The organism is bacterium (assembly GCA_012517375.1).
Classification (GTDB): domain Bacteria; phylum Hydrothermota; class Tepidihabitantia; order B3-TA06; family B3-TA06; genus JAAYVC01.
In genome coordinates this window covers 1-42,069 of the sequence record JAAYVC010000022.1, presented here as the reverse complement: position 1 = coordinate 42,069, position 42,069 = coordinate 1, and the positions used below count along the sequence as shown (strand labels likewise).

The window sequence follows — 42,069 nt, the reverse complement described above, 5'->3', positions numbered from 1 at the left end:
TTATCCCCGTACATCTTCATGGCTATCCATGTGATATGGGTGAAATCCTAAGCCTGGCAGAATATTCAAGTATAGCCGTGATAGGAGACGCCGCACATGCAATAGAGTCCAGATTCAAGAACAAACACGTTGCAATATTGGGCGACGCCGTCTGTTTCAGTTTTTACGCAACCAAAAACATCACAACAGCTGACGGAGGAATGATTGCAACGGATAGGGATGATTGGACGGAAAGATTGAAGCTTATGAGGATGCACGGCGTTACGCGGAGCGCCTGGAATCGTTTCAAGGATGAGGGATTTAAATTCTATGATACGGTTGCACCAGGTTACAAGTTGAATCTCACTGATTTGCAGTCTGCGTTGGCCATTCATCAGATGGAAAGAATTGATCTTAGCTGGAAAAGAAGAGATGATATTTGGGGAAAATATTCCAAGGTTTTTGGAAATATGAGGGGAATCGAGATACCGCCCGAACCGAAAGAAGGCAAACACGCTAAACATCTGTATCCTTTAAGACTTGAGCTTGAGAAGATAAGGATAGACAGAGACCATTTCGTGGAAGCTCTCAAGGCTGAAGGCATTGGTGCTGGCATACATTTTATTTCTCTTCACCAGCAGACTTTTTACAGGAAAACCTTCGGGTTTAAGCCAGAAGATTTTCCTTGCGCTGCAAAAATATCCGATAGAACCATCTCTCTACCTCTTTCTCCAGCATTATCCGAAAAGGACGCAAATGATGTAATTGACGCCGTGGCAAAACTCCTTGATTATTATGCTCGTTGATCACAAAGTATGGGATGAGGCATACAAAAACTCGCCGTGGAGCACTTTTTTTTCTTCCTCTCAATGGCACAAAGTCACTCAAGATCTGGGCAAGGATGCAAGTTTTGAATGGAAGGAAATTGTTACTCCTTTGAGAGAAATCAAATTGGCAAAGGGATTTCTCAAGGGTTATGAGTCGACACTTCCAGGTGTTCCTTCGGGCCCGGTTGCCTTAAGAACACCGGAACGTGAGGTGATCGCCGAATACTGGAGAGAACTGGATAAAAGAACGCGAGGAAGGTTTCTTGTTCATCTCAGACCGGATTCACCATTCAAGAACACCGAATTCAGAACTGTGTTTATTAAAACCCATCTCCTAAAGATTAAGGACAGGCATAAGAAGATAAGTGAGAATCATAAGAGACAGCTGAGAAAAGCCCAAAAATCAGGTATTATCGTTGCACCTGCGCGAAGAAACGAAGACTTCAAAGCCTATCTGGAAGTTTACGAAATCTCTTTGGCAAGATGGAAAAAACGTCCGGCAAGGATCTACAAGGAGGATTTCTTCCGCCGCATCAGAGAAATAATTCTTCCGGAAAACATGGGGTGCTTCTTTATCGCATGGAAAGACAGACTTCCTCAATCCTGTGCATTGGTCTTTTTTGAAAAGAAAAGAGCCGTCTACTGGCACGGCGCAAGCATTGATGAGCCTTTAGCTGGCGCCGGACACTTTCTGCATTGGAGTATCATGGAAGAAATGGAAGCAAGAGGATTGGAAGTGTATGATTTCGGACCAAGCTCAGGGCTTGAAGGAGTTGAAAGGTTCAAGGAAGGCTTCGGCGCGGTAGCCGAAGAGCATTTGACGGTTGTCGGTCCGGCAAGAATCTTTGGCTCATACTTCATAAACAGCAAAACTCGATGATATCCGTAGGTCACTTCCACTACTGTTTTTTTGAATCATCGGAGACTTTCATATACCATCAGCTGTCTTACATGAAAAGGTACAGACCGGTAGCTGTTTCTCTGTTGTCGAAGAACCTGGACAAGTTTGTCTTTAATAAAGGGGTGTTGTACGAAACAGGAATCCCTCTTCCTCGACCTGGAATGCAATTCATCACGCCATTTCGATATATTTCCCTTAAGTTGTCGGCTGAATTATTCAAGAGAGAAAAGATATCCCTGCTGCATGCGCATTTCGGTACATGGGGTGCGTATTCAATGCCGTTGAAGAATATCCTGCGATTACCGATGGCGGTAACATTCTATGGTCAAGATGTTTCACTTCTTCCAAAAAGAGCAATCTGGCGAAGCCGATACGAGAAACTATTCAAGAAATGCGATCTTTTTTTTGCAGAAGGTCCCTTCATGAAAAAGGCATTAGTCGCCTTAGGCGCTCCTGCTGAGAAAATAGTCATTCAAAGGATAGGCATTCCGCTTGAAAAAATCCGCGTTCGTCAGCATAAGGGCATTTCAGGATTACCTAAGGCTTTGTGGGTTGGAAGAATGATAGAAAAGAAAGGGGTTCTCGATGCATTAAAGGCCGTTGAGATCCTGAGGGACAATGGAACGCTCATGGAGCTTCGAATAGTCGGCGACGGACCGGAAAGAGCTGCGGCAGAAAGTTACGTTGTATCAAGGAATCTGAAGAACATATCTTTTCTTGGTTTTTTGAACTACAATGATTATCTCAAAGAATTCGAAGATGCAGATTTCTTTTTAGCACCTAGCAAGACTTCCAAAGAAGGAGAAACAGAGGGGGGAGCGCCCACAACTATCCTTGAGGCTCAAGCGCGCGGTTTGCCTGTTGTATCCACAATACATGCAGATATCCCTTTCATCCTTCCCCCAGAATATCCTTATCTGGCCCAAGAAAACAACTGTAAAGATTTGGCGTCGAAAATAATTGACCTCCTAAAGGATGTTAAAGAATGGCCAAGAATCTCAAGAGAAGGCCGAAAATTCGTGGAAGATTTTCACGACATAAGATTGACGGTTGACTTATTAGAAAGATGTTACGATACTCTTCTAACAAAGAAGCATTAGTTATGAAAAATAGAGGTGGCTTCGCATCGAAAGCTGTCGGAACCTTTTTTACCCTCTCGGCTGTATCCTTACTAAACTTCATCACAAATCTAATACTTGCTCGAGTACTAGGTCCTGCAGGAAAGGGAATTATAACCCCGGCAATGAACATAGCAAGCATCGTAATTGCACTTGCGTCTTTGGGACTTGGAAACTCGGTTGCTTTTTTTATTGACAAGCCCCCATTTAAAGCCAAAGATGTACTCCTGACTTCCACGCTCGTTTCTTTATTGACAGGTTTAATTGCCGCTTTTTGCACCTGGATGACGATATCATTGACGGTTGTTGAAGCAACTGCAATAACAAAAACTTTTTTTTCAGGGGGAACCTTTTTTACCGTCGTCTACACTACTACTCAAAGCTGCCTGCTGGGAAGAAACCGCATAGGCGTCATGAACATCATCAATTTGATTTCGAGTTTCGTAAGAACCGCTTTGTGTACCATTCTCTTGTACTTAATCTGGCCTTCAGTCGAAGGTTTTGCTTTGGCCTACTTTGCAGCCCAAACCCTCAACGCAATACTTACAACAATACTCTCATTTAGAGAAACCGGCGTTCGAGGCGCAAAATTTGACGTTTCCTTTCTCATTAAAGCGATATCCTTTACCATTGCAGTATACCTGGCAAGAATAGCCCTTGAGACTAATGCTACTGTAGGAGTCATATTGCTCAAACAGTTCCGTCCGCCTGATGAAGTAGGATTACTTTCACAGGCAATGACTGTTTCAAATCTCTTGATGCTTATTCCACAAGCCCTTGCAATGGCTTTGTATGGTGCAGTAGTAGGAGAAAAAAACAAGGAACAATTTGCAGCTCGAGCAATACGGCTTTCTCTCATCGCTACGTTCGTAATTGCCATTATCCTGGCAGCAACCGCACCGTGGCTGATCCCGATCCTTTTTAAAAAGGCTTTTACACCAAGCATTCCCTTCTTATGGGCGCTCTTACCAGCAACCGTCGTATATACCATTCCACAGCTTTACACCTCACTTTTAATCGCAAGTTGGGGAAAACCATGGCACTTCTTTTCCGCAAGCGCAATTGCGCTCTGTGTAAACTTATTAGGCAACATCTTACTGTTGTCTCATCTTGGTCCGTGGGCTACTGTAGTTGCCTTTAGTGCGTCCGTCCTAGCAATGACGGTTTATTATATAATTTTGTTAGTCCGAAAAGGCGGCTTGAGATTCTCAGAAATATTTATTCCTCGACTTGATGATTTCCGAATACTTCTTCAGCGACTAAAGACTATATAAATCTTCTGTAAATTGCCGCTTCGTCTCTAATTCTCTCGGGCCAGGGCTTGAATGTTTTAAGTGCGAATTCCATTGATTTCTGCCCCAAATTTCTACGCAACGATTCGTCTTTAGCAAGTTTTTCGACACCCGAAGCCAGAGATTCGATATCGTCTGCAGGATACATAAGTCCGGTCTTTCCGTGCCGGATTATCTTTCCAGTACATCCCGCATCAATGGTTATAACCGGTTTTCCGAAAACCATCGATTCGATAACGGTGTTATTAAGATTAGATAAGTCCTGAGTAAAAAGAACCATCGTAGCACCCCGCAGGTATTCATACATTTTGAAACGAGAAACGCTACCTATTAATTTAACCGTGGATTCTACCTTTTCTTTCCTTATCAAATTACACAGCCTGGGCTTTTCAGGGCCCTCTCCCAGAATCAGGAATATCAATCCAGGCAATCTCTCCTTAAGTAGACTAGCTACCTTGACGATTCGATCCACACGCTTCCAGTCAACCAGACGGCAAGCAGTCAGAACATAGTTCGGCATCCTTTCATGACAAGGCATCAAAGGTATTACCGGTTCATAACCGTTTAACAGAAAATCGTATTTATTTGGAGATATCCCGAACTGAGCCGCAATAGCGTCTCCGCAAGTTCCATCATTCGTAAGAATAATATGATCAGGCGGATCACGCAACAAGGATATCAAGTCAAAGTACAATTCACGCCTCAGCCCTTTGCTCAAAAGTTCCAACGTAGCGCTTATCCCATAAAGTCTCGCCAGAGCTGGAACCCCCAGATACCGGGAAGCTTCTCTTAGGGCAAAAATGGTTTCAGAGGAATGTCCTACAATCAAATCGAATCTTTCTCGCGACCTCTTTAGCCATCTTAATACGAGATTCTTCCAACGCATAATCGCAGGAAAACGATAAAGGATAGCAATGCCAGTATCAAGAAGAAACCTGAAATCATCAAAGGGATTTGAAGGACGGATAAATCGCAGATTACCCCTTCTTTCATATTCGGTTGACCTGGAATGCCCCGGAGAAATATGAGTTACATCGAAACCCGCTTCAATCATAGCCTCAATTGAATACGCCTCGGACGGTGAACCTCCTGATTCACCCTGAGACCACATGGAGGACCAGGGTGATATAGACAACGCCTTCTTCAAATCACCTTTTTATATTCTTGCATGAATATATCTTGAAAGATAAGGATTAGTCAATGCTAAATCCTGTTTTCCCCCAATCATCAAGAAAACGCTTAATCCCGATATCGGTCAGGGGATGCCTGACAAGCTGACGGAAAACTGATGCTGGCATAGTGCATATATCTACACCCATCAACGCTGCCTGAAGAACATGCTCAACGTGTCGGGTGCTCGCAAAGATAACTTGAGAATCTATTCCGTAATTATCATATATATCGACTATCTTGCCTACTTCTTCAATTCCTTCATGACCAATATCGTCAAGCCTTCCGACGAAAGGAGAAACGTAAGTTGCTCCTGCGTTCGCAGCGAGCAAGGCTTGCAGGGGTGAAAAGACAAGAGTCATATTGACCGGAATGCCTTCTTCGAAAAGCATTGTAGTTGCCTTAAGCCCTTCGGGAACGCACGGTATCTTTACTACTATATGCTCTGAGATTTCCGAAAGGGTATTCGCCTGCCTGATCATCCCTTCCGTATCGGAGGCTGTTACTTCTGCGGAGACAGGACCTTTCACAATATCGCAAATCTCTTTAAGAAGCGAGCGGTAGTCGCCGCAGTCTTTTTCTCTGGCTAGCAGAGAGGGATTGGTTGTCACTCCATCAAGAATTCCCCAGTCCGCAATTTCCTTTATTTCTTTGATGTTTCCAGTATCAAGATAAAGCTGCATTAATACTCCTTCATTGCATGTGCCCGTAAGTTATTATCTTCAGACACCTGCGTATAATCGACTCCAATCAGCGCAAGTCCATTTGCCGGTGCCGTTATTATCTGACAAGGCTTGGATCGGCTGAATAGTTTTGGTATTGTTTCTAATACTATCCGCCCCCTTCCGCAGTCTAATATTACGCCTACTATCCTTCGAACCATCTTATAAAGAAATCCGCGCGCCCTGACGTCTATCTCAACTTCGTCAAACTTTTCCGAGACATCGATTGAATCAACCTTAAGACTGGTTCGCGGATCCTCCGCCTCGCAAAAAGCAGCATAATCATGGGTGCCTTGAAGTAAAGCGGCAGCCTCTCGCATTTTTTCAACGTTCAGTGAGAAATGATACTCCCACGCCGTATTTCTGCGAAGTGGAGAACGACCCCTAATAATTCTGTATCTGTAAAGCTTGGAGAATGCATCCCGCCTGGCGTCAAATGTCGGATTCGTCTCTTCGATGCTGCGAAAGAAAATATCCCTATCCAGTATTGAATTCAAAGCGTATCGCAAACGATAAGTGTCAAGGTGCCCTGTATAGTCAAATGACGCGACCTGACCCAATGCATGAACTCCTGCATCTGTCCTCCCTGCTCCAGTTATCCTTATATCATTACAAGTGATCTGCAAAAGCGCTTTCTCTATCGTTCCCTGGATAGTAACCTTATCCGGCTGGACTTGCCATCCGTAGTAGTTTGTACCCAGATATTCAATAACTGCTTTTAGCCTCATCGGTATATAATCACTGTTACGAGCGACACAACGCTCAATGACAAAAGGAACCAGCCAGGTTTCTTGGCTTCAATCTCAACAGGATGTGCAGTAATCGATTGTGATTTAACGAAAACCTCTGGAATCGCCTGAGGAATATCTCTCCATTTTCGGACCTTAGACAAATTTTCAAGAAAAAAAGGAACCGATAACAAGGAAAGAGCTAAAACCTCTCCTATCTGCGGCTTACTGAATATTTTTTTTGAAAGCTTTGCAACCCCCCAGACTAATTCTTCATGACTACAGATATGAACAAGAAATAGAGAAAGAAATATTGCAAAAGAAAGCCTGGCTCCAATCATTAGAGCTTTCCATAATAAATCAAGGCTTCCCGGTTGTGTAAGAGTCTTAGGATTTAGAAATGAGCTAAAACCCTCAGGCAGAAAAGTAATCCAATTAAAAACAACACTCAATAATACAAGAGGCATTGATAGTTTTAAGTAACGCAACCAAAAAATAATGCCTGTCCTGCCCAGCACAGAAGATACTACTATAATTGCTGCTGCCAGAATCAGCTCCTCCCATCTATTCAGAAAAGGAGAAAGGGCAATAAACATAGTGGCCGATGTAATTAGTACGGCTGGTGATATGGTTGAAAAAACCGTGTGAAGACGATTCATGATAAAAGAATAAGAAAAAGTATCAACTATGTCAACGCTTTTGTTTCACCCATGATTATTATTCCGATATTCCTTCCCTTTCCGGAATCTCTGCGATAAGAGTAGAACCGCTTTGACTCACAGTGCGTACACAGATTAAGAGATTTTGCTTCAAGAGCTCCAACGGAGTTCAGCAGAAATCTATTCGCGGATCTTAAGTCAAGATAAGTGTTCCCACGTTTCTTCTCAAAGAAATTCTTTGATTCCGGCCACAACCTTTCGTAGGCTTCTATTACGTCGCGACCAACCTTATAACAGCAATTACCGATAGATGGTCCAAGGGAGTATTTTATCATGTGAGGAGGCAGTTTTAAGGCTCCCTCTACGGTTTCAAGAAATCTCAAGACTATCTTTGATAATGTGCCTCGCCATCCGGCATGCACTACACCAATAAGTTTTGTTAGCTCACTCCAAAGGAAGATAGGAACACAATCTGCTACTTTGACGACCAGAGCAATACCCGTCATGGTTGTAAAACAGGCGTCGGCTTGTATCTCCTGGGGGAAATCAACCGATACAACGGTATCGGAGTGAGTCTGTTTCATGGTTACGATGGAGTCCGACAATCCAAGCGCCCTGATTTGCTCTGAAACTTGCGTATCATTCTCATTTGAGTCATTAAACGTAGTCTTGGTTGTGAAATAAATATGAATCCCTTCCTCAGGATTAAGATTGTAGAACCGAAATCCCTCTGATTCGACCATCACCCAATCGATCTTTTGGGGCGCACGCTTTTCCATTATTCCTCCGAATGTATATTAAGATGAATGTCTTTAGCAATAAGTTTCACGGTATTCTTCCCCCAGTAATTATCCTCGGCTATTTCGTATGCTATATCCAAGGCGCCCTTTTTGCCTGGTTCTAAAGTCAAAATGAGATCAGCCTTTCTAAAAGCCATTACAGGAAATGTCGCGCCTGATTTTCTAACGGTAAAAGCAAGATGATTTTTCCCGAACACCCTTGGATTTCCAACAATCTCGAGGCCTCTTGTCATAAAACACGGCTCAGGGTTTCCTATGCCGAACGGACTGAGTTTGTTGATGCCGTTTCGAATTTCATCGTCAATATCGCTGAGTTCTATCTCCGCATCTAGATTCAACTTTTGAATGAACACCTCTTCAGGAATCGAAGATGCATAAGCGTTGATGGATTCATTAAAAGCCTTGAACCTAGTTTGTTGCAGAACAAGTCCGGCAGCAGCCTCATGGCCTCCAAAATTACTGATTGTATCCCTGGCTGAGTAAAGAGCCTCGAAGATGTGAAACCCGGGAATGCTTCTGGCGGAACCTTTTAGTACACCGTCCTTTTCAGTAAAAAGGATTACGGGCCGATAAAACTCATCAACAAGCCTTGCGGCTACTATACCTAGTATTCCTTCGTGCCACTCGGGACTCTTGCAGATTATTACCTTTGTCGAAGGTTCAGCCATTATACTCTCGGTGAGTACCCTTGCATCTTCAAGCATTGCATCTTCCGTCTGTTTGCGAAGATTGTTGTGCTTATCAAGCTCTGTGACCAGTTTTTTTGCCTCAGTTTCCTCATCGGTAAGAAGAAGCCTTAAAGCCATCAAACCATCAGCCATTCGTCCTGATGCATTAAGGCGCGGTGCAATTCCGAAGGCTACATTTGAAGATGTTGCTGCCTTGCCTTTCATTTTTGCTATTTCAAGAAGTGAAGATACACCCGGTTTATCGGATTCTGATAATCTTTCAAGGCCGAATTTAGCAAAAAACCTGTTCTCTTCCTTCAGTGGAACTACGTCTGCAATGGTTCCCAAAGCGACTAAATCCAGATCATCGTTGACATCGTAATCGCAATTCTTGACCTGGCTCGAAAGGGCTGCAAGGAGTTTGTAAGCGACGCCCACTCCTGAAAGCTCCTGGAAGGGATAACGGGAGTCTTTTCTCTTGGGGTCAACAACAGCCGCAGCTTCAGGCAATGATTCCAAAGGTACGTGATGATCGGTAATTACAAGCTCAAATCCCTCTTCTTTAAGGATTCTTGATTCTTCAATCGCAGTCACACCACAATCAACAGTCAAAATGAGTGAAGCATTTATTCTTTTCGCCTCCTCGATTGATTTTATGGAAAGCCCGTATCCGTCTCGGATTCTGTGAGGAAGATAGAAACCTGCATTGAAACCCAGACGGGCTAAGCCTCTTATAAGAAGAGCAGTCCCTGATATTCCATCCGTATCATAATCGCCGTGAACGAGAATCTTTTCATTCCTGTCTCTAGCGGCAAGAAGCCTTGTCACTGCCGACTCCATATCGGGAAGAAGAAACGGATCATGAAGAATCTCCTCCGAAGGATTAAGAAAGCGTTTAATGGATATCTCGTCTCTTAATCCCCGCTTCCATAGCACTACAACGAGCAAATAAGGTAACCCAAGTTGTTTTGCCAGATCCTTTATCTTTTCACCTGGTATATCTTCGAATACCCAACGTGCCTCGCCAAGGCGAGCCAAAGACACTCCTTAACCTTCCATTGAGACGATTTCAAGCGAGATATCAAGGGCTCTTGCAGAATGAGTAATGTATCCCACGGAGATATAATCTACACCTGCTAGAGCTATCTCGCGAACGGTCTTCAGGTTGACGCCGCCTGAAGCCTCCGTCTCAATTCTGGAGTTGACTATCTTGACTGCCTGTTCGATGTTGTCTACAGACATATTATCGAACATTACTCTGTCAATATCTGAAAGACCAATGACTTCTTTCACATCCTTAATGCTCTTGCATTCTACCTCAATCTTGAGTCCCCTTTGTGTTTCTTTTGCGGCTTTAACTGCATTAGTTATCGATCCGCATGCAGCAATATGATTGTCTTTAATGAGAATCATATCATAAAGACCCATCCTGTGATTTATCCCTCCCCCGCAACGAACAGCATATTTTTCAAGGACCCTAAGACCAGGAGTGGTCTTCCTGGTGTCCGTAATCTTTGCCTTAGTGCCCTTGACTGCATCCCTGAATTGAGCTGTAATAGTCGCGATTCCTGAAAGCCTCTGGAGGAAATTTAGCGCTGTACGTTCAGCTGTAAGAATACCGCGCGCGGATCCGGACAGTTCGGCTATTCGCTTGCCTTTCTTTATTCGATCGCCATCGCTGTAGTCAAAAGTTATTTGACTGTTATGATCTACCTGTCTGAAGGTTTCATTAGCTACCGGAATTCCGGCAAGTATTCCGTCTTCTTTGCATAAAATTATGGCCCTTGCCGACGCTTTTTCAGGAATCGTGGAATTAGTGGTTGCATCCCCTGTCCCTATGTCCTCAGCTAACGACCATTTTACTATTTCACGGACCACAAGATCAAAGGATCGTTCACTCATATTCATTATTCTAAGCTATTTACGCAAAAGGTCAACAACAGAGGTTGACGGAATAACTAGATAAGATATACTATTATATGAGTCGCTTTAAGGTGATTATCCGCGAGGAACCTGAAGGAGGTTATACAGCCTGCGTACCCTCTCTAGATGGATGTATTTCCTACGGTGAAACCATAGAAGAGGTGCGAATGATGATCAAGGATGCAATAGAATGCTATAAGAAATGCTTGAAGGAGCACGGTGACTCTTCTTGCGACGATTCGAACTGCTATGTTGAAGAGATATCTGTGAATGATGAATAAAATCCCAGCCTTGAAATCAAGAGAAATAATGCGCATACTGAAAACTGCAGGTTTCCATGAAGATCATCAGTCTGGAAGCCACGTTATAATGCATTCTACAGATAAAAACACAAGGGTTTCGGTACCGTTTCACAGACGCGATCTGCCTGCAGGTACAGTCGAAGCGATACTAAAAGCGGCGCACATCAAGCGCGAAGAAATACTGGCTCTTATCTATTCGTGAAAGACTTCAAACTAACTACAGATCTCGTTCCCAAGGGTGACCAACCAGAAGCTATAGGACAACTTGTGGAAGGCTTGAACAAGGGCGTAAGACATCAAACGCTATTGGGTGTAACAGGGTCAGGTAAAACGTTCGTAATGGCAAATGTAATTGCACAAGTAAACAGACCAACTCTCGTTATGAGTCCCAACAAAACGCTTGCAGCCCAGCTTTATGGTGAATATAGGCAGTTCTTTCAGGAGAATGCCGTCGAGTTCTTCATATCCTACTACGACTACTATCAGCCCGAAGCGTACGTTCCTGAATACGACCTTTACATAGAGAAGGAAGCTGATATTAATGAAGAAATTGAAAGACTTCGGCTTAGATCTACCGCTTCACTACTTGAAAGAAGAGACGTTATCATAGTTGCATCGGTATCGTGCATATACAATATTGGCGAACCACAAGAGTTTGCCGACCGCGTTAAGATGATAAAGGTGGGACAGGAACTGGATAGAGACGAACTCCTTTCTGATCTTGTCCGTGAGCAGTATTCTAGAAACGACTACGAACTTAAGCGTTCCTCCTTCAGAGTAAAGGGTGACGTGGTGGAAATATGGCCCGCTCACGAAGACATAGCACTGAGGGTCGAGTTCTTTGGTGACGACATAACGTCAATTAAAAGATTCGACGCCGTATCAGGCAAGATCAAGGATGAACCCAAAAGCGTAATGGTTTTTCCTGCCCGGCATTTCATGGTTTCAGAAACCTCTCTTAAGGACGCCCTAAAGGCGATTCACGAGGAGATGGTGGAGCGTGTTTGCGAACTGGAAAAGGAAGGTAAGCTCCTGGAAGCCCAGCGCCTGCGTACAAGAACAAAATATGATATAGAAATGCTCAGGGAAGTCGGATACTGTCCAGGAATCGAGAATTATTCAAGACACCTTTCGGGACGGCCGGCTGGTTCCAGACCATGGTGTCTTTTGGATTACTTTCCAAAGGACTATCTTATCATTGTTGATGAATCGCACGTTGCAGTTCCGCAAATAGACGGCATGTACAAAGGAGACCGCATCAGGAAGGAAAATCTTGTAACTCACGGTTTCAGGCTTCCTTCCGCTCTGGATAACAGACCTCTCAAATTTTCCGAATTTGAAGAGCTTGCCGGTCAGAGAATTTATACCTCAGCGACTCCAGGCGATTATGAGCTACTCAATTCAAAGAACAGAGTGATTGAACTTGTTGTAAGACCTACAGGATTGGTTGATCCTCCAATGGTAATAAGACCAACTGCAAATCAGGTCGACGATCTCATCGAGGAGATACGTACAAGGGTAGAGAGAAACGAAAGGACATTGGTTACGACACTTACAAAACGAATGGCGGAGGATCTAGCCACCTATCTTGCTGAAATGAATCTCAAGGTTCATTACATGCATTCTGAGATAAACGCGATAGAACGTGTTGACCTGCTGAGAGGTCTCAGACTTGGTGATTTTGACATTCTTGTAGGCATTAATCTTTTAAGGGAAGGTCTTGATTTACCTGAAGTGTCACTCGTCGCAGTCCTTGACGCCGACAAGGAAGGATTCCTGCGCGATGCTCGTTCATTGATTCAGACCGCCGGACGAGCAGCAAGGAACGTAAACGGCCTCGTTATCCTTTATGGAGACAAAATAACAAAATCCATGCAAGCCGCCATTGACGAATCCGAACGCCGTCGCAAGAAACAGATAAGATACAACGAAGAAAAAGGTATAACTCCCCAGACCATAAAAAAATCAATAGAACAGGTGCTTGCTACAACAGGAGTCGCAGACGGCAGAAAGACTACTGAGATAGACTTAAGCAATGAACCTAAGAACGAAGAGGATCGCGTTGAAATGATTTCAGAACTTCAAAAGCTGATGAAGGATGCTGCAGAACAGCTGGAGTTTGAGAAAGCGGTCGTCTACAGGGACAGGATAAACGAACTAAGACTCAAGATAGACAAAGAGATTCTTAAAAAGAGCAAAGGGAAATAAAGACATCTTTAATAATGCTTTTTGATTATAAGCGCAATTTATAAACTTAACATGCGCTATAAGGATCATATTAAGTTTTACTTCGATGTTGTTAAGAAAAAATCAAACAAGTAATTCTTTACCTTGACAAATAGCTTGCTTTTTAGTATTCTTACGTCTTTATAGGAGGCATTAATCGCAAGTACAAGAGGTAACTCTTTCAAAACAATAAAAAACTGGATATCGAAACGGATTTCGGAAGAAGATTTCGAGCTATTTCTGGCTAAAATGCAGCCCGATGCTGCAAACACTCTATCAAAAGCCGAATCCAGATTGTGGTATCCTCTTGAACATCTTACGTCAATTTACGAACATATCGTAAGTGAAATAGGGGGAGGCGATGAATCAATACTTGGCGAACTCGGTAGTTATCTTGCCGAAGTCGACCTCGGCGGAGTTCTTAAACCGCTTGTCGCATTTGTTTCAATTCCTAGTGCGCTAAGACGAACGCCTCATCTATGGCCTCGTTACGACGATTCAGGCGAATTCCGCCTTGCCGTGCTTGATGAACATCAAAAAAAAGCGTTACTAGAGCTTGCTGACTACAACGGTGGAGCCCTTCATTGCGTAATAATAAAATCCTGGCTCAAACGCGGATGCGAGCTGCTGGGCGGAAAGGAAGTCTGTGTTGAGGAACTAAGCTGTCGTTGGCAGAACGGAGGGCAAGTATGCCGATGGGAATTAAAGTGGCACTAATTACTTCTTTGGCATAACTTTCTTCTTGACAGTCTCATGCAATGCCAGTTTTCTTCAAAAGAATGGATATTTGTTCAAAATCAATGACACGGTATGAAGGATTGTTTCTTTGGCGATAAGGGGCGCTATGCCTTGGTGGTAAAGAGTCCAAATTATCAAGATGTACCGGTTGGGATTCTAATTGATGGGATAGACTCTTGCTTCTTTTTTCTTTATCAGTTGTAATTTTTTGAGCTGAAGTTACAACACAATCAAACAATGATGCCGGCGATATGCCTATCTCCTTTGACGGTCTTAAATTCATTCTGTACAGTTCTCCGTCAGGAGAAATAGACTCGGCTAAAGGTTCATTATTGACAATTTCTAAAGAATTCCATTCATCAATAAAAAAACGGCGGGCTTTGTCAATATTGCCAAGCAGATGTTGTGCGCCGTATAATGCCTGAAGAATCAGTTTCATTTTATCTCCTTCTTCAAGCGCTCCGTGGAGAATAGTCTGGTCCGCGAGAATATCAGCAAAGGAAGATGAGAAGATTAAATCTTCTCGCAAATCAAGTGATTCGCTTTGAGCGAATGAAAACCTTGGATCTTTTAGAGTAATATCGGAATGAATGACGCTTATCTTGGCGCGCTTGATTCCCCGTATTTTTTCTTCAAAAAAAACAAGAAGCCGCATGTATGCGCGTTCTCTGGCTGAGGGTTTTAAGGAGCCAAGTATATAGTTAGAAATGACTCTTTTCCCGCATGAGTAAAAAATGCTCGAAACAGGAAGAGTTCCGCCCATCCAGGGCTCAAGCCATAAGGTTAACTCTTTCAAGAGTTTTTTCTCAGTTTTAGCGGATAACGATAAACTTTTCGTTTACCGCTGTACGCAATCCTGCAAACCTTTCATCCTCGCCCTCGGCGCTCAATCGGTAAATATACACGCCGTTAGGTAAGGGTCTGCCCTGGGCGTCCAATCCGTCCCATGGATAGAGATTGAATCCTGATGGATAAGAAACAGCAGGAAGCTTTCTGAGAAGTCTTCCACTGATTGAGAATATCTGAATAGAAACCTTTGATGCCACGTTTACTTCAAAGGTAAAATCCGCAGAAGAGGATACCGGGTTAGGATATACGAGCGCATCCTTGATTTCAATACTACTGATTGAGGAAGAAAATACATTCAACTCGTACTTAGATGTATTTCGGAGATTATCAACCGCATAAAGGATAAGCTTATTTTGTTCACTGCTTAGTTCTACAGGCAGAATTACCCTACCCTTAGATGCAGCTTCGCCGCTCTCAGTTTCATACTCGAAATAGGAAGCAAGTTCTGTTTTTTGGTCATTTATCATGATGCTGAACGGGTTTCCGCCACCAAGTCCTACACCTGGAAGCCCGGTAAGATTAATACCGGATGGATCCTCGAGCTCAATCTCCAGAGTGAAGGACGAAGGCACCGTATCACCGTCAATGAGTTCTTTTGAGTTAACGATGAAGCTGGCAAGTGGACCTTTATGATCAGAAGATGTTGACGAACCGGCCAAGACCCCAAGGGAATCATATCTGAAGACCTTCAGGGAGTCATCGGTTGCACACAATATATACCAATAAGCCAGGCTGCCTTCCCTGATTCCGGTTGGTACGAGAAACTTAAGGATTTTTTCACCGCTTGAGAGAGCCCCCTCCGAGTAATACAATAGCTCTCCTTTGTGATTGTACGTCTGAGATGAACCTTCGGCGGTCTTTTCGAACCAGCTTCCGTAAGCCGAAGCAAACCAACTGCCGTTTGCCATGTTGGAATTGAAGGAAATCTCAGCCGTATCTGCGGTCGTAAAATCAACCGGCGTAGAAGAAAATGATCCCGTTTCAGGAAACACTAGGCTCGTTCCCGGATCACCAAAAAGAATGTACATCTTGTCAATAGGCGTAATGGCGAAGAAAACGTCACCCAGATTGGCATGTTTGAGATTCCGGAATGTGTTGACAAGACTATCTGCAAGTTTCTCGTTGTTCGTAGGCCCTGTACCTTTGGTTGCTGCAATAGATGCAATAGCTCCTTCTGAGTTTCTTACCAGTTCTTCTGCAACGCATTCCCAGCGCGTATCTTCGAATCTTCCGATACCGCATGAGCAGAACATAGCTAGAGGCAGTTTGCTTCCGTTTGATACTGCAGGCACATCGGTTGTTAGAAAAACCTTCTCATGCGTTAACTGATCGCCCTTACCGTGTCCGAAATAGAACCACAGGAGAGCGCCCTTGTCAAGCGCATACATCAAGGCGTCATGGGCGCCAGGTTTAAGTCCCCCGACAAACGAGTAGTCGGAAAGATAAACCTTAACCGGATCGAACTCGGGATATAAAAGCTCTTCTAGTTTCTCACAAGCCGAAACGTGATTGGTAATATCATCCGGCTTAGACAAGCTTCCCTGGTAGAAATCATCTGAAAGAAGGAGAACACGTGATGACCAGGCTTCCTTAGGCGAGGATTCGTATCTTTTTATCTTGTCAAGAATATTCCTGGCTTCGTTATTGTCTCTAGCCGTAATACGGCTTACAGACATTTCAGGGAAAAAGCCTTTGTCGTCGAATTCAACAAACCAGCCGTCTTCAGCTGCGCCAGACCCGGTCAACACGTTGGGATCGAGAAGATAATCTTTAGTGTGAATAAGAAGATACTCGGGTCTTGAACCGTACCCCCAATTGTTCTTGTAATCGTATGTTCCGTCACCAAGCAGCAGAACGTAGCGCGGTCTTGCCAGTCCGCTCGAATACGCGTACGAAAGAAAATGTCTTAAAGCCTGAGGCTCGGCAAGTCCGTAACCGAAATCCTGAACAATATCTTCAATGTTTACCGCTTTTACTTTAGGATCGGCTACCCCTTTAATCTCCAGATTATCATTGCGGTAATCTTTATATTCATTAGCGGCATCAAAATTCTCATCTGTCGAAACGATTATGTAATCTACCCGCCAGTCTTCAGTCCATAACGTACCTGGATTAGCCATAAGCAGAGACGGCGTCTTAATACCTTTGTTGTCGGCTATCCAGAGAGGGATGCTTGAAGAACTCCGCGGATTGAATGTCAGTTGGCTGTTTTTATTCTCCCAATCCGTTAATAGAACAGGATCTTGAGGATCGGAGAGATCGAAAAGATAAGGTGTTGCATTCAAGTCATCGATTCGATAGTTCTGGTCCCCTTCAGTTACTACCCAGTATGGATTCTCGTTGAAGGATAAGCTCCTATCACCAACAATCCGTATCCAATCAGGATAAAATCCCTTGTAGCCATCTCCGAAAAATTCAACTATGAGATTCCACCGATCACTAGGTTCTATCTCCGGATTTGAAACCGAGTAATCCGGATCCGATATCACGCCGTTCGTTATAAGGGGACGATAATCAAGAGTATCTGATCCGACCAGCAACCGGAACCCCCCTCCTGCAGAATCTGCATAAGCCCTGAAAGTGAATGTGTCGATTTTAGTGATTCCTTCAAGACTAAGCGTAAAGCTGTCACGCAGAATGGATGTGTTCTTCTGCATGCTCTTCCACAACCAAAGAAATCCTGAACGAGCCGGGCATTCCTTGTCTTCCTCAAAGTGAAGGACGCTTTTCGCAGATGTCAAAGGGGCATCTTCTGAGACGTATGCAGGCCGGGTTTTAATCCTACTTCCTTTTCCGGTTCCCCAGGTCAGCCAATATACATTTTCCTTTACATAAGGATTTACTTCGAATTTGCGCTCGGTGTAATTCCAGTGATTGGCACCCTGCCCGAAGAAAATCATGAAATCGGAACGATCGAACCTTCCGTCACCTTCTCCATGAACAAAACAAGGCAGCTCTGAAAGAGTATCGGGGAATGGTTCTTCAGGCGAACTCTTGCGGGGATAAAGAATCTTGAGGCTAGAAGGGTCTATCTTTGAAGGATCTACCCCTGCTTTTCTTAATTCCGTGAACCCGATTTTATAAACGCCATCCTCAGGCACGGTTATTTTTATCCAATTGCCGGACTCTGAAAACGGGTTATTGATTTCAGCTGCAGATTTTATTTTCTCTGACTTGACCTGTTCATAGTTTGCAATCGCACCCTTGTAGATTTCATCAAACTGGTCTTCCTCGAAACGAGACATTCCTGCATTTGCTCCAAAGGAGATGTTGATGTCTATATCGTACAGGATAACAAGCCGGCGGTCTTTTGAAAAGTATCTGAGTGGTGTTATTTCAACAACCGCGATTCGATAATCTCGCCACCTGGTCACATAGTAAGCTATGGGGGTCAGGGTATCAGCCCAGCCGGCGTTGTCTTTGACTGCAGGACCAATTCCAGGCATGGTGTAGGTTTCAAGCTCAACTCCATCCAGCTCCCTGCGAGAACCTATTGAGTAGTTGAAATTTACCTCGCCCTCTGGAGGTAGGCCCACAAGCAATCTGTATCGCGGGAGCGCCGGACCGCCCGGTAGGCCTATCATCTCCGCATCAGGGTATACTTCTTTGAGGTTTATGCGCGAATGCGACTGCAGTAGATTTATTTCCCGGCTATCTGATAGTTTGATTTCGACTCCGCCAGGAGTCTGGCTAACTACTTGAGGTGCAGCAATAGCTGCCGTTGTTGCGTAGAACAACAAAATTGTTGTAATCCTTCTCATCTTACTCCCTTCGGCTTTCTTGATTTTTGTCAATAGTCTTTTCAGAAAAGCCATTATTATGGGACGGAATTAATATCGAATTCGTCAACAATCGTTCTCTGGATTATAAGGAGTGGTTTTATCGATACAAGGTAGAATTCATTCGATTTTTGCTTTATCATACAAAGGCTCCGCAACTCCAACCGTCTCCCTTCTAAGTGCCGCTGTTATAGACGAAAAACTGAAGGAAAGAAACCCTAAGGAATAAAGGATTATAAAGGGTAGAATAGCAAACTGGAGTGTAAGCAAGGCATATACCGCCGTTGCAGCGAGATATAGCCCCAGAATGAGCTCTATGAAAGTCGAGATACCTAGTTTGGTCTTATAAGATTTGCGGCTTTGAGCGTTGTTACGATCCTTGATGTTATACTTCGGGGTGCGGACAAACTCGGAAGCCTTGCCTAAAAAACCCTCGATGACTGCAAGGGTATTGTTGACTGAAAGCGCCATAACCGTTGAAACAACAAGCGGAATAGCAAGGATTCTAGATTTCCAGTTCTTATAGGAATCCTTTTGGGCAAGCAGGTATAATCCAAAATAAGGTAAACCGCCTATCGAAAAAACGCTCATAAAAGCGAAGTAGGGCCTGTAATCGATCCCTGAATTGCGTACGAGAAGCAGGGGTAATGTCAAAATAGCCAGAAGGAACATCATAGGATATACAAGATGCGCTGTCAGATGCATTACAGCCTCGAACTTTCCTATAAGCCCCAATTTGCTCGTAAGGATATCCGGCAGAAGCTTACGGCCTGCCTGTATGGTTCCTTTTGCCCAGCGAAACTGCTGAGATTTGAAGCCTGCAACGTCAACAGGCAACTCGGATGGGCTTCTCAAGTCGTTAATATAAATAAACTTCCAACCTTTAAGCTGAGCCCTGAAACTCAAATCGACATCTTCAGCCAGACAGTCGCCATCCCAGCCTCCTGCATCCTCTATTGCCTTCTTGCGCCAGACGCCTGCGGTTCCGTTAAAGGTCATGAAATGCTTGTAACGACAACGCATATCTTGTTCCACGGCAAAATGCTGATCGAGCAGAATGGCTTGCGCTCTTGTGAGTATTGAATAATCGTAATTTAGATGCTCCCAGCGGGACTGAACCACCGCCACATTAGAATCCTTGAAGAAAGGAATGGTTTTTTTGAGGAAGCTCTCAGCAGGAAGAAAGTCGGCGTCAAAAACAGCTACGTACTTAGCTTTTGTCTTTGAAAGACCTGCAGTCAGCGCACCTCCCTTGTAGCCCTTTCTGTCAATACGATGCAAGAGTTTAATCTTGAACCCTTCCGCTTTGTATTTATCCACCGCACGTCGACATATGTCAGTTGTCTCGTCTGTTGAATCGTCAAGAACCTGTATCTCAAGTTTAGAACGAGGCCAGTCCATCTTTGTCACCTGTTCGAGAAGCCGCTCAACAACGTATTTTTCATTGTACATCGGAAGCTGTATGCAGACCAATGGAAAGTCTGAAGATGCCTCAACGCTTGGTCTATCCCTGCGCCGCGCACGAAGATAGTAAATAAACATTATCCAAGCATGGAGAGCGTAAACGGTAAGAACAATCATTACCACGGCATAGAGAGCAAGCACCAAATCGAACTTCATCTAAGCTTCACCTCATTTAAAAAAGTCATACTGCCTTTCATGGGTTTTCTGAGTTTCACAATAAGGGCTAAGGCCTCCTGATATGTCGACACATTCGCAATTCTAACGAAATCCATCTTGGTGTCAATCGGAATTACTTCGTATAAAACGCCATCCACAACAATACCTAAATAATCGAAGACACGCGAGTTGGGTTCAGCTTTAGCAAGCGCTATATTGATTACCGGCCTGCTCAAGGAATCGAATTCAAGTCCTGCAGAACGTATCTGCGGCCGGGCTACAGTATCCTGGATGTAGAAAATATCCGTAGCCTGACCGCGAGTATTAATGCGCTCCCCGCCGCCTTCAAGATTCAATCCGAGGATATAGAGCCTGCCCGTTCCTGCAATACTGCGGGCAAGAGCCTCATCAAGAGGCAAGGCTAGTGTTGCCGTAAGCTGATCTTGTGAAACCCGTATCTTTGATTTTCGACCAAGTTCTCTAAGACGCGAGTGCATGACTCGACTTGCATTGGACGCAGGCACATTCTCTAGGGAATACGAGACGCTGAAATTCGAAGCGTAAGGCATGTCGATTCCCCTTCTTTGATTAACGGCTCGTATCTTGAAGTTAAATGCAATGTCGGAATCATTTGACAATCCCCTTATTTCCTTTGCAAGAAGCGTTCTGCCGTCGACAAACAACTCACCAGAAAACTTCTTCTGAAACCCGGGATCAAGATAGGCGATGTTCGGCTTGAATGAGAATTTAATAGTCCTTCCTTCGTCGGATTCAAGAGTAAATCCCTTGTAATTTCTTGTAAGAAGGGCGTCCCGAATAACCCTATCTACTTGTTCTACGATTCTTGCTTCCTCGCTTCTCTGATGTGGAAGCCATTGACCGTCTTCCCTATCGAGTTCGTAGTCGCCTGCGGCTACAACATCAAGAACCTTTTCTTCATCGCCGAGTTTCCAGGTACCTTTGAAGCGCAAGGCGTCAGGCATGACTACTGAACCGTGACCGTCGACTGAGAAGGCGAGTGTTTTCCTTCCGATACTGTAGTCGAATTTGAATGAACGCTGATTCTTTAAGCCGTCCCATGCATAGTATGGTATCCGCTCATAAGTCAAACCTTCTGGAGGTCTTACTACTGATGCACAACCGGAAAAAACAACAAGGAAAGGAACAAGCCACCGCTTCAGAATTGTTTTCTCCACAATCAAAAATCAGCTCCTATCCTGAAGTGTACGCGCCAGACATCCCAGCCCGTAAGAGCGGGGTCCTCTTTTTGGTAAGGCCTTGCAAAATCGAGCTTAAGCATCCAGTAGCCAAGAAGATATCTTAGGCCTGCGCCAAAACTCGCCTTAAGATCAACCAGGCGTCCATTCGAATCCCAGAGAACGGGCGGTTCCTCATCCCACGCAAAGCCTGCATCCGTGAACACTACTCCCCTTAAGTCGCTCAACCTCAAAGGAAGCGGGAATGACAATTTCAGCAAATCAACAAAAGGAACTCTAAGTTCCAGGTTGGAGAAGAGAACCTTGGAACCCACTGAAGGCAGGTATGGATTGTATCCCCTGACATCGTAGGGACCGCCGAGTCCGAACCATTCGTGATCATCGCCGAAGCTTGCTCCTGCAACCGTCCTGAGCGCAAAAGATGCCTTTGGAGTGACAGCCAGGTACCCCCTCAGGTCGGCGAAGGTCGTCTGAAATATCTTTGGAGAAAGAAAAGAAGTATAACCCTCGAGCCGCAGTCTCAAGCCCCTCATCGGTGTGGAATATTTCCAGAGCGCATTGTCGAATACAAGTGCGCCAGTCCCTTGGAACAGCGGATATGTGTATGTTGTATCGTATTGACAGTATAACTGGCCTAGGCTGTCGTAATAGCATCCGTAGTATTCATGATTGGTTACCGCCATTCCGTCAAGCCCTGTTTCCAGCCTGAAAAACTTATTGAAAGGGAAGGATACCAATGCGCTTGCCCCTCTTCTTGCGCTCTTGATATAGTCGAACGTGGTATTCGATACCCAGTACATGTAGAAATCGGCGAGCTGATACCCGCCGAAAGCCCAGTCTATTCTTCTCTTGAAGTTCCAGTAAGTAACGGCAATATCCGAATAGAGAATGTCTCCGTAAAGTTCGGCATCTACATATATCCTGTGATCGCCAAGCATATCGCTTATCCCCAGGCTGAAGCTTCCCTGAGCGCCGTACAGAGAGGAGTATGCGCCTGTACCGTAGATGTAGTCGGCAGAAAATCTTGGTTTGTAGGGTGTAAGATCTTCCGTAGTAATATCTTCGTTAGAATAAGCCATCAAGGCATGATCTTGCTGATCCTCTACCTTGAAAGTATCCTTAACTGGTTCAAGCCCTCCTATAGTGCCGTTGAGGACCGCAACGTCCCATCCTGAATTGTTGTACAGAAGAAATGCGGCTTTACCCGAAGCCGCAGGAGAAAATTCCTCTATCTTGTCGAACCAGTCGGTAAGCTTGACCGATGTGGAATCGCCTGCCGCGATTCTGTAAAGCTGGAAACCTGCTCCTACAAAGAATAAATCTCCGTTAACGACATGGGGAGAGGAGAGATTAGCGTATCTTGGGGATATCCTTTTAATCCTGCCTGACGGCGACAGCTCAAATAAGGAGTAGCTTCCGATTGTCCAGACACTGTCCCTGTCCGGCCTGTCGGAGATGAAAATCACGGTATCGCCTGAAAAGGAAGGGTCCTTTTCTTCATATGCATCGAAGGTTAGACGGTCGACTTTTCCCGAAGTAAGATTGACTGAGTAGAGATCGCTTTCACCTTCATTTATGCCCACAAAAACGACCTGGCTGCCGTCCGATGAAACAACGGGTGAATGAGCATCGTCAACCTTCAGTTTAAAGCGCTTCTTTACCTTGGCGTCTGAATAATCAATCATCAAAAGTACAGGCTTCTCCTTTGAAAAACCGATTACGGCCAGATTTGATTCATCCGGTGACCATGCCATATTTCTTCGAAGCAGAGGGAGGCGTTCGAACGTGGCCGACTGTCCTGCCCTGAGGAGTTTCTTCAAGGGCTTTCCGTCAAACCCGCTGATGACGTTTATAGTAATATAGTCATCCTTACTCGACGCATAAGCTATTTTCGCACCTGTCGATGAGATAGCGACGCTTCCATTGTAGTAGGAAAAATCCTTCGCGTGATCGGTCAAAAGCCTTGCCTGGATTCCTCTCTTATCCAGCCTCGCAACCTCAGGCCAGTAGCGCATTCTCAGCCAATTCATCCACTCTTTGCCTAAATCCTTAACGTTCATTCCAAAGACCTTCTCGAAAGCCGCATCCATCCCACGTCTTATCTGAAGCTCGTTAAGAAGCTCGAAAACCTTCTTGCGACCGTAACGGTCCTCAATGAAAAGAAAGACAGACTCACCCTGCCTGTAAACAAGATACCCTCCCCAGTATTCGAGTTCCTCGAGGGGTATTATGTTGTTGTTAAGCAGTAGATCTCTCATGAATGCGTCCTCTTCATCGCCGCCGTGAGATGAACTAAACTCGGCTGAACCTTCCATAATCCATAAAGGCGGAGTAAATCCGGGTATTATGGCGAAAAGATTCGAGAGCGTCAGGGAGTAATACAGCTCGAACTGAAAAATATGAGCAAGCTCGTGCTGAAGAACTTGCCTGAGTTCGGAATACGAACCAGAGAAAGGAACAACAATGCGATTCTTGAACGTTTCCGAGAAACCGCCGACAGCCTCCTCAATAGGTTCAAGGATTATATTTGTAGATGCAAAGTCGGGCTGGGATTTGTAAATGATAACAGGGATTTTGACTTCAAGGCCGAACCCGAAATCCGCAGAATGGCTTTTGTAGGCTTCTTCAAGTATATCTCCTGAAAAATGCGCAAGTTGTTCTCCGCCCTCTTCTACATAGACGGAAAAATGCTCTGTTTCATAGGTATAAGTAGGGGTTACCTCACGCTGAATCTTGTTTTTCTCGTAGTAATACTGCCCAAAGAGCGGAAGAGCAATCCCCACAATACAAACCATAACCCGTATTCGTCTAGACCACATGATTTCCTCCGAATTTTCTGCTGATAAAAATCATATTTTTCAAACTTTTAGGATAATAAATCTTTTGGATTTTTTTCTTGATGCCGAGTCCTATTTCATCCATACTTTAATTAATCGACCGTAATCGTCTTGGAGATATTACGCGGTCTGTCAGGATTGCAGCCCTTTCCGACGGCGGTTCTATAGGCAATCATATACAAAGGTACCGTGGCAAGTATGGGCATAAGTACAGGGCTCGCGTCCGGAAGCTGAAAGTACAAATCGCTGTCTGCTTCGAGTTCCGGATCGCTTGGACCAATTGTTAAGACCCTCCCCTTGCGCGTTCTGACTTCATTCACGTGAGAAAGTATGTAGTATTTTTCAGGAGCTGAAGCCACGAAAAGCACTGGATAGCCTTCTTCAAGCCTGGAGATAGGTCCGTGCTTGAACTCTCCTGAGTACATACCCTCTACGTGAAGGTATGTTATCTCCTTCATCTTCAACGCTCCTTCCATCACGACAGGATAGCTCATCCCGTATCCGAGATAGTATGCATCAGGCCACAAGGATAATTCGTCCGCGAACGATGCGACCTTGCTCTCGTTTTGAAGAACCCTCTGCAAAAGACCTGGAAGCGTAAGAAACTCCCTCGCGGAAAGCCCGTTCCCGCCCTTAAGCTGTGCCGCTCTTAGAGCAAGATAGAGAAGCGCTATGACCTGGTTCACGTAAGTCTTAGTTGCCGGAACCGCTATCTCCAGATCGGAAGCAATCGGGACGACATATGTTGAACGCATGGCAAGTGTGGAGCCTATGTTGTTAACGAGAGAGATAACCTGCGTTCGATTCTCGATTACATCAAGTACATTTTTAATATCTTTCGTTTCCCCGCTTTGGGAGATCAAAAGAACGACGTCCTTTTCACCCACGCAATCCGGGTATTTTTCGAGAAACTCCGATCCGAAAGACGCGGTCACAGGTATCTTGGCAAGCCGACCGAAGTAAAATGAACCAAGTAGTCCAGCGAAATGAGAAGAGCCCGCGCCCACAAAGAAAACGCGTCTGGCGCTTGTAATTTTTTCTACTACAGTGGATGTGTGCTCAGCCTTGGGAAGATACCGAATGACTTCCTGCGCCTTGGATGGAATCTCGTGAATCTCCTTAAGCATGAAGTGCGGAAAGTCACCCTTCGAAACCTCCTCCGGAGTAAGGGTCAGTATTTCGCTTTCCCTGTTTAGAGGGATATCCACGTTGTGAAGATCGTAAACGGCGTGATTGTCGGATGTAAAATGAATAAGCTCCCCATCTTGAAGCTGCATGACGTTGCGCGTGAGGTCGAGAATTGCAATGAGGTCGCTCGAAACGCAGCGGAAGCCTTCGCCTATGCCGAAGAAAAGGGATGAACCGCTTTTTACTGAGACGAACCCGTCGCCGTCGAGCGTCGTGGCGACGTAGGCATAGGCTCCTTTTATTCTCGAAGACGCCTCGCGTGCCGCCTGTCTCAGGTTTTTCGTTTCATAGAACGGAGACTCAAGAAGGTGAAGGATTACTTCGCCGTCGTTTTCGCCTGCAAGATTGTGACCGGCGGAAGATAACTCCTCGCGCAAGTTCCTGGTATTTATTATGTTGCCGTTGTGCGCTCCGACTATGAAGCGTTTACAGTCGTGATGGGGCTGGGAATTTTCCTTATTGGGAAAGCCGAATGTAGCCCAGCGCAGCTGAATGATGCCGCGCTGGCCGGTCATATGCGAGAATCCAAGAATCTCGTTCAGCTCTTCGACCTCGCCTGCGTCCTTACGAAGGTCAAGCTGACCGCTCTCAGAGATTGTAGCGACACCGGCTGTATCGTAGCCGCGATATGCAAGACGCGTACCTGCTCGATATAGAATCTGACCAAGATCCGCGCGCTCTTTATTAAAGGAGATTGCAAAGAATCCACACATTGGGTTTAATGATAACTAGCCCGGAGCGGTTGTCAAGGCAGCCAAATTCTGCTAAATTCCCGACCGCCGGTTTCGTAGCACGAATCTTGGAATTCGTATGCCAAAACGTGGTCACGTTTTATGGACAAAAACTGGACAAAAGATGGTCAAAAGCTACCCAAAAGCTGGTCAAAAACTGTACAAAGTCCCCTCATAAGACCCCGCACGAGTCCGGTTTAATGCTTCGTGACCAGGTTTGACGCTGCGCGTCAGGGGGAGAAATTCGCCCCCCTTTGAAGGGGGGTAGGGGGCGGTGAGCCAAACTTTTAACTGCTCTTGAGTTTCACATCCTCCCAGCCTCCCCCATCAAGGGGGAGGAGAATAAAAGTCATTGCGAGGATGTTTCGAGCATCCGAAGCTCCGCAGGGCGAACGTAGGGAGCAATTTCGTGATTCTTTTCGGGCCGACCTGAAGGTCGACCCCTACGGAAGTCACATCCTATCTTTCTTCCCTTGGTTGCACTTCCGGCACAAAGTCTGTAAATTATCAATATCATTAGTGCCACCTTTAGCAACAGGAATAATATGGTCTATTTCTAGTTCAATGTCATTAGTCTTTGCAGGACTTTATCCGCACATCGCGCACTTGTAATTGTCCCTTTTAAGCACTTCCCATCTTACTTTCAAAGGTATCGAATCTCTATTAACTTTCTCAATATTATCTTTAAGAAGTTCTTCGCGGGAGATTTTGCCTTCATGATACCTATATATGAACTCACATGCAGACTTAATACTTCCCCAAATCTTCTTATACGGGGTTTCCGAAATCTTCAAACCATATTTACTTAACCTTCTTTTCCCTGGTGGATAGCCTAATTCTTTCCACACAACTTCTAAGTTTTCAATAAGTTCCTCAGGTGTATATCTACGTTCATGACCACCTTCAATTCCGATAATGCGAAGGGCTTTGTTCCATGACCCGAATCGCTTTACAATCGTGTTTGAAGTTGCTATCTTGGTTTTCCACCTATCGTATTCAGTTGTCGGAAAATATCTAAAATCCACTTCTTCCGCAAACCCTTCCAATGAGGATAGTAATTCGGCATCAGTAAGCTTAACTTTCTTTGCGCTCAAGTCGTATGTAAATTCGGGCATTTAAAGAGAGGCTACACATCTAAGTTGTCTTGTCAAGTAAACAGTTTTGTCATCGCGAGGAAGCCGAAGGCGACCGTGGCGATCTCACGGCACTTTCTCAAAGCAAGCAAGTTAGAGCCATGTGCATAAGCTCTCTGCTATGAGATTGTTCCGCAAGCGCCGCCCTTCGGAGCCACGATTTAATTTCGCAATGACTCCCCGCCCCCTTCCCCCCTACCCTATGGGATGCAGGCACCCCAAGGGGCACGCTGTCCACCAGGGAGGGGGAGATAAACATGTGATTGGAAAATCCCGAAGGTGAAAACAAAGCACTCTTTGTGTTCCTAACTTCTTGACTTTTGACACATGTGGAGTATCATCACTCCCAATACAAAGACCCGAAGGAAAAGATTAAATGAACGAAACTGACCAACTTAAAGGCTACCGCGGACGCGCGCGCGAGGTTCTTTCGAGTATGGGGGCGCGGGTATGGGCGGACGTCGAGATTGAGACCGACAAGGGGATTTTTGAAGGCATCATACTTCCACGCTCCGAACAGGCCGACGACCAGCACATGGTTTTGAAACTGGATACCGGATACAATGTAGGCCTGGCAGTTGACAGGATAAAGAGGGTAACCGAGAAGGGGTTCCGCGAGGCGCACTACAAGATTCCGGAAAAGGAGTTCCCGTTCGATCCCGCAAAGCCTAACGTTACGCTCCTGGGGACTGGGGGGACTATTGCCTCGAGGTTGGACTACCGGACGGGTGCCGTTATTCCGGCGTTTACCCCGGGCGAGCTTTACGGCGCGGTGCCAGAGCTAGCCGATATCTGCAATTTGAAGACGAAGAAGCTCTTCGGGGTATTTAGTGAGAACATGGGACCAGAGCAGTACATCACTACGGCAAAGGCCATAGGAAGAGAGATAGAGGCAGGGGCAGCGGGAATAGTGATAGGCCACGGAACCGACACCATGCACCACACGGCGGCGGCATTGACCTTCATGGTTCAGGACTCGCCCGTGCCGATAATCATGGTAGGCTCCCAGCGTTCGTCGGATAGACCGTCCTCGGACGCGGCGTTTAATTTGAGGTGCGCCTGCAACACGGCGGCAAGAGGACCGATAGCGGAGGTGATGGTCTGCATGTTCGGGCCAACTTCGGATTCGTACAATCTCTTGCACAGGGGTACGAGGGTCCGCAAGATGCACTCTTCCTACCGCTCGACGTTTCGCACGCTTTCGGATATACCTGTAGCGACCTGCACGCCGGACGAGGTGAAGCCGTTACGCAAGGATTTCAAGCCCAGAAGAGACGACCGCAATGTGAAGGTGGATGCGGTGTTCGACGACCGCGTGGCTATAGTCTACTACTACCCCGCGATGAAGCCGGACATCATAGAATCATTGATAGACAACGGCTATAAGGGCATCGTTATAGCAGGCACCGGCCTCGGACACGTCAACAAGCCGCTCTACGAACCGCTTCGCAAGGCCTGCAAGCAGGGCATCTCGGTGGTCATGACCGTTCAGACCTTGTGGGGCTATGTTCAGATGTTCGTCTACGACACGGGAAGAGATTTGATGGAACTGGGCGTCGTGCCTTGTTTGAACATGCTGCCCGAGGTCGCCTACATAAAGCTCGGTTGGGTGCTCGCGCACACGCACGAAAGACAGGAGGTGGCGCAGATGATGAACACGCCGGTCAACGGCGAGATAACGGAGCGCGAGCCTCACGACGGGTATTTAATCTTCCAGGGCGGGCTTCCAGAAATCGAGGAGTTCTTGAAAAGAGGTCTAAGGTAATGGATGCGTGGCATAAGAAATTGACCGAGGGCGTGGATTTCGACGACAAGGAGTTCTATTCAGCACTTGGTTTCAAGTGCGGACTCGAGATTCACCAGCAGTTGAACACCAAAAAGAAGCTCTTCTGCCACTGCCCGGTGGGATACAGAAACGATGAGCCGGATGCCGTTATCTTAAGACACATGCGGCCCACGCTCTCGGAGATGGGAACATACGACGGCACCGCGCTCATGGAGTTCAAGACGAAAAAACAGGTCATATACCAGCTCTACAGGGACAACGTCTGCACCTACGAGATGGACGACACCCCGCCCTTCCCCATAAACCAGGAAGCTCTGGATTATGCGATAGAGATAGCGCTCATGCTGAACTGCCAGCTTGTGGACGAGGTGCACATCACGCGCAAGCAGTATCTGGACGGTTCGATTCCCACAGGCTTCCAGCGCACAGCCATAATCGGCGTCAACGGCTGGATACCGTACAGGGGAAGAAAAGTGAGGATCCAGCAGCTGGCGCTTGAGGAGGACGCATGCAGGGAGGTGGAGGACAAAGGCCATACGATAATATTCAGAACGGACCGCCTCTCGACGCCCTTGATTGAGATTGTTACAAAACCGGACATGTTCACCCCGCACGAGGCGGCGGAGGTAGACGAACTTCTGGGCAGACTGCTGAGAGCGTCCGGGAGGGTGAGAAGGGGCATCGGCTCCGCGCGCCAGGACGTCAACGTATCGATTGCAGGTTCAGACAGGGTCGAGATAAAGGGTGTCCCGAGAACGCCTGACATTCGGGCGCTCACCCACTACGAAGCCTTGCGGCATAAGGCGCTCCTCGAACTCAAGGAAAAGCTGGCCGAGAAGGGGATTACTGCGGAGAGTTTCAGCGCGAGGGAGGTTGACGTTACGAGTCTTATGACGAATTCTACCTCGGAGAGACTTTCGGCAAGGGTCAAGCGGGGAAATGTTGTGAAAGCGGTAGTACTCGAGGGCTGGGACGAACTCCTGAGACACAAGACACAGCCTGGGCTGACTTTTGCTAACGAGATTGCGGGGCGCGTGCGTGTGATAGCATGCCTAGATGAGATGCCTAACATGTTCATCCTAGACGAGAAGGGCGAGGGGATTGGTCTTGAGGAGGAGGTTCGGCTGCGCAAGGCCATTAAGGCTTCTTCAAACGATGCGGTCGTGCTCGTCTGGGGAACCGTTGAGGATGCAAAGACCGCCGCAGATGAGGTAATCGCAAGGGCGAAGGAAGCTACCGAGTTCGTACCGCAGGAAACGCGCCAGCACATGCCTGATGCCTGCCGTACCGACTTTGAACGCATTCTTCCAGGTCCGGACAGGATGTACCCTGATACGGACTCTCCGCCGATAGCGCTTGCCAGAGAAAGAGTGGAGAGGATAGCCAAGGATATGGCGCCCCGTCCGTGGGAACGCGAGGAACGCTACCAGAACATGGACATCCCTCAACATCTTGCAAAAGAGTTGGCGATAGATACAAGAGCAAGGCTCTTCGACAGGCTGGTGGACAAAATCCAGATTGAACCGGGATTCCTCGCCGAGGTTTTGATTTCATGGAGGCGCGAAATAACAAGGGACATGTTAGAGGTAGGGCTCAATCCGCCATATGTGTCGGACGAAAATCTTGAGCGTTTTCTTACTCTCGTCTCGGAACGCAACACCCCGCGATACGGCGTCTACGTGGCTTTCGAGAGGCTTTTATACGGCGAATTTCAGGAACCGCCTTCTCCTCTTAACGAAGAGGAGCTCGAGGTTTTGTGCAAAAAAGTCAAAAACGATTTCACGGATATTGCATTCAAGACTCGAGATTTGAAACTCGACTTCCTTACAGGGGAGGCAATAAAGCAGAGCGCAGGCAAGGCAGAGCCTGAAAAGGCTCGCAAACTCCTCGAAATTATTTAACGCCCCGTAAAATCACCGCGTAATTTTACGGCACCCCCCTTTGAAGTTGCCGATTAGCTGAGAAAATGTCGGGGATTGTCATGCAGTATCCTGGGGCAGCTTATTGGGTATTATTTTTTCAGAAGTGTAGGTTCACCGTCCGAAACCTTAAGATAGGCATAAAGCCTTGTGTAATTAGACTCCGCCATATCGGCAGGCGAAAGGTATATGTAGTCTTGGAGGTTGTCAGCGAATTCGATGCCGGCTGCATTGAACCATGCGGCACAAGCCAGCCCCGAACACTGCCACTTCCTTGAACTTCTTAGCCTGTTGCTTTTATCGAAAAATCTCCTGAGGAAGTAAGGCATCTTCTGCACTCCGTCAGTACGGAAGAGGTAGGAGAAGTTCGCACCAACGTCGTAAGGCTTGCCTATCTGGGTCTTTGAATACTCGACGGCCCTTGAACCTTCTTCGGGCGTGGCTTCAGAAAAATCCTTGTGCAGGGGGCGTCCGAATGCAAGAAGCAGATTGGGTCTTTTGAGATAAAAATCAAATAGATCGTTCTCCTCGGTAGCAGGCCAGAAGGCGTGAACGAATTTTGCAGCATGATTGTATATCAGCATGTGATAATAAGGGCTTCTTGTAACAAGACGCACGGGTCCGCCAAGGGCTGCAGATTTGTCTAATACATCGTCCACACGCGCGAACACAAGATCACCTTTCTGGATAATTACCTTCTTGTTGCCGACGCTTAGCTCATCCTGAAGCAAGCTTAGCTCGCGGATTCTGATGCGGGGTGAAGGGTCAACGGAGATATCGAGCTCGCTGGGGTATGGACAGACCGAGACGCTTGCGAGCGAGATGCCGTTTCTGTACTCGCAAGAGTACCTGAAAGCGGACGTTTGCCCTGATTTGAGCAACCGATTGGTGAGATGAAAATCGTCGGTAAGGAGCAGCCTTGAGTCCTTGTTGTAGAGCTTGATGCGGAGCATGAGGTGCGGAAGGCTCTCTTGCGTCAAGTTTGTAACGGTTCCCGAAACCTCAAGAAAATCCCCTCTCCTTGACCATTCGAGATTTTTTATGGCGCAGGCGCTTTCAGACCAGCTTCTACTCGAGTCAGTTCCGTGCCCTTGACTGGTTTTTCGTACTGCGGTTAAAATCTCCACTTGCTGCCTCCGGAATAATTTCGATTTTGATTATACTAACCAGAGGCTATTCAAAGTCAACACAATCCAAGATTGATGTATTGTTTTTTTGGTTCCCTTTTAAATCGCAACGCGATTTAAAAGGGCTTCATCTGGGTCCCCGTAAAAATCACGCAGCGATTTTTACGGGATTAGTTATTTTGTATAAAGCTTCGCCTTGCCGTCTTTTATCACAAAGCTGCAGACGATGTCGTGGTAGAACGAGGTGTAGATGTCGGCCGGTGAAAGAAAGTCCTTCTGCCGCATATCTTCCACGAGTTCGAGCCCGGCGCCAAGCCACCACGCCCCTCCTGCAAGTTCGGAGCAGTGCCACTTCGAGTGATCGGCAAGCCAGTTGCGCTCCTGAAATAGCTTTTCTATCTCCAAAGGCATCCCGGGAAGCCCGTCGGCGCGGAAGAGGAATCCGGCGTTCGCTATGATGTCGTAGTCGCAGCCTATCTGCTTCGAGGCGAAAGCGAGGGCTTTTTTTGCGTCTGCCTCAGTTACGGCCTTGCCGTTCTTGTACTTCGGCCTGACCCACGTTAGTACCGCGTCCGGCTGATTCAGGTACAGGTTCTCGAGGGAGTTGCGCTCGACCTTGGGCCACGTCGCATGAACGACATTCCATCCGCAGTCGTATACCATGGCGTGATGGTACGGGCAGTTGGTAACCATCGCTATCATGGCAGAGAAGACCCTGATGACCCCTTGTGCGGGTCCCGCGTCGAGCACGATGTCGCCTCTCTGGATTACCGCCGATTTCCCTTCGAACGATATCCTGTCCTGCCATGAGTTGATAGGCGTAAGCTCCAGCCCCGCAGGCACGGACGGCGCGAGCAGGAGAAGCCTTTCTTCTTTCGGATGGGTCTTGACCTCAACCTTCTCTATCATGTCGTTCCAGATGCCTTCGAATTTGAAAAAGGTTGTCTCATTCGGTGATATTGCCCTGTCGCTCACGTGAACGACGTTGCCGCGCAGATTAACGTTCTCCTCCTCCTCCCCGAGTACTCCCACATCCAAAGGCTTTCCCTTTTTATCGAAGAAGGAGACGTCCAGCCTTATATGAGGTAAATTGCAGTTATCGGCATGCACGTTTTTGACAGAACCCTGGACACGGAAAAAGTTCCCCTGCTTCTCGGGTTTCGCTCCTTTATCGAGCTTTATCTCGCAGACGTTTTCGTCCCAGTTCTCGCAGATAGGGTAATGCATATATCCTCCTCGAAAAGGTGTTTATGTTTTTGGATGGATTGTATAATGCAGGCGAATTTTGTCAAGTTACCGTAACACCCGTAACACCCGTAACACCCGTAACACCCGCAACACCAGTAACACCCGCAAAACCCGCAACGCACCGACACCCTTTCCCCCTCCGATTGCCGCACATCCTGGGATGCATCTCTATCTAATTGGGCAGTGGTGATATATTATTGAAGAATGGAAAACCGGAGGTCTGCACGCAAATATGAGAGAGCCCTTTGGGTACGGGGGTGGCGGTCGGTGGTGTGTTACGGGGGTGTTACGGGGGTGTTACGGGTGGGGATCCCCAAAGACATGCAATGGCGACGATAAAAGCCAATGCTTCGTATTCTTCGGTGATCGACGGGATGGTGTGTTACGGGTGTTACGGGCTATTTTGTCAGGAGCTTGAAGCGGCCGTCCCGGAGCTTGAGGGTGCAGACCACGTCCTGATAAAGCGAGTCGTAGATGTCTGCGGGAGAAAGATAGCTCTTGCTGTCCATATCTTCAACAAAGATGACTCCTGCGGCCTTGAACCATGAAGCGCCTACGAGCTCGGAGCAGTGCCATTTCTTGTTATCCTCGAGCCAGTTGCGGTCCTGGAACATCTTGCGGACAAAGGGAGGCACTTCGGGAAGACCGTCCACGCGGAAAAGAAAGGAAAGGTTCGCCATTATGTCGTAGGGTCTGCCAATCTGCTCCTCTGCGAACGCTATGACCTTTGACGCCTCCTCCTCTGTTACAGGTCTGCCGTCTCTGTGCCTCGGCCGGCCCCAGGTGAGTATCCCATTGCTTTTTTTGAGGTAGAAGATGCGGAGGTCCCGGCTTTCTACCTTGGGCCACCCTGCGTGAACGAACCGGCCTGCGTGGTCGTAGATTGCCATGTGGTAGTAAGGGCTGTTCGTGACGAGCGTCACCGCGGTTCCGAAAACGCCTGTTATATCTGTGACGTTCTCTCCGCCGATGAATAGTATATCGCCCCGCTGAAGAACCGCTCTCTTTGAACCAAGCCTCAATTCGTCCTGCCAGGTGTTTATCTCGCGAAATCTTGGCTTCGATTCAAATATGCTCATATCGTTTCTCCACAGGATAGGCATGCAAAGTTATTTTTGCCCTGTTCATTCCCCTTATCCACTCGCCTTCTATCTTGAATTCCGACGACTCATGAGGAGCGAGTTTGCGGTTAGTGATGTGAAATACATCCTCCACGATGCTCGCTCCCTTGGAGTTGTAAATCGTTAGCTTGAGCCGGAGGTGCGGAAGAGTGCATTCCATGGCGTTTGTCGCTTTGCCGCGAACCCTGTAAAAATCGCCCAGACGCTCGAGCACCAGGCCCTCTATCGTGCATGCATCTTCACCCCAGTGGTCGCAAAGTTTCTTTTTTGAAGGTTTAGAAGGCATTACTGCTCCTCTTCGTTTCTTTTAGAGATGAAAGCCATTACTGTAGAATCCGCCTTTAAGAGAACCTTATATATAAGCCACGCCGGCACTATCTCGTAGAGACCGGATTGAACAACGAGCGTATCGCCAGCCTGGCTTGAAAGGCATCTGGCAACCTGGAAGCTGCGAGCCATGCCAAGAAGCCGCACTCTCTCTCCTGCGTCGGAGGATACCCATGTGAAAACGGGCGAGCCGCTCGAGCCAAGGTCCAGAATCCCCTCGATGCGGATCATTGAGTCCTGGCCGTCCATGCGTGAGATGCGTCCGAACGAAAGAGAAGGCGAATATGGGTAATCGAGTCCGGCGCCGAACGGGTAGCCGGAAAGCACCGTAAACATTCCGGGCCAGAGCAGGGAACGGTCGAGTATGAAACGTGAGCGTTGCACGGTTGCCGGCAACGAAAAGGAGGGAGGAGGGGTCTCTGAGGCCGGCGAGTCGGGATCCCCAAAGGAATCCGATGCATTCCTTTGGCGTACATCTATTGTCATGAGAACGATGTCTGCGATGCTGTCCTTTACGAAAGGTCTTACAGTATATGAGTGTCCGTTCACGAAAGCGATCACTCGTCCGCTCCGGCCGGCAACATGAAAGTTGGTAGCAAGGTATACCCAGCGGGGCCGCTCGTCGAGCGAGACGAAGAACCCCGAACCGAGGAACCGGCCCGAAGTGTCCTCTATAGCTGCGACCCTTTTCGAGAGATAATCTGCATCGTTTCTTGGAAGATGAAGGCTAAGGGGATCAAAACGGCCTTGAAAAAAAAGGCTAAGGATGACCGCGATGCGCATAGGGTATCTAGTTTCCCTTGAGTTCCTCGAGTCCTTTCTTCAGCCGTTCGCGGTCATCGGAGAAGGTCACGAATTCGTATAGTTTGTAGCCGTTCTCCTTATCTACGATGTGCGGGTAAAGGGCAAGAATAGCCTCAACCTTGTTTTCACCGAAAGGTATCTCCTCGCAAATAAGCCCTACCTGCGAAACCGTGAACCAGTTGGAACCGGCAAACTCCTTGACCATGTCGACCTTAGTGTCACCAAAACTCGCTTTCCCCAGGGATTCAATGAAGCTAATGAGATCATCGTCCCTTATGGATTTCGGAACCGTATCCTGATCGAGAAGAAGCCGAATCCTTTCCGTGGCTTCGTATATGGCGTCGATTTTTGAGGCGATCCTGCGCCTCTGAAGCCTGTCTGCTACGTCGATATTGAGCCTGGCAAGTTCATCCGCCGCGCGTTCAATGTAGGTTATCTCCCTTCGCAAGGCGTTCTCATCTACCTCGGAAGGAGACGAAGCGGTAAAGAAAGAAAGAACAATTGCTAGAATGTGATATTTCATTCATCCTCCTTGAAAAAGCGCTTCAAGGATATGAATATGGAGGGTTTTGTCAATAGGGAAAGCTATTTATATTGGGCACTTTCGGCAGATGCAAAAATGCTATATCCTGTCAGAACCTGACTTCGTATTCTATTACGGCGCTGTCGCCCGGTTCAGTGACTGTGGCTATACCCCGGCGACCGGCGTAAAAAAGCTTGACTCGAAGCTCATTCACGGTGTCGGTGGCGTCCGCCTTGACCAGAGCAATCCTAATAAAATCGCCGGTGTCGGAGACCTGAACCTTGTAAGTGGCCCTCGTGACTCCGTCTATTTCGTTTCTGCCTGAGTTGCTTTCGTAGTAGCCCGCAAATTTGACTTCCTTGTCGTCGGGATTGTCTATCCTTATCCCTGCCTGTGACACGCCGCTGCACCCGAGAGCCAGTACCGCGAAAACTGCTACTATCCAATTGATTAAAAATTTCATGCACTTCTCCTTTAAGATTCATAATTGACGACGCAAGTTTCAGATAAAAGGTTTCGAGCGATTCATTTCGCCCAGTAGAAATCCTTGAGGAGCTCCTGCGCTCTGGACTTCAGCTTTGCGTCTATGCCGTGTTTTCTAGAATGTTCCTCCATGGCAAGCGGATGAAAGACTTTTGCCGGCTTGCGCAGGATGATATCTGCAAGGGAGAGCGGGGAGAGTATCTCTTCGAAGAGCGTTTCACGCATCCATTCGAGATTCTCCGGCGCCATCGCCTGAAAAACGCGGACGGTTTCCGCAAGGACTGCCGACTGCATAAGAAACCGCTTCCTGTAGCGTTCGGTGGAGATGAATTTATCCCAGTCCAATCCGAACTCGTCCTTAAGGATTCGGTATGCCTCACGAGCCTCCTCGCGGTAAATCGCAACGGCCACGATGTACTCGTTCTTTCCTATCCTTACGGCTGCCTTGGAGAGTTCGAGATTCAGGAACGAGTCCACCAGGTTGGCAATCATCTGGGTGATGAAATTATCGTGCGCTATCTCTTTCTGCGACTCGTACATACGCTTGTCGACCTTGTACGTAAGCTCATCTGCGGTATTGGATTCTTCTGCGATTCTTATAACGTCCTTGCGGAAATCTCTGAGTATGGTTTCATTCGGATCGGTCTTGTCGTAGTCGAGCTTGTAGGTGTCGAAGACACCCATCGCGCCTATCTTGTGAAAGAGGTTATCCCTTTCTGCCTTTGCGACAACATCGAGAGGCGTTTGCGCGCCTTCTCCGAGCGCAAGCAGCTTTTCGTAAACCTCGCGCGTGCGGTATGCGTGCGGCGTCGACTGCGCCTGCTCGTATAGAATGCGGTATTGAGCGATGAATCCATCGGCGGATAGCGTCCTGCGTTCGGATTTGGGTTTGGAGTCGATGAGAGCCTGAGCCTTTCCGAGTTCTGCAGACAGGCGCGTGAAGATATCGGCCTTCGTGGCAGCGTCGTTGAAAGCCATGAAATCGGAAGCGGCCTCGGCAATTGTCATCATCTCTTTGTAGACCGACTCGAGCGGGCGGAACTCTTCTGCGGACAGCATGCCCTTGTACGTTTCGTACGCGAGCGCAAATCCCGCTACCATCTGGCGAACCTGCTCATTCATCTCTGCTCCCTTCCCATATCTTTTCGAATGTATACGGCCCCGGTTCAACCTTAGGGGAAATACCGAGGTATGCTTCTCGCGTGCCAGTCGATTCTATGTAGACCTGGAGCTCCTTGAGTTCCTTCGACTTGCCCTTGAGCGCCTCGGTTGCCTTCTTGACGTCCTCTGCGAGAGATGTCTGAGCTTGCTTGTCGGTCTCAGCGGATTGCATGGATTTGCAGACCTTTTCAACCTCTTGCCACTGCTCGCCGGATAGCGGAGCAAAGCTTTTGAAGTAAGTATCCTTGAGAAGCTGCTCGAAGTTTGCGCCTTTCTTTTTTATCTCCGAGGAGTAAATGTCGAGATTCGCCTTCTGCCTCTTGCGTTCTTCGGCGTTGGCGGGATGAGTGATGCGGTAAGCAAAGATAGCGTATAATGCGGAGAGGAACGAGCTCTTTACGTATTCCTGGATTGCGAGTTTCTCTGCGCCTTTGGCGCTCGCCTCATCGACCGATTTGGCGAGCGACGCGTGGTTGGACGAGGCTTTGGCTTCTTTGCATGTTTCATCGAACACATCCCTTGCGAGCCACTCGCCGGACTCTAAGGCCGCCTTGGCCTTAGCATTCCAGTTGTCTATGGATATGGACTGCGCGAGCTTGAAGGTGAGGTCCTCCGCTTCCTTTTTTGCCTCGAGGTCGCCTACATCTTTTACGGATGCGGCAAGTTCGAGAGTTCGCTTGTGAACCGCAAGCTGCTCCGGCGATAATCCGCTCGCTTCGAGTCTTTTACTCACGATTTTGTGATAATCACGCGTGATTTCTAATAAATCGGGCACGCTGCCTCCTTTGTATCCTGCTACCGACTGAGATTACGGCTAAAGCGTGGCTTGTCAACAGGTTTATGTACCTATCTAGAGAATATCGCTCCCCATAGGATTTCTAAAGGCGTCACGAGTATCGTAAATCCGAGTGCCAGCCATAAGCGAAGCTTGAAGATGCGGCTTAGGGCAACCGAACCAAGAAATATGCCGTACAGCGCAAGAAACGAATGTGTTATTGCGAGCACCATAAGATTCCAGCCTCCCGAAAGGATTGTTACCCAGTCGAGTAAAAGCCCTGCGGGAAAAACGATGAGTGCGGCCATGCCTGTGTAGTTGAGTACAGTGTCGAAATCGCGGATGCCCTTCACGAATCTCAGCAAAAGGTACATAAACGAGCCCGCGGTAAGCCACTGCAGGAGTCCAAGGACGGGAAGGAAGAATATCTCGGCAAGGTAGTAGTGCTCGGTAGGAAGGAACGCCAGCCACGATTCGGTCAATGGTTCGTATCCGAGGAGATAAAGGGGGAAGATTATAAGGACGGAGCGACCTATCCAGCAAGCAAGAACTCCTGAAATTCCCCAATAGATGGGCTTATCCTTGAGATTTTCGAACGCCCTGCCTGGATTGAAGTAACTTGTAAGCCAGCACTTGAGGAAACCCATACTAACAAGTTTATCCCGGGTACGGGATGTGTCAATATTATTCTATAATGGTCGAGGTGTAGAACTCTTCGGAGAGTATGATTTCAGACCGCGTATGAAGATGAAAAAGACTATCGCCAGATGCACAACCGCCACAGGCAGTGTGAGCGAAAGGATGTGCCAGTAGCCGCCGATGACGGTGAAACAAATGTTGGACGTGTGGAAAAAAGTGAACGTCACTGGGATGATGTAGTCCTGGTTCCAAGAGAGCTTCCGAGTCATCCTGCCGCGCCATGCCAGGGCGAGGATGAGAACGAACCCCAGCGCGAACGCCGAAATCATAATGACCTCGGAGTACCCCCCTCTCCCCTTGAAGATGGGTTCGAGCCACAGGAGGAAGTTGGAGAGAGGGCTCATGAGCACGCCAAGCGCCGCTATCATGGCCAAAGGCGGGTACGCCATGCCGACCGCGTTCTTGTAGCCGGACTTCTTGAACCACCACCTGCCGAGGAGTAACATCGCCGCCGCGTATCCGCAGAGGAGCACCCAGCCCGTGAAGTTGTATACGGGGATGTTGAAAACCTGGATGTCTGCAGCGCCCGGAAACCAGGTCCAGCGGCCTATCGTGCCCTCGAGTGTTTGGAAACGCTGGCTGACCGCTAAAGGGTCGAGCGAGAAGTCTGTGAGCATGCCGAACACACCCACGAAGATGGGCTTGGTCCATGTGGGAATCTTCATTGAATCAGCCAGCCGCAGAGCGGTGTAGACGACGATGTATTCCATTACGGGAACGGATGCGGGCACGTTGAATATCATTATCAAGGAACGGCCGTAGCCGTACATGCCTTGCAGCGTGGCGAAGTTCTCGAACACAGCCGCGTTCAATAAGACGAAGCATACGAATTCGAGGATTGTGGACGCCGGATGCTTCTCGCGCTTGACGATGAACACGAGCATGATGACGGCAAGCACGTAGATGATAACGTCCTGAATAATCCATACGGGGACAAAGGTGAACTTACCCATTTGGGAACCTCCATGTTATATCTCTCATAGAGGTTATTGTAGGTACGCTCGGTTAATTGTCAAGCAAGTTGACTATAAAGAAGGTTAAACACATCTGTGAAACAAAAAGAATGGGTGTTATGGGTCCCCTTCCCTTGACGGGAAGAGGTTAGGGGCAAGGTGGAGCTTAAAAGCACAAAAGATCGGCCATATAATGGGTTTCGCCGCCCCCTACCCCCCTCCATCAAGGAGGGGGAATTTAGCAATTATCTTTGCGAGGTTGCTTCGAGCATCCGAAGCTCTGAAAGGTGACGCTTGCGGAACTATCTATTCACGAAGTAAATGCTCCTTATCTATAAATCACAAGATGCTTCCAGCCTTGACACGAAAGGATAAAAAAGTGGTATATTAATTCCATGGCACAAGAGAAATTCTATAGCCAGGAACTCAGATTAACTTACGAGAAGTTTGAAGAAACGATACGCAAGTGGGATGACTTTATAAGCATAATGTTCGGTGCACCTTTTGCAGGGCATATTTCCAGACCTCTATCAGAATTAACTCAATATCTTTGGAAATCATTACAGACAGAGTCATCAAAAATCAAGGTTCTTTTCGAAGAATTCCTTGCGCCATTGCAAATAGAAGCTTACAAAGAAGCTTACGCATCACCTGAAAAGTTACTAAAAAGCGATCTTTTCGTACATGAAGCTATTGAACCATATAAAGCACTTAAGCTTATAGATAAGCCGGCGCAGCTAGATCTTATTAAACAAGGCTTTTTGGAAGAGGCTTCAAAGGTTTATGAACAAGCGTTGGCATTAGAAAGGAAGGAAAGAGAAAAAGAAAAAAAACTGAAAATCGGCAAAGGTGGTAGACCAATAACTCAGAAGAAGGATATCGCTCAAGGCGTGCGCAGACGCATCTACAAGCATGACAACTACGAATGCGTTTACTGTGGTGTTACGATAATACCTGACTATGAGCTCAGCGCTTCTGAATCGCCAAACAGACAAAATGCTGGCAGCATAGATCACATGGTTCCAGGCAACAACGATTTTGAGAATCTCGTTACAGCATGTCAAAGCTGCAATTCGGCGAAATCTAATCGGACTCCAGAAGAAGCAGGGCTGGTTCCTAAATACGGTCGATTTTCTTCTCAAAAGAAATAATCACATAGCGACCAACTTTTAGTCAACCAACATAGTAGCTTTCCGAGCTACCCAGATGAGATTGCTTCGCCGTCCCGAGTACGTCTCTCAATGACAGCGCACGTTTTTTATAACACGAACAAAAAAGAAATGTCTTTGCGAGTGTCATCGAAGATGACCGAAGCAATCTATTCACGAAGTGAATGTTCCTTTGGGTCCTCGCAATGGCTATTGTGTTATTTCCTCCCACAAATCACGCCATAATGGATTCATGCCCTCTATCAGCTTTATCTTGCGACTTCGTGAACTGCCCTTGAGCGCCTTCTCCCTTGCAATCGCACCTTGAGGGTCTGGGAATATCTCATAGTAGACAAGTTTTACAATGTTGTATTTCCTGGTAAAACCGGAAACAAGCTTATTTCGGTGCTCGTACACCCTGCGGATGAGGTCGTTTGTTACCCCTGTATAGATAACCTTGTTGGTGGGATTGATCATGATGTAGACGTAATAGGACATCGGTCTCAGTATAATCTTACATCATCATTCCGCAAGTGTTGGCGACAGATTGCTTCGTCTTCCCGAGGAAGCCTCGCAATGACAAAAAAG

The 42,069-nt window shown here is 47.1% G+C and carries 36 protein-coding genes and 1 pseudogene; 11 read left to right on the top strand and 26 right to left on the bottom strand.

What is annotated here, in order from left to right; genetic code table 11:
- The 4 genes from GX441_02765 to GX441_02750 form a co-directional block, all read left to right on the top strand.
- A partial coding sequence (locus tag GX441_02765; GenBank protein NLI97565.1) for a UDP-4-amino-4,6-dideoxy-N-acetyl-beta-L-altrosamine transaminase occupies nt 1–785 on the top strand: 785 nt, incomplete at its 5' end.
- Complete coding sequence (locus tag GX441_02760; protein NLI97564.1) at nt 775–1,686, top strand: GNAT family N-acetyltransferase; 912 nt, start codon at nt 775–777, stop codon at nt 1,684–1,686. The genes GX441_02765 and GX441_02760, both read left to right, overlap by 11 nt.
- Before the next feature lie 71 nt (nt 1,687–1,757).
- On the top strand, nt 1,758–2,807 hold the full coding sequence (locus tag GX441_02755; GenBank protein NLI97563.1) for a glycosyltransferase: 1,050 nt from the start codon (nt 1,758–1,760) through the stop codon (nt 2,805–2,807).
- A gap of 2 nt (nt 2,808–2,809) precedes the next feature.
- Entirely contained in the window at nt 2,810–4,099 is a 1,290-nt protein-coding gene (locus GX441_02750) for an oligosaccharide flippase family protein (protein NLI97562.1), read from the top strand.
- On the opposite strand, the gene GX441_02745 is transcribed toward GX441_02750, so the two are convergent.
- Genes GX441_02745 through nadC form a run of 7 tightly spaced genes read right to left on the bottom strand, consistent with a single transcriptional unit; the run spans nt 4,092 to nt 10,772 of the window.
- The gene (locus GX441_02745) at nt 4,092–5,264 is read right to left on the bottom strand and encodes a glycosyltransferase family 4 protein (protein NLI97561.1); all 1,173 of its coding nucleotides are present in this window, start codon (nt 5,262–5,264) and stop codon (nt 4,092–4,094) included. The genes GX441_02750 and GX441_02745 overlap by 8 nt on opposite strands.
- Before the next feature lie 46 nt (nt 5,265–5,310).
- Nucleotides 5,311–5,970 carry a fructose-6-phosphate aldolase gene (gene fsa / locus GX441_02740; GenBank protein ID NLI97560.1) on the bottom strand — a complete coding sequence of 220 codons (660 nt, stop codon included), beginning with the start codon at nt 5,968–5,970 and terminating at the stop codon, nt 5,311–5,313.
- Complete coding sequence (gene truA, locus GX441_02735; protein ID NLI97559.1) at nt 5,970–6,737, bottom strand: tRNA pseudouridine(38-40) synthase TruA; 768 nt, start codon at nt 6,735–6,737, stop codon at nt 5,970–5,972. Before truA ends, fsa begins: the two co-directional genes overlap by 1 nt.
- Nucleotides 6,734–7,396, bottom strand: a complete 663-nt coding sequence (locus GX441_02730; GenBank protein ID NLI97558.1) for a hypothetical protein — start codon at nt 7,394–7,396, stop codon at nt 6,734–6,736. Before GX441_02730 ends, truA begins: the two co-directional genes overlap by 4 nt.
- Before the next feature lie 26 nt (nt 7,397–7,422).
- Nucleotides 7,423–8,175: a peptidoglycan editing factor PgeF gene (gene pgeF, locus GX441_02725; GenBank protein NLI97557.1), complete on the bottom strand. Its 753-nt coding sequence runs from the start codon at nt 8,173–8,175 to the stop codon at nt 7,423–7,425.
- On the bottom strand, nt 8,175–9,902 hold the full coding sequence (gene recJ / locus GX441_02720) for a single-stranded-DNA-specific exonuclease RecJ (protein NLI97556.1): 1,728 nt from the start codon (nt 9,900–9,902) through the stop codon (nt 8,175–8,177). Before recJ ends, pgeF begins: the two co-directional genes overlap by 1 nt.
- Before the next feature lie 9 nt (nt 9,903–9,911).
- On the bottom strand, nt 9,912–10,772 hold the full coding sequence (nadC, locus tag GX441_02715) for a carboxylating nicotinate-nucleotide diphosphorylase (GenBank protein ID NLI97555.1): 861 nt from the start codon (nt 10,770–10,772) through the stop codon (nt 9,912–9,914).
- A 71-nt stretch (nt 10,773–10,843) separates the two neighbouring features.
- Here nadC and GX441_02710 point away from each other — a divergent pair, with 71 nt between their 5' ends.
- From GX441_02710 to GX441_02695, 4 genes are all read left to right on the top strand, one after another.
- Nucleotides 10,844–11,068, top strand: a complete 225-nt coding sequence (locus tag GX441_02710) for a type II toxin-antitoxin system HicB family antitoxin (protein ID NLI97554.1) — start codon at nt 10,844–10,846, stop codon at nt 11,066–11,068.
- Between the two features lie 28 nt (nt 11,069–11,096).
- Nucleotides 11,097–11,291: a type II toxin-antitoxin system HicA family toxin gene (locus tag GX441_02705; protein NLI97553.1), complete on the top strand. Its 195-nt coding sequence runs from the start codon at nt 11,097–11,099 to the stop codon at nt 11,289–11,291.
- A complete protein-coding gene (gene uvrB, locus GX441_02700; protein NLI97552.1) occupies nt 11,288–13,297 on the top strand; it encodes an excinuclease ABC subunit UvrB in 2,010 nt (669 codons plus the stop codon). Before GX441_02705 ends, uvrB begins: the two co-directional genes overlap by 4 nt.
- Nucleotides 13,298–13,564: 267 nt before the next feature.
- Entirely contained in the window at nt 13,565–14,032 is a 468-nt protein-coding gene (locus GX441_02695) for a hypothetical protein (protein ID NLI97551.1), read from the top strand.
- A 34-nt stretch (nt 14,033–14,066) separates the two neighbouring features.
- Here the strand turns inward: GX441_02695 and GX441_02690 are convergent, their stop codons facing one another.
- The 7 genes and pseudogenes from GX441_02690 to GX441_02660 all read right to left on the bottom strand — a co-directional run bounded on the left by GX441_02690 (nt 14,067) and on the right by GX441_02660 (nt 27,389).
- Complete coding sequence (locus GX441_02690; GenBank protein ID NLI97550.1) at nt 14,067–14,816, bottom strand: hypothetical protein; 750 nt, start codon at nt 14,814–14,816, stop codon at nt 14,067–14,069.
- A 49-nt stretch (nt 14,817–14,865) separates the two neighbouring features.
- Nucleotides 14,866–18,717, bottom strand: coding sequence for a T9SS type A sorting domain-containing protein (locus tag GX441_02685; GenBank protein ID NLI97549.1), 3,852 nt, complete (start codon nt 18,715–18,717; stop codon nt 14,866–14,868).
- Nucleotides 18,718–18,801: 84 nt separating this feature from the next.
- Nucleotides 18,802–20,301 (bottom strand): glycosyltransferase, encoded by a 1,500-nt coding sequence (locus tag GX441_02680; GenBank protein ID NLI97548.1) that lies wholly within the window; start codon nt 20,299–20,301, stop codon nt 18,802–18,804.
- The gene (locus GX441_02675) at nt 20,298–21,497 is read right to left on the bottom strand and encodes a hypothetical protein (GenBank protein NLI97547.1); all 1,200 of its coding nucleotides are present in this window, start codon (nt 21,495–21,497) and stop codon (nt 20,298–20,300) included. Before GX441_02675 ends, GX441_02680 begins: the two co-directional genes overlap by 4 nt.
- A 2-nt stretch (nt 21,498–21,499) precedes the next feature.
- Nucleotides 21,500–24,337 carry a BamA/TamA family outer membrane protein gene (locus GX441_02670; protein ID NLI97546.1) on the bottom strand — a complete coding sequence of 946 codons (2,838 nt, stop codon included), beginning with the start codon at nt 24,335–24,337 and terminating at the stop codon, nt 21,500–21,502.
- Nucleotides 24,338–24,447: 110 nt separating this feature from the next.
- Nucleotides 24,448–26,256, bottom strand: coding sequence for a glutamine--fructose-6-phosphate transaminase (isomerizing) (gene glmS / locus GX441_02665; protein NLI97545.1), 1,809 nt, complete (start codon nt 26,254–26,256; stop codon nt 24,448–24,450).
- Between the two features lie 470 nt (nt 26,257–26,726).
- Nucleotides 26,727–27,389, bottom strand: a pseudogene (locus GX441_02660) (HNH endonuclease).
- 394 nt (nt 27,390–27,783) lie between these two features.
- On the opposite strand from GX441_02660, the gene gatD reads away from it, so the two are divergent.
- Nucleotides 27,784–29,172 carry a Glu-tRNA(Gln) amidotransferase subunit GatD gene (gatD, locus tag GX441_02655; GenBank protein ID NLI97544.1) on the top strand — a complete coding sequence of 463 codons (1,389 nt, stop codon included), beginning with the start codon at nt 27,784–27,786 and terminating at the stop codon, nt 29,170–29,172.
- Nucleotides 29,172–31,094 (top strand): Glu-tRNA(Gln) amidotransferase subunit GatE, encoded by a 1,923-nt coding sequence (gene gatE / locus GX441_02650; GenBank protein NLI97543.1) that lies wholly within the window; start codon nt 29,172–29,174, stop codon nt 31,092–31,094. The genes gatD and gatE overlap by 1 nt, the downstream gene beginning before the upstream one ends.
- Nucleotides 31,095–31,204: 110 nt before the next feature.
- On the opposite strand, the gene GX441_02645 is transcribed toward gatE, so the two are convergent.
- From GX441_02645 to GX441_02595, 11 genes are all read right to left on the bottom strand, one after another.
- Nucleotides 31,205–32,239, bottom strand: a complete 1,035-nt coding sequence (locus tag GX441_02645) for a hypothetical protein (protein NLI97542.1) — start codon at nt 32,237–32,239, stop codon at nt 31,205–31,207.
- 174 nt (nt 32,240–32,413) lie between these two features.
- Nucleotides 32,414–33,466, bottom strand: coding sequence for a hypothetical protein (locus GX441_02640; protein NLI97541.1), 1,053 nt, complete (start codon nt 33,464–33,466; stop codon nt 32,414–32,416).
- A 419-nt stretch (nt 33,467–33,885) separates the two neighbouring features.
- Nucleotides 33,886–34,566 carry a hypothetical protein gene (locus GX441_02635; protein NLI97540.1) on the bottom strand — a complete coding sequence of 227 codons (681 nt, stop codon included), beginning with the start codon at nt 34,564–34,566 and terminating at the stop codon, nt 33,886–33,888.
- Nucleotides 34,553–34,894: a hypothetical protein gene (locus GX441_02630; GenBank protein NLI97539.1), complete on the bottom strand. Its 342-nt coding sequence runs from the start codon at nt 34,892–34,894 to the stop codon at nt 34,553–34,555. Before GX441_02630 ends, GX441_02635 begins: the two co-directional genes overlap by 14 nt.
- A complete protein-coding gene (locus GX441_02625) occupies nt 34,894–35,718 on the bottom strand; it encodes a trypsin-like peptidase domain-containing protein (protein ID NLI97538.1) in 825 nt (274 codons plus the stop codon). The genes GX441_02630 and GX441_02625 overlap by 1 nt, the downstream gene beginning before the upstream one ends.
- Before the next feature lie 7 nt (nt 35,719–35,725).
- On the bottom strand, nt 35,726–36,262 hold the full coding sequence (locus GX441_02620) for a DUF4476 domain-containing protein (protein ID NLI97537.1): 537 nt from the start codon (nt 36,260–36,262) through the stop codon (nt 35,726–35,728).
- A 109-nt stretch (nt 36,263–36,371) separates the two neighbouring features.
- On the bottom strand, nt 36,372–36,725 hold the full coding sequence (locus GX441_02615) for a hypothetical protein (protein NLI97536.1): 354 nt from the start codon (nt 36,723–36,725) through the stop codon (nt 36,372–36,374).
- Between the two features lie 62 nt (nt 36,726–36,787).
- Nucleotides 36,788–37,867, bottom strand: a complete 1,080-nt coding sequence (locus GX441_02610) for a hypothetical protein (GenBank protein ID NLI97535.1) — start codon at nt 37,865–37,867, stop codon at nt 36,788–36,790.
- Nucleotides 37,860–38,681, bottom strand: a complete 822-nt coding sequence (locus GX441_02605) for a hypothetical protein (GenBank protein NLI97534.1) — start codon at nt 38,679–38,681, stop codon at nt 37,860–37,862. Before GX441_02605 ends, GX441_02610 begins: the two co-directional genes overlap by 8 nt.
- A gap of 71 nt (nt 38,682–38,752) precedes the next feature.
- On the bottom strand, nt 38,753–39,328 hold the full coding sequence (locus GX441_02600) for a hypothetical protein (GenBank protein ID NLI97533.1): 576 nt from the start codon (nt 39,326–39,328) through the stop codon (nt 38,753–38,755).
- Between the two features lie 42 nt (nt 39,329–39,370).
- Nucleotides 39,371–40,333 (bottom strand): carotenoid biosynthesis protein, encoded by a 963-nt coding sequence (locus GX441_02595; GenBank protein ID NLI97532.1) that lies wholly within the window; start codon nt 40,331–40,333, stop codon nt 39,371–39,373.
- A 395-nt stretch (nt 40,334–40,728) separates the two neighbouring features.
- Here GX441_02595 and GX441_02590 point away from each other — a divergent pair, with 395 nt between their 5' ends.
- Complete coding sequence (locus tag GX441_02590) at nt 40,729–41,484, top strand: HNH endonuclease (GenBank protein NLI97531.1); 756 nt, start codon at nt 40,729–40,731, stop codon at nt 41,482–41,484.
- A 207-nt stretch (nt 41,485–41,691) separates the two neighbouring features.
- On the opposite strand, the gene GX441_02585 is transcribed toward GX441_02590, so the two are convergent.
- A complete protein-coding gene (locus GX441_02585; protein ID NLI97530.1) occupies nt 41,692–41,979 on the bottom strand; it encodes a GIY-YIG nuclease family protein in 288 nt (95 codons plus the stop codon).
- Nucleotides 41,980–42,069: the final 90 nt, after the last annotated feature.

Excerpts from the sequence above, each read along its gene's own strand:
- GX441_02620 (NLI97537.1), bottom strand. The coding sequence starts at position 36,262 with ATGAAATATCACATTCTAGCAATTGTTCTTTCTTTCTTTACCGCTTCG.
- GX441_02625 (NLI97538.1), bottom strand. The coding sequence starts at position 35,718 with ATGCGCATCGCGGTCATCCTTAGCCTTTTTTTTCAAGGCCGTTTTGAT.
- gatD (NLI97544.1), top strand. The coding sequence starts at position 27,784 with ATGAACGAAACTGACCAACTTAAAGGCTACCGCGGACGCGCGCGCGAG.
- nadC (NLI97555.1), bottom strand. The coding sequence starts at position 10,772 with ATGAATATGAGTGAACGATCCTTTGATCTTGTGGTCCGTGAAATAGTA.
- gatE (NLI97543.1), top strand. The coding sequence starts at position 29,172 with ATGGATGCGTGGCATAAGAAATTGACCGAGGGCGTGGATTTCGACGAC.
- GX441_02630 (NLI97539.1), bottom strand. The coding sequence starts at position 34,894 with ATGCCTTCTAAACCTTCAAAAAAGAAACTTTGCGACCACTGGGGTGAA.
- GX441_02710 (NLI97554.1), top strand. The coding sequence starts at position 10,844 with ATGAGTCGCTTTAAGGTGATTATCCGCGAGGAACCTGAAGGAGGTTAT.
- GX441_02695 (NLI97551.1), top strand. The coding sequence starts at position 13,565 with ATGCAGCCCGATGCTGCAAACACTCTATCAAAAGCCGAATCCAGATTG.
- GX441_02585 (NLI97530.1), bottom strand. The coding sequence starts at position 41,979 with ATGTCCTATTACGTCTACATCATGATCAATCCCACCAACAAGGTTATC.
- GX441_02690 (NLI97550.1), bottom strand. The coding sequence starts at position 14,816 with ATGGGCGGAACTCTTCCTGTTTCGAGCATTTTTTACTCATGCGGGAAA.
- GX441_02755 (NLI97563.1), top strand. The coding sequence starts at position 1,758 with ATGAAAAGGTACAGACCGGTAGCTGTTTCTCTGTTGTCGAAGAACCTG.
- truA (NLI97559.1), bottom strand. The coding sequence starts at position 6,737 with ATGAGGCTAAAAGCAGTTATTGAATATCTGGGTACAAACTACTACGGA.
- GX441_02670 (NLI97546.1), bottom strand. The coding sequence starts at position 24,337 with ATGTGGTCTAGACGAATACGGGTTATGGTTTGTATTGTGGGGATTGCT.
- GX441_02595 (NLI97532.1), bottom strand. The coding sequence starts at position 40,333 with ATGGGTAAGTTCACCTTTGTCCCCGTATGGATTATTCAGGACGTTATC.
- pgeF (NLI97557.1), bottom strand. The coding sequence starts at position 8,175 with ATGGAAAAGCGTGCGCCCCAAAAGATCGATTGGGTGATGGTCGAATCA.
- GX441_02705 (NLI97553.1), top strand. The coding sequence starts at position 11,097 with ATGCGCATACTGAAAACTGCAGGTTTCCATGAAGATCATCAGTCTGGA.
- GX441_02600 (NLI97533.1), bottom strand. The coding sequence starts at position 39,328 with ATGGGTTTCCTCAAGTGCTGGCTTACAAGTTACTTCAATCCAGGCAGG.
- GX441_02760 (NLI97564.1), top strand. The coding sequence starts at position 775 with ATGCTCGTTGATCACAAAGTATGGGATGAGGCATACAAAAACTCGCCG.
- GX441_02750 (NLI97562.1), top strand. The coding sequence starts at position 2,810 with ATGAAAAATAGAGGTGGCTTCGCATCGAAAGCTGTCGGAACCTTTTTT.
- GX441_02610 (NLI97535.1), bottom strand. The coding sequence starts at position 37,867 with ATGAATGAGCAGGTTCGCCAGATGGTAGCGGGATTTGCGCTCGCGTAC.
- fsa (NLI97560.1), bottom strand. The coding sequence starts at position 5,970 with ATGCAGCTTTATCTTGATACTGGAAACATCAAAGAAATAAAGGAAATT.
- GX441_02640 (NLI97541.1), bottom strand. The coding sequence starts at position 33,466 with ATGCATTACCCTATCTGCGAGAACTGGGACGAAAACGTCTGCGAGATA.
- GX441_02680 (NLI97548.1), bottom strand. The coding sequence starts at position 20,301 with ATGAAGTTCGATTTGGTGCTTGCTCTCTATGCCGTGGTAATGATTGTT.
- glmS (NLI97545.1), bottom strand. The coding sequence starts at position 26,256 with ATGTGTGGATTCTTTGCAATCTCCTTTAATAAAGAGCGCGCGGATCTT.
- GX441_02615 (NLI97536.1), bottom strand. The coding sequence starts at position 36,725 with ATGAAATTTTTAATCAATTGGATAGTAGCAGTTTTCGCGGTACTGGCT.
- GX441_02590 (NLI97531.1), top strand. The coding sequence starts at position 40,729 with ATGGCACAAGAGAAATTCTATAGCCAGGAACTCAGATTAACTTACGAG.
- GX441_02685 (NLI97549.1), bottom strand. The coding sequence starts at position 18,717 with ATGGCTTTTCTGAAAAGACTATTGACAAAAATCAAGAAAGCCGAAGGG.
- GX441_02635 (NLI97540.1), bottom strand. The coding sequence starts at position 34,566 with ATGAGCATATTTGAATCGAAGCCAAGATTTCGCGAGATAAACACCTGG.
- GX441_02730 (NLI97558.1), bottom strand. The coding sequence starts at position 7,396 with ATGAATCGTCTTCACACGGTTTTTTCAACCATATCACCAGCCGTACTA.